This is a genomic window from Butyrivibrio sp. M55, from assembly GCF_900116865.1.
Lineage (GTDB): Bacteria > Bacillota > Clostridia > Lachnospirales > Lachnospiraceae > Butyrivibrio.
The window spans coordinates 1-57,671 of sequence record NZ_FPCD01000004.1 but is presented as its reverse complement, the minus strand read 5'-3'; the positions used below and the strand labels follow the sequence as shown (position 1 = coordinate 57,671).

Genomic DNA, 57,671 nt, shown 5'->3' with positions numbered 1-57,671 from the left:
TACATTACCGACGGAAATAATTTCTGGCTCGACCACTGCTCATGGACAGGCCATGACATGGGAAAAGACGGCAATATTCATGGAAATGACAAAGACAAGTTCCTCTATGTAGGACTTAAGGCAAACTTCGTGTCGGTTACAGGCTGCTACTTCGGCGGACATAAATACGGACTTATCCTTGGTTATCCCGAAGAGAACGGCTCACCTACATATGACGGATATCCTTGCATGACTATATGCAACAGTTACTTCAACGGTACTCAAACAAGAGCACCCGGACTTATGAGATACGGTTATTTCCATTGCTATAATAACTTTGTCTACAACTTTAATATTGGATATACACCTTATACCAATTGTAATATCTTCTCAGAGAATAACTTCTTTGATAAAGGAAGAGATTCAGGCGGTGTTGTAAATGATATGGGTAGAGGAAACTTCACAGACCAGGGTTCTGTTCTTTCTTCCGACGTATCAAGACTCAGCATCGGAGGATGCAACTGGAGACCTTCATCCAACTACGGCTACAAAGCAAGAAGCGCAGCTGATGCAAAGGCATGGGCTACAAGCCACGCAGGTTCTCAGAACTCTCCTTTAGTATATGCAATTGATTGAATTTCCATCAAATAGAACAGGGGCTGTCAGATGACAGCCCCTTATATATTCTTCGTATTCATTTGTTTTAAGTCAAAAGCTTATCCCCGATACAGCACAACCTTTTCATTTCTTTCTTTGAAAAGAGCTTCTATAAGACTGTGTCTTTCGCAGAAAGAATCTCGTTCGCTGTCAGTAACAACAATTACCATGTCGTATTTCTTAAGATTATAGATGTAGCTTTTCCTATCATTGGCATAAAAACTCTTTATCCTATAACCGCTTTTTATCGGATATCCATCCGCCCTACAGATTCCTATGGGACTGCGGGTTGTGGAATAGGTATAGACATTGGCCTTTGTATTTCTCTCGATTATTTCACCAAGAACTATTGCAGGATACATGCACTCTTCCGTACCAAGTATCAAGATACTGCTGCAATCACATTCTTCAGCAAGTTTCTCCTGGATCACATAATCATACGCAAACATCTTGCAGTTTTCCACATATTCCCTTGTGTTAACCCCAAGTCTCGGATTCATAAGATTTACACGTGAACTAAGACTCTCATATCTTCCCACGCCTATCTTCTCATTTATTTCATCCGCTTCGCATATGTCGTACTTTTCAACATCTTTGGAAAAATCGGTCTCATTCGGCCTGATAAGTGAAATACTCTCAATGCCGTCAGCTTTCATCTTTTCGTTTTCTTCTTTTGTTGCCCTGTCAATGATCGATGCTACGACCAGTTTCTTCTTACCGATTTCAGGATATTTCTTTTTTAACTGTTCTATGTAGTTGATTATTGTTTCATCAGTTGAGATCTCATCATCAACAAATACGATAGTATCCGTATTCGCAAACCATTTCTCCAGATGTGAAGCAAGCAGTCTCTGATCGGTAACGTGACTCTTTTCCTCTTGGAATTCAATCCATTCCGATTCCTGCAAAATATTATCTCTGGTTGTGTGAATATAGATACAATCATCCGGCATTTCTTCCGCAACTGCCATCCCCACAGCAGTCGCAGTTTCTGCAAAGCCAATCACAAGCCTTGTCTCCGGATATTTCTCGCTCACCAATTGTCCCAATGAGCGAAGCATGTCCATAGCATCAGATGGTTTTACCGGCAAATGCTTGCCCTGTAAAGGATCCACCAAAAGATATGTTTTGTCCGTATCGTGAAAACATTTCGCCAATCTCAACAGCTCATGTTCTGTATAATTCCTCACTTTATCTCCTTGTAAACATATCCCCACTCAAATACTCTTTCCTTTTTAGCGTTATCTGTAAAAGCACCGCAGTTAACCTTGTAGTAACCTTTACCCCTTAAGTACACTTATATCATACTTATATTGATTACACAATAATTAACTGTGTGTATTTATATTTTACATATTTTAATATGATTTATCAACTAAAAAATATAAATTTTTTTCAACAAAATTGAACAAAAAAACTGTCGCCCGAATCCACTGAATCCATGGGCGACAGTCCTCATTATTACATAATTACATTATTGTTTTATCATAAAAACTCATTATTACAGTATTACAGATTTACATTAAACAGGTTTCTGAGCTGGTTTACAACGTCATCACTGTTAGCTTTGATCTGAGCCGCTTCGTTGATACCGGAAAGTGTCTCAAGATCTTTTACATTGTCATAGTTGTATGCAATGCTGTAAACAGGAATCTTAAGTCCTCCGACAACATCCGTGATACGCTCCAATGAATATCCCGTATTCTGGTCACCGTCTGTAAGAACAAACAGCATAAGCTTTGCATCGGGAACCTGCTCCTTATAATCTTCGAGCATCTGCATACCTGTAAGAACTGCGTCGTATGTTGCAGTTCCGCCGCCTGCAGAAAGATTTTTTACCTCACCTGAGAAGTATGCTCTCTGCGTTGAATCAAACTGAGCAATAGGAAGGTTTACAGATACTCCGTTTGAATAGCTTACAAGTCCGATGTGATGATCTGAACTTATATATGAAGATGAGCTTATAAGTGACTGCTTAAGTGAATTAAGAGGCTCACCGTCCATTGATCCGGATACATCTGCAACGAATACAGCTACGATAGGCTTACCACCGTTTTTATTCTGCTTCCAAACTTTCTGTGCAGCGATGTAATCAGCTCCTGACATTCCTGTGTCCTGAGCGGCATAATCATCATCCTGATTGAATCCCTTATCAGTAGCGAGCTTCTGCATATCAGGGCTCTTGCAGAACTCAACAAACATATTTGCTGCTGCCTTTTCCTGATCATTAGTCCACTCAAAGGTATATACGGGGTGATCATGTCTTATTCCTACAGGAGTGTAAATATAATTCTTGAGCTCAGGAGTGTTTGAATAAGCCTGTCTCTCCATTACCATTGCATTTATGATGCCTTTTGCAGCCTGGTTTCTGAGAACCGCTGTTGTGTATGCAACCGGAGGAGACTTCTTCTGATACTCCATAAGTGCGTTTGTAGCGGTATCTGAAAGAGGGTTTGAAGCATCAAATGACGCAAGCATCGCACAAAGAACGTTAAGTCCTGTTGATGATGTGTAAGGATTGGTATATGCAAAAGTAATATCACCTGCGTTAGCTGCCGCAAGAACATTTCCTACGGTAACATCGCCGTACTTTTCCTTATATGTGTCATAAACATCTTTTTTAATAAGAATACCTGCTGTATTGCCTGCTATACGATCGGCAATTGTCTCAGTCCTGCATCCCGAAGCATCAAGCATCATGCCCCATGCGGCATTACTGGGAATGAATACGTCAGGCTGATAACCACCTGCTGTTATATATGTTACACCTTCACCTGATGTGATCTTACGAACCGATACAGAAACGCTGTTGCCATCTATCTCATAGCCAGCCTTATTAAACTTCTCGGCAACTTCATTTATCCAGTTATCGGGAGCATCAGCTGAAAGCTCTGTTGCAGCGGCAATCTCGATATTGATCTGTCCGTTACCTGTAACGGTGATAGGAAAAGTATCGATATCTGCAAGAGTGTCAGCTTCAGAAACATCCTCAGCGTAGATATCCAGAATAGGATTTGAATTGGTCTGAACAGAAACCTGTGTCATAAGAGACTTCAGTTCCTTTTTGGCCTCGTCCTCGGTGAGTTTGCTCACAACACCATCATTGTGACCATTGCTACATCCAACAAGCGATGTTGTAACCATTGCAGTGGCAAGCAACATTGATAAAACTTTCTTTTTCATGAATAAATTCCTCCCTCTTCTATCTGCGTAGTAAGAGCATTCTTATATACTTCAACCTCGTTTATGCCACTTCCGCTGTCTCCCTGCGAGTTGAGGAATTCAGTTACCGCAACAATAAACTCCTTTGTAGTCTGTAAAAGTCTGTTGTTATCGTCTGCACAATTCTTAGCTGTAAGTTCAACAACATCAAGATCGTTCTGTGTATTCGGGCTTGAAACCGTCATAATATTAAGAAGCTTTCTGACATTTCTGCAAATATGCTGCTCAACGCCATCAAGCACTTCCTCTGTGTCCCTAAGTGCATCCGCACCGTTGCTGTCCAAAAGATTTTTTAGCCTGAGCTGGTAATCATCCATCTGCGCCATAGTCTCTTTTACACTCTTAAGAGCAACGTCCATCTCCGCTGCTTCCTTCGGATTGGCCGGTGAAACGACGCTCAGCCACTTATCACCTTCCGTGATCAGACTGTTTCTGATCTGGACGGGATCAAGCTTTCCCTTTACTTTCAAAACAGGACCCGCATTTGAATCAGCCGATTCGATTACTTCCTGCTTCCTAAGTTCAGCGCGCGATATAAGGAGTATAGCCAGAGTACCCGCGCATGCTGCAATTCCCACTAACAAAAGAATAGTTGTAAGTGCCGAAAGCACTCCGAAAAGACGTATTCCGGCATAGACAACAAGTATATCCGTAAAGATTCCGACTACTATCTTCAAAATAAGTGCGACAACAAAAATAGTCGCTCCGATGCCAAATCTAACTACATTCTTTTTAAATTTATCCAGTAAAACATCTTTATTCATGTAAGCTCCTTAGCTGCAGCTTGTAGGTCGCTGCACCTCTTCATTATTTCTGCCATAAGTACCTGTTTACCTGATTCATCAAGCGCCTTAAGCGATACGCTTATAGTATCCGCGATTCCCGAAAGCTGTCCGTGCAAGCCATCCAGTAGCAATATCTGCTGCATTATCACCTGCTTCGTCACACTGTCCGATTCATCAATCCCTGATAAAGTATCGTTCATGTCGCCCTTTAGAACCTCTATCATGGATTTCAGATACCGAAGTCTCGGCACAAGCAGTCTTAACTGCATATCATCGCCCGATTCTGTACATCCGGATATCTTGTTCAATATATCCTGAAGTGAGTCCTGTATCTTAGCTATCTCATCAGGATATCGCCGTATCTTCCCTGCAAGTCTTTTGTCCATTCCTTATCTCCCAATAATAGCGCACAAAAAAAGAGCCACTTTCCTAAAAATACTAAAAAAGTGACTCTTAAAGTCTTAAATTTTCTGCCTGCCATCGCACTTTTTATCGATTTTACATACAAAAATATTAACCTTTATGAAACATTATATTCATTTTTGGTGCGACTTTCAACATATATTTTTTTCAGATACCATCAAGGATTGTCTTAAGGTAGTCCATGTATTTGTAGTATTCTTCGTCTGTGCTGAGGTGCTCAAGTATTACAGGCATGTCCTTGTCTAAGGCATCCATTTTGGATACATAGTATCTAAGCGGAAACTCGCCGCAACCGGGAGCACATTCGATAAGTCTTGTTGTATACTCCGTGCTTAGATGTACATCTTTTATATGACAGCTTCGTATTTTGTCTCCAAGTATTTCCGCACACTCGTCAACAAACTCTTCCGCCTTAAAATAGCGCTCAATCGAACTTGTCATATTTATGATATCCATATGAACCGCAAACCTGTCTCTGTCTACTTCTTCAAGAAGTCTTGAATAGTCCTTGGGGCTTGTAGGAATCATCCACGGCATAGGTTCGAGGGTAAAAAAAGTATTCTTTACATCTGCTCTGTCGATTATATCCCTCACCATTTGGATAGTCTTTTTCCTTGCTTCATCAGAAAAATTCTCCTTGTAAGGGCCGTCCCATTTGGGACCGAAAGCACCCGCCACGTTAACGCAGCACCTTGCGCCCACGAAATCTGCGAGTCTAAGCTGTTCAACGCAGTAGTCCATGTTTTGCTTTCTTTCGTCGGGATCCTGCGAAAGAGCATTTCTCCAGACTCCGACCTCTGCTATGGAAAGTCCTGCTTTGTCGGCTGCTTCCTTATATTCAATTATCTTTTTCTCAGGTTCATTACTCTGCACAGGAAAAACAACTGTCCTGCAGCCAAGGTCAACTTGTGTCTTAGCCCAGTTCTCGGCAGAGTCATATGAAAGAGGTGATGATGTGCCAAGTCTCATGTTTGTGCCTTTCTGAGCATCAGAGCTCGTAAAGAACGGAGCTGTCGATATCTGAAACAGTCTCAAATCCGGTTGAACTCATGATATATCTAAGTTCATTTCCAACTCCGGTGATGAATTTCTTCACACCATCTTTTCCTTCACTTTCAAGAGACGGAAGCATTGATCTGCCAACAGCCGCAGCGTCTGCACCAAGCGCAATTGCCTTAAATACATCTGCACCCGAAGCTATTCCGCAGTCGACTATTATCTTAACTCCCGTTCCTTCCAGAACATCTTTTATCTCAGGAAGTACCATCATGGGTGGAACCGCGTAGGGAACTCGTCCGTGATGATGACTTATTATGATTGCCTTTGCTCCTATCTCCGCGCACTTCTTGGCATCCGCCACACTCAGCACGCCTTTTACGATAAAGGGAAGCTTGGTAAGTTCCACATAAGAACGGAGCATGTCTTCGGTCTGAAATGTCATGTCTTCGCCCATTACAACATCATAGCCGTTTTCTCCAAATATATGGTCGATATCCATTCCTATTCCAAAGGCTCCGACAGATTCTGCATACTGCATCTGATCTTTGACTTTGCCGTTGTCGGCGTAAGGCTTTACTATCCTTACGGTCTTGGCGCCTGTATCTGCAATCTTTTTGAAAAGATCGTTCTCCATCATGCCGCAGAAATTGAGAATATTAAGCTCTTTTGCAGCCTCTGAGTATTCTTCAAGTCCTGTCTTCTCGCGGCCGTTATAGTTGCCCAGATGTGAAAAAGCAGGCGTCATAACCGGCATTGAAAACTTATCACCAAAGAGCTCTGTCTCTGTGTTTGCTTTAACCGAATCGATATATCTGGATTCTATTAATATGGAATCCATGTATTTCGCTGTGATGATATTTGCATCCGATAATCTGTTGTAGTTTTCCACGCTATTCTCCTTCGCAAAGTGCTGAGTTATCGCCAATTACAAAGATTTTATTACGAATACTACCGATATACCTTTCATTTTTTGTCCACATATCAACTTATTTTTTGTAGTTATCTGTTTAGACTACCGATCAGAGCTTTTTCATCATCCAGTATGCATCTGCATATGTGCCGTCAGAATATTTCATGCTGTCAGGAAATGTGCCGTATTTCTTGAATCCAAGCTTCTCATATAAAGCATAAGCTGCTTTGTTGCCGGCTATGACTTCAAGTTCCGCCTGCTCATAACCAATCTTTTTTGCTACATCAAGAACGGTCTCAAGCATTGCTTTACCGATTCCGCATCCGCAGTATTCCTTATATAAAGCTATGGCAATATCGCATCTGTGGCTGTATCTTTTATATGAAGCAAGGCTCATAAGCGAACAGTTTCCCACGTGTTTACCATCTATTGTTGCAACGAGCATAAGCTCTCGCTCATTAGACATCTTCGATTTGAGGAAATTCTCCTCATCCTCCTTGGTAAGAGTAACCTCTTCCGGCTCTCTTATAAGATAAGGTGTCTCTCCCGAAGTGACCTTCATGTACTTTATAAGGTCCTCCGCATCATCCGTTGTTGCACTTCTAAGTATTACAGTTCTTCCAAGTTTGTCCTTAATGGATATTTCCTCAAATGTCATAAGCTGCCTCCGTCAAATTTTTTTATCCATTACTATATCATATTTTGCCGAGTACTTATAGCATTTCCTGTAATTTAGCCGCAAGTCTGTCCTTGGGAACGGCACCCATCTCATCAGAAACAAGCTCGCCGTTCTTGATGAATGCAAAGTACGGAATGCTCATAACTCCGTATTTCTGCGCAAGCTCAGGCTGCTCATCTACATTAATCTTACCTACTTTCACCTTGCCGTCATACTCTTTTGCAAGTTCCTCAACTACAGGTCCCATCATCTTGCAAGGTCCGCACCAATCCGCATAGAAATCGATAAGTACCGGTACTTCACTGTTCATAACTTCTGTATCAAAATTTTCATTTGTAAATCTGTATTCCATTTTTTTACCTTTACACCCACTAATTGCAGGCGCCTTTCCTTTTACTTGTTTGAACTATTATTTTTTTCAATCTTCTCTGCAATTACCAGATAACAATATCCAACAATAAGCAGGAATATAAATAGTGCCATTATCCACCATGCGCTTCCCATAAACGGCAGCTCATCGGTAAATCCGAATGCTCCGGCAGGGCTTCCCCAGTTCAGGAAAAAGTACGGGTAGTTGTAACCTTTGGCAAACTCCCATCCGTTGACATATCCAATCCCCGCATATATAGCGTAAAGCAGCGGAGGAATGATAACATAGATGACATTTTTCTTTTTGATTCCGGCACCGGGTGCAATTACAAAAAAGTCTGCGATTGAAGCTATCGGAACAACAACGTGCGTGAGCACATTGTGTACATTCCATGCTTTCTCTCCCAGTGTAGGTGCAAGCACAAAGCAAAAGACAACTCCTGTAAGCGTTATTGCAACCGTACCCACATATTTGATAACGTAATGTACATTACCGATATCTTTTCCATGCACCAGCTTGTAACAACCGACCGCACATATAATAGCTATCGCAATGTTTGACTGAGTCGTAAAATACATAAAGGTCTGCACACCGCTCATAAAAGAACTTCCATCCCCGTAAGCACTTATAGATGTGCCTACAAATGCAGATACAATCACTATGATCTTCAATATATAACTTAGTCTCTTCTTTTCGTGTGTAATTGTATTCATGACGCATACCTCTTTATCTGTAACATTTATTCCGCTTGTGCTTTTGCAAAATTATATTGCATACAACTTAAAATGTCAAACATTAGAAACCCGCGTCCATGGCGCGCAAACCTAAAAGGGTCTGACCCTCAAGTCAGCCCCTCAAAACGAATTATTTTATTTGATAATCAGATTTTCATTACTGATTCCTAAAATTTTCAGTTTCGCTTTTAATTCGCATAACTGAAAATTTATCTCTTTATCCTTATCATCAGCATTTTTAATTCTCATAAGATTCATGTAATTTTCAATCAGATTGACAACAAGTTGTTTATCCGTCATCTCATCATTATTATTCATTTAGTTTATCCTCTTCAATATCTTTCGCCTTTTCTTAATCTAATTCTATCCGATTCAGCAATTCCTCCGGACTATATGCCGGTATAGGACTCTTTATAAAATCTTTGACATTCCTTGTAATAATGAAATCTGCTTCTACTCTTTTGGCAGTCTGTATTTGAACAGCATCTTCAAAATCTTTTAATTTCATCTCAAGAGCATTTTTCACATCTTCAGCAGTAAGCTTTTCAAAGGTAAATATCAAAGAAAGCGCTTTGTATACATCTTCGATTTTTTCAGGAGATAATTCCTTTCGCATGATATACATCATATTCATAAACGTAAGAACAGAAACATAGCCGATAGCTTTTCCCGTCTCGCATAACTTCCAAATAAGTGCTGAATATCTATAATGTGGTTCTCTTTTTTGAAGAACATCAAGGATTATATTTGCATCAATCAGTAATCTCATATTTTTCTTTTAAAGCATCCTCTCTAGCATCATAGTCATAATTCCCTTTTAATATACCTGTAAGAGAATCTGTAAGGTATGATACGGTTTTTGCTTTAGGAATAAATCTACCTACTTCCTGACCATTTTTAGTTATGATAACTTCATTTCCATTTATAACCATCTGAAGGTATTTTCCAAACTGATTTTTCATTTCTGTAGCAGTTGCCATTGCTTCTACCATATAAAGAACCTCCTTTATTTTGGCTAATTATATTATATCATAAATTGGCTATTTTTCAATTATCCAATATTGCCTACAAACAATTTATCTAAAATAAGGCCTTGAGAGTTGCACTCCCAAGACCTTTTCATCATCTAACATCAAAAAGATTTTTCCACGGTAATCTTTATGTCATAAGGTACAATAGCACCGTTCTCCTGCGCATACGCAGCGTAGTTATTCACTATCTTAACAATATCGCTACTCGTCATTGTATTCTTCCAAGCCTGTACTTCAAAATCGTACCTGTCAAAAAATGTTATTGCCAGCTTCCACTGTCCATCCACTTTTTTTCCTGCAACTTTATAGCTGACCTTGTTATAAGAAAGATGTAAGTCTGTTGTACTGTTTAATGTTGTACTTCCTGTTATGATTTTTTCTGTTATATCAAGTCCTTCAACCTGTTTCTTAAAATCGCCCACGATAGCTTCGCATTCACGGGATTCAGCTATCTGTGCCGCAAACTTTGAATTAGGCGAATATGCCAGATTTGACGGTTTATTCTGAAGCGAATGATCTAGTAGCGCTGAAGCTGTACTATATCCTACGCCTTTGCTTAAAGCAACAACAGCCTTAAACTGCGCTCTTATCAAAGATACTTTCAAAGAATCCTTCTGAGCTGCATTATTTCGAATAATGCCGTTCATTGCAGCATATTCTACGAATCCATTAAGTAGCTTAGCAGAATTATCCTCTTCCAAAACCATGAAAGAACGTTTTTTAAGCCCGGTATTGCTACTACTATTGCTTTCAACATAGTCATTATATAAATCCAACAATTCTTCGTCAGTCATGCCAATGCTTTCTACGAAAGCCTCATCATCCTGCTCTTCAATAACTGTCTGATCACTGACTTCTACGTATTCTTCGTCTTCAAATTCCTCCACATAATTTTCTTCGAATCCTTCATCAAATTCCGCCGCGAATACAGCCACCGGATTCCACAGCATGCTTACTGCCACTCCCCATGCCATAACTTTTGCAACAAATTCCCTTTTCATAATATGCCTCCGTTTTTCTATGATGTCTATGTAATTATGCCGGCTTAGGCATTTACAAGCTTTTCGCTAAATTCGTAAAGTTTTTTGGCAAGGTTCATATCTTTCGATCTTCGCGATGAGTTAGCAATCTTGCATCTGTAAAAATATTCTCCGGTAATATCTTTTACCGAATCATCAGTTGAAAGGAAAATGGCTGTTCTCGCGCCTTCGGCAGGTGTTTGGAAAAAAGGCTTCAAAAGACCTGTTATTGTTTTTCCAAATCCTGTCTCTCTGTCTATACCAATGTTGGTCGCAACTGCGCCGGGATGACAGCAGTTGACCATAATCCCTTTGTCTTTGAGCCTTCGTGCAAGTTCCCTTGTAAAAAGAACATTTGCGAGCTTGCTCTGGGAATACCCCTTTATGACGTTATACCCCTTTGTCAGGTTTATATCATCAAAATGTATCTTTCCAGTCTTGTGTGCTCCGGATGCGACATTGACTATTCTTGAGCCTTTGTCCATCATACTTATAAGCTCTGTAGTGAGAAGAAAATGACCTATATGATTGATTCCAAACTGTCTCTCAAGCCCTTCCTTCGTTTCTTGTCTGTCCAAAGAAATAAAACCTGCATTATTTACAAGTACGTCTATCTTCTTATATTTTTCTTTTACCTGGGAAACAAAAGAACGAATTGAATCATAATCCCCAAGATTGCAGAGCATGAGTTCAAGCTGTCTGTCATTTTTTTCGCTCAATTTCTGAAGTGCTTCTTTGCCGCGTTTTTCACTCCTGCACAGCATTATTACCTTTGCCCCTTCGTCACTTAGTGCCTCCACCGTAGCCATTCCCATACCGGAATTTGCCCCGGTTACTATTGCGAGTTTGTTATCCATTCGTCCCATAATCTACCTGCGCTTTACGAAAAATTGTTTACATATTGCGTCTACTATAGCATAAACACGGGACGTTATGAAATCCTCTGCAAGATTCCCGCCACATCAACTCCAGGATGTGTGAGGTACATTCGACAGATACTCTCTGCGAGTTCTTCAGATATTTTAAGTTTCTTTGCGATTTCCTGATAGGACTTTCCGCTATCAGTCATGGACATTGCTCTGGAAATAATCCTATCGATGTTCTTGGGAAGTTTGGATTCTGTGGTTGATCCCGAAGTCGCAATAACCATCTTCTTAAATTCAAAATCCTCACGCCCATTCACCTCAAGAATCGCATACGATATTTCTTGTCCTAGTCTGCGCTTTCCACAGCATCCGGGGTTAAACCAGACTACGCCATCCTTATTGGCAAGGCTATATTTGTGACTGTGTCCGTATATAACTATAGAAACATCTGCCGGAAGCTCAGTTATCTTACCCTTGTTGTGAATCACAAATATCTTATTACCGAGACAATCCAGCGTAGCACTCTCAGGAATATCTTTTGCCCACTCTTTATCAGCATTCCCTCTAACGACCGTTACAGGCGCAATCTCCTCAAGTCTCTCGATCACGCTTCTGTCATCTATATCTCCTGCATGAATTATGTGGTCCACACCGCTTAATCCTTCTATCACTTCCTGCCTCAGAAGTCCATGCGTGTCAGACAATACTCCTATGCGCATATATATCCCCCTCATGCTGTTTTAATCAGCTTTTTTCCTTCCGGACTCTATAAGCTCTTTCTCAAAAGCCTCAGGGTTCTTCAGATAGTAATCCTGATGATACTCTTCCGCCTCGTAGAAATTCTTGTAGGGCAAAAGAGCTACATGCGTCTCTTTACCTGCGTTCTTTTCAATCTCTTTGAGTTTAATACTTGCCAGATTCTTTTCATCTTCATCGTTATAGAAAATCGCAAGAGTATATGAAAAACCTTTATCAATAAACTGGCCTTCGGAGTCGAACGGATCAACGTTGGCAAAATAAATATCCAACAACTTTTCAAACGAAACTTTCTCAGGATCGTAGACAAGCTTGATTGTTTCTCTATGACCTGTCTGCTGATGCTTTACCTGTTCATACGTTGGATTTTCTTCACTTCCACCCGCATAGCCACAGATTACCTTGTCAACTCCGTACATCTTGTAAATCGGCGTAACGCACCAAAAACATCCGCCCGCAAAATATGCCTCTTTCATTTTATCTTTCCTCTGTTCCTTATATAATCGAATTTAATAAGCACTGATTGTAATAAATCCATGCTTTATTATAATATATCGTAGCTTATGGCAAAACGAATTGTTTTTTAATAAAAGTGCAAAGGAGTTTATGATGAGCGAAGTGTTATATGCAATAGGCGTTGGCCCAGGAGATCCGGATCTGCTTACATTAAAGGCTGTTAAGACATTAGAAAAAGTAGATGTGATTGCTTGTCCTGCAAAAGATAATGAACCGGGAATCGCATATACAATAGCCTTGCAAGCCTGCCCCATTATAGCATCGAAAAAAACGCTTTCTCTTAATTTTCCGATGCAAAAAGAAAACCTGACGGATGCGCATAATAGTGCTGCAGAGAAGATCATTGCAGAACTAAGATTCGGCAAGAGCGTAGCATTTCTTACTTTAGGCGATCCCGGTTTTTATTCGACATTTTCCTACATTTCCGATGCGGTAAAAAAATCCGGTTATAACATCGAAATTATAACCGGAATTCCTTCTTTTTGCGCCGCGGCCGCCAAAATTGGATTATCAATTGCCGAAGGTGATGAAGCTGTAATGATCACAGCCGGCGAATACAAGCCTTTTGACGGAACGCTTATAATCATGAAAGCCGGCAGTAAACTAAAAGAGTTGAAATCCGCGATACGACATGACGGAAAAACTGCGTATCTCATTGAAAACTGCGGCATGCAAAATGAGATTATTTATTACGGCGTTGATATGATTCCTGATAAAACAGGCTATTTCTCTCTTATGATAGTAACCGCTTAATTAAGGATAAGCTTATGGTACTGTTCCAAGTGGTATGCATTCAACTGTGATATAAGAGCTTTCTCCTCTATCTCAGACTTTTTCTCCGCATCAGGAGACTCATTTTCTTCAGCCACTTCATCTATCGGTTTTGCTTTCTCTTCCTCAATCTCATGGCGCTTTCTCGTACAGTGATTGTACTCGTGAATTGCACGCATGATTGCATTGAGGTCCTCAGGTGTAAACATATCTGCTGCCTTTGACAGAGAATCAATATTATCTACATTCAAATGAAGACTGCCACCACTTGGAAGAGCAATTCTAAGGATTTTATCCTTTTCAGACATATCTCCGAGTGTTATGGCATTCTGTGTATAATCACATCCAAAAGTTACCCCGTTATAATGTATGACTCCATCTTTCGCAAGAATGCTATACGGACATTTCTTATCATTCGCTGAAAACGGCTTTATTTCAAAGCTTTCGCCGGTAGCATTAAGCTTTCTTAAACCTTTTTTCCCCGTAGCCGAACCTGAAGTATTATTGTTGTAACCGCAAACCACCGCATCAATTCCCATATACTCATACACCTCCTGATTAGTTTATAGAATGAAAAAACGTGCCCTTTCAAAAGAATCGTCAATCCGTTGAAAAGACACGCATTTCCATTGCTATCTAATATATCGGCTATTTTGTTTAATAATTTAGGATTACTTACTCTTTTTTCCCATATGATCCACTATCACCAGATACACATATCCCATGATGATAAGGAAAATAAGCAATGCCAATATCCACCATACACATCCCATAAAAGGTGACTCTTTTATAAATCCAAACGCTCCGGCGGGGCTTCCCCAATTAAGGAAAAAGTACGGATAGGTATTTCCCGCATAAAAATCCCAGCCTCTGACGTAGCCTATTCCGGCATATATCACATATAAAAGCGGCGGAATTATAACATAAAGGACATCCTTCTTTTTGAACTTTACTCCGGGAATGATAACAAAGAAATCCGCAATCGATGCTATCGGAACAACAATATGCGCAAGCACGTTATGCAGATCCCATGCTTCCGGTCCCGAGGCCGGCGCAAGTACCGCAATAAATACAACGCCTGTGAGTGTAATGGCAACAGTTCCCACATACTTCACAATGTAATGTAATTCGCTTATCTTTTTGTTTTTCACAATCAAGTATAAGCCCACTGCGCATATGACCGCTATCACAATATTTGATTGATTGGTGAAATACATAAAGATATTGAGTCCGCAGAAGAACACATCTCTGTCTCCGTAAGCACTTATACCGGTTCCGATAAACGCAGACAATATTACGATTATCTTTAAAACACAGCTAAGCTTTTTTTGGGTGCTTGTCATTTCATTCATGTAGTATCCCTTCTCCCTTTCTGCAAAGTCCTATATTCTCTCTCTTTCTTTTATACTACATTCTTTATAAAAAAATAGCCATACATATATATTCGATATATACATATATTATAAACGTTTTTTTGTAAAAAGGCCTCATCAAACTGTATACCAGCCTGATAAGGTCTTTTAATCATATTCCAGTATTCATTTATCAAAATCCGAAGAATCTCTTTATTATTGCTCCAATTATCTTCCAGATTGAACTTCCGGAATCTTCTTCCTCGAACATGTAGTCAAAATCTACTGTATCGGTTCCCTGCGTGCTTGTATCAAATCCCTGAGTGTTGCCGCATGTATTTCCGTTTGTATATCCGGGTCCTATCGGTGAAGGCTTGTATCCTGTACTGTCACCACCACAAGATGTATCTGTCGGCCATGTTCCGTTATTGCAGTTACCCTCAGTTATTCCAAACGGCCAAGTAGCACTGTTTCCGTTATTACTGTCGAAGCCGTTGTTGCTGTCATTGCTGAAATTATTGTTGTTATTATCGGATGATGTATTATTATCCTTGTTATTGTTTTCATCACCACGATAATTTGTATCGGTTGAAACTCCCGAGCTGATCACATCGTCCTTCTTATTGGATGTGTCTGTAGGCTGGGCAGTATTTCCGTTTGAAGCACTGTCAGTTGCATTCTTATTTGCGTTATCCTTGTTATCGGTTACCTTTTGAGAATCAGTAGATGTTTCTTTATTTCCGGTGTCCTTATTGGAATTCTCTTTATTTGTATTTTCTTTATTTGAATTCTCTTTATTGGCATCGTCCTTATTAGCATCTTCTTTTTTGTCATTATCCTTGTTCTCGGTAACCTTCTCTGACTCTGAAGGTGTCTCATCAGTCTTCTTGTCAGGTTCAGGTGTTACCGCTGAAGTATCCTCTTTCTTCTCAGGTTCGGGTGTTGCATCTTCTTTTTTCTCTTCCTGAGCAGGTGTAGGTGTACCGTCAACGCTTGATATCTTAACTTTATATGTAAATCTTGTATCGCTCTCAGTTGTCTTTGAGTTCCAGTCTGTGTGATATCCCTTGAGTCTGTCGGGTGTTGCACAAACTACAAGATAAGCTGCTGTCTCATCGCCATGAAGTGCGATTGTTCCTTTTCCGCTGCTGAAAGTCTCTGAATAACGAGTCTTGTTGTCAGCTGTATTTGTAACCAATGTTACTCTGAAATCAGATCCCTGTACTCCTGATGTGTTAACGAAGTCTGCAGAGATTCCGCCCTTCTTAAGATCAACATTAAGAGGGATTACGTTAAATCCGGTCTGCATAGGAGCCTTGTTTGCAGGAACTGCCTGATAGCCCTGTGCATCTGCTCTTTCAAGAGTTGTATAGATCTTCTCACGATTTCCGGGTTCTCTCAAAGTCTCATTGTTGAGATGCTCAAGATAGAATTTCTGTCTGCTGAAATCCATAGTTGCAAGTCTCTTGGACATTCCGCCGAGGATTGTCTTGATAGGCACTCCTGAAAGTCTCTCGATTGTTGCATACATTGAATCATCTTTCTGCTTGTTTTCCAAAATCTTATGAATAAGATCCATTCCAAGTCCCTGGATGTTATCAGGGTTCTCTGAAATATAAAGGAAGATCGGCCATGTGTCATACCAGTTGAGCATATGAGGCACATAGTAATCCGCATTTATCAAATATGGTGAAAAGAAATCTGAATAAGGTCCAAACTTCTTACCATGGTAGCAATAATATTCACTTCCGAGGAACTGATCTCTGAACCAGTTAGCTGTTGACTCATACCAAGGATAGTCGATTGTTCCGCCCTGGTAGTAAGTAAACACGTGTGCAAGCTCATGAGGAAGCACCCAGCTTGGATTAGGATCGGATACTACCATTGCTCCCGGTGCAACAAAAAGGAATCCAAAGCCCTCTCTGTCAGTGTTCATATATGCCCAGTTATCTTCAAAGGCTCTAAGTCCTGTATTAGAAATATATACGTTAGTCTTGAATTTTGAATTACCTGAAACGCCGATATCTTTCATACCAAGTTCCTGGGTATAAAAGGCGTAGATATTTTCAAGATTTGTCAGATTTCCCTTGATGAATTCCTCATCAATTCTTATATTGGTTGAGTTGCTTTTTCCCCATATGATCTGGAAATGTTCAGAAGCCATACGGTTTACGCTGTTGTCAGAAAGTGAATAAAAAGCATCACGTACTTTGTAAGCGTCATTTCTTGTAAGATCGACAATATTCGAAGAAGCGACCGCTGTTGTTGAGATAGTGTTAACCGGTGCTGCTTCTATATCAATACTTTGAACCGGCGAAATTGCCAGCACCGCAGCCATTCCGACCGCCGTAAAAGTAGATAATAAGGTTTTTTTGTTCATATTGTACCCCCAATAGCAATGTAGGTAGTGTCATACATTTTATAAGAGACATTGCTAACGGGCATTTAACAATTTTTCGTAAATCAAAATGCCTCAAAAAATAAACTTTTTCAGTAAATATACCCCCAACGTCTAAATACTCAAGTTTCTCTCATAATTAACTCGACACCAACTATTAATATATTTGTTACAAATATTACTTTACCATTAACCTTTTATGAAATCAACCAATATAGCCCCTGATGTGTCGCACAATATGCAACAAAAAAGGAAACGCCTCGCAGCGTTTCCCATACTTACTTATTTTTTGAGATCCAATCATCAAGCGGTAACCAGTATCCCTTGGCCTTCAGCTCTTCTTCGATTATATCAAGCGTAGCTTCATCATCTGCGCTTATAACGTGATAATGATATCCACTTGTAGCGGAACTTAACGTTTTAGATTTACCGGATTCAATCGCTTCCATAAATTTTTTTGCCTCACGGCGCGAGCTGACATTGAGTGGTGCTTCCAGCCTGTTATAATATCTGTGATTTATTATAGTGCTCTCTGCACATCCTCCGTTATCAACTATCGTAAACAACTCATCCAGAATCTGCTCATCTGTGTGCCGGCTCTTTATTATCCTTTCACATCTGCTATCTGAATTAATGATATACCCTCGATTAGTGGATAAAATATTTACACCGTTTGCCCTGATAAGTGCAATATCCGTGACCACCACCTGGCGGCTGACATCCAGCTGTTCAGCCAAAAATGTACCGGACACAGGCTTGTCAGATTTTTTTACAATCTCAATTATCTTATTTCTTCTGGCCTGTCCATCCATATGACCTCCTATATTACGTGCAAGTTCTTCATTGAAATATCCAAGATCGGTGCCGCATAAGTAAGAGCACCACTTGATACATAGTCTACTCCACTATCGATAATATTTAAAATGTTTTCTTTTGTAACATTTCCGGAGCATTCTGTTTTTGCACGTCCGTCAATGATCTTAACAGCTTCTTTCATTGTCGCAGGATCCATGTTATCAAGCATGATAATGTCTGCGCCTGCTTCTACCGCCTCTTTTACCTGATCAAGTGTCTCTGTCTCAATTTCAATCTTTCTTACAAAAGGAGCATATTCCTTAGCAAGCTGTATAGCCTTTGTTACAGAACCTGCCGCACCGATATGATTGTCTTTTAAAAGAATTCCGTCAGAAAGATTGTATCTGTGATTCTGACCGCCACCGCATTTTACCGCGTACTTCTCAAAGATTCGCATATTGGGCGTAGTCTTTCTGGTATCAAGAAGAACTGTCTTGCTGCCTTCAAGAAGAGCTGCAACCTGATGTGTATATGTAGCAATTCCGCTCATTCTCTGAAGATAATTAAGCGCAACTCTCTCACCTGATAAAAGAACTCTTACGTCGCCTTTTACCTTCGCCATAAGCTGACCTTTTTTGACTTCATCGCCGTCTGTAACATATTTTTCCACAACAACGCTTTCATTAAGGATCTTGAAAACTCTCTCATAAACATCCATGCCGCAGATGATGCCGTCCTGCTTACTGATAAGCTCTACCTCACCTGCCTGTGCATTTGGCATAACTGCATTTGTGCTGACATCCTCGCTTGATATATCTTCCCTAAGAGCCATCTTTATCAGCTCATCTGCATTTAATTTCATAGTTATATCGTTCATTTTTTATACTGCCTCCTCTTTCAAAGCACGTAATCTTGCTTCTTCTTTTATTTCTTCAACTACCATCTCATGATATTTTTTCATGATTCCGGGCAGATCCTCGTAATCATCCATGTTAATCAGCTTATCAAAATCTGCTGCCTTTTTGAATTCTTTTGTGGCAATAATATCTGCTGCCGCGCGCTTTGCAAACACAAGGCTCTCCAAAAGAGAATTGCTCGCAAGTCGATTTCTTCCGTGTACGCCGTTACAGCTCGTCTCTCCAATCGCGTACAGCTGATTCATTGTGGTTCTTGAATCCTTGTCTACATATATGCCTCCCATGAAATAGTGCTGCGCAGGCACAACCGGAACCCAAGTCTTAAGCGGATTGAATCCGGCTTCTGTGCAATGCTTGTATATATTAGGGAAGTGATTAAGTATCTTCTCTTTCGGAATCGGAGAAAAATCAAGCCACACGTGCTCTGTTCCCTGTTCTTTCATCTTGGCCAAAATTGCATTGCTGACAACATCTCTTGGCTGAAGTTCATCCGTAAATCGCTTTCCGTCTTTGTCACGAAGTACCGCGCCCTCTCCTCTTACAGATTCCGAGATAAGAAAGCTCCTTCCGCTCTGTCTTGTAAAAAGAGTTGTCGGATGAATCTGCACATAATCACAGTTTTCCAGTCGTACATTGTGATACATGGCAATTGCCAGTGCATCTCCCGAGATATGACGGAAGTTTGTTGAATGTTTATAAACACCTCCAAGTCCCCCGCATGCAAGAACTGTTACATCCGCTTCAATGGCTTCCGTTTTGCCGTCTTTATCCGCGACCACAATACCGTAGCAGACATTATCCCTGCATACCCAGTCAACCATTGTCGTGTAGTCCATCAATGTGATGTTCTCTCTCTCCTGCGCTCTGGCCAAGAGTTTACCTGTAATTTCTCTTCCGGTAACATCCGCATGGAAAAGAATTCTGTTATCCGAATGAGCACCTTCTTTAGTAAATACGAATTGCCCATCCTTTTTTTCAAACTCCACGCCATAGTCTTCAAGATCGTGAATAATCTGCTGTGAGCTTTTTATCATGATCTCAACGGATTCTTTGCGGTTCTCATAATGGCCGGCTCTCATGGTATCCTCAAAATAAGAATCGTAATCATTATCATCTCTTAACATGCAGATTCCGCCCTGTGCCAAAAAGCTGTCGCTTCCGTCAAGTGCGTCTTTTGAAATGCAAAGAATCTTTTTATCCTGCGGTAAGCTAAGTGCGCAGAAAAGACCTGCCGCACCGGTTCCTACTATTACAACATCAAATTTCTTTTCCATTATTTTGCCAGCTCCAACATTCTTGAAAGAGGCTTTAATGCATATTCCCTCTTCTCGTCACTAACTTCAACCACTCCGGTATTGTCTCTTAAACAATCTCTGACTTTCTCCAATGTTACTTTTTTCATATTGGGACAAGTCTGGGTAGCGCCTGCCGAATAGAACTTCTTTCCGGGGTTGCTTGTTTCCAACTGATAGAGCACGCCAAGCTCTGTTGCGATGATGAACTCCTCTTTATCAGATTTTGCTGCGTAATCTATGATGCCTGCCGTACTTCCGATGTAATCCGCAAGTTCAAGCGCCTTCAAAGTACACTCGGGATGAGCAAGAACTTCCGCGTTCGGATGAGCTTCTTTTGCCGCCTTTATCTGCTCAAAAGTTATGCCTTTGTGTACATGACAAAAACCGTCATTAAAAATAAAATTCTTCTCAGGAACTTTTGTTGCAATGTATCTTCCAAGGTTCTCGTCGGGAATAAAGAATATGTTTTTGTTTGGAAGAGACTTTACGATCTTCATGGCGTTTGAAGAAGTAACGCATACGTCCGAATGTGTCTTAAGCTCTGCTGTTGAATTGATGTAGCAAACAACAGCGACATCATCATACTCTTTTCTGACCTGCTCGATTCTCTTAACCTCAGCCATATGTGCCATCGGGCAGTCCGCCTGCATATCAGGCATAAGCACTGTCTTTTCCGGATTAAGAATCTTAGCGGATTCTCCCATGAAACTTACTCCCGCAAAGACGATCGTACTTTCCTTAAGTTCTGTTGCCACCTTTGCAAGGTAATAGCTGTCTCCGACATAATCGGCAATCTCCTGCACCCAGTCGGTCACATAATAATGAGCCAGAATTACCGCGTTCTTTTCCTTTTTTAACTTTTCAATTTCATCAACTATTTCGCTAATCATTACTCTCCCCTTTTTTGTGAGTCTATGTAATTTTTCTCACAGTCTACCACATGTAAAGTCTACTGACAAGACAGTTGTTTATTCAATAAAAAAGACCTATCCTATTGCATATTTTTTTGCACGAAAAAAGGACCATTCGTCGTTGAAAGTCCTCGTTCTAAATCAATACTAATATAAATCCGATAGTTTTATCCTATCATATGCACCGTTCTTTGCGTCTTCAGGATGGGGTTCCAGCCCGATTATTGTTATATCCTGCTGTTCCGGTCCATATACCCAATACATACGACGCGCCCCACTCTTTCTATTCTCCAAATATGACTGCCAAACTTTAATTCCATATCGTCTGGACAATTCAGTTATTTCATGAGATTTTAAACTCGGATACATCGGATCAATGGATAGTTTTTTCAATGCATTACCCCATTTTTTATAAAGTTCTTCATCTTTTTTGGTGATAGTACCATTTCTATACTGAGTCTGAAGGAAATTCCATAATTCTTCCATTTCAGGAATTCCCATTCTTATTGCATATCCCATCCAGACATTTCCTCCTAAAAATCAGATAGATCAATAGCAGATGAAACATCTCCCATTTTAAAATTCTCTATTGCTCTATCCATATCTTTTAAAGAATTTGCCGAGATTCCTTTCGGAATAGATAATTCACGTGGTTCAAGTATTATACAGCCATTTTCGTATTCTTTTACATTATAGTACTGATACAACGCACCTCTGAGAGTAATTCTCTTTTTGCTGTCTATATGTACAGTATAATCTTTGATAGCTTCCATAAGGGTCACCTCCAAAACACAGTTTGGTGGGATATCCCACCTATCATTATGATAATACTTATAGCTTACTATGTCAATGAAACCAGTTTTCATCCAATTCACGCAAAAGAAAAAAAGTCCCCAAACATATATCTATCCCATTTGAAACCTCAAGCAAATTCCTTAACGCGCGTTATGTTTTTGCGAATTTTTCTTTTTGTCGAATTATCAGTGTAAAAATATTATTGCATCTTTTCATTTAAAGCATAGATATACCCCAAAAGACGGTTTCTACAATCCCTGTCCATTCTCCTATATTCTACCAAAAGCTCATACTCTTCATCTTTTCGGTAAACAGTTAAATAATCATTATTCAGTGCTTCATTGCTCTCTGATCCTGATATTAAATAATACGGATCTACATGTAATGTATCACAGATCACCTTTAACTTATCGATAGATGGATTTTGCTTTTTTCCTTTCCAACTACTCATTGTACTTTGGGGAATTCCGGTCTTTTCAGAAAACTCTTTTTGAGTCATATCTCTATCACGAACAAGTTGTAAAACTCTCTCTCCAATTGTCATGTACATTCTTCTTTCAGAATAATTCGTTTATTCGATATTATTACATAACACAATTTAAATCAAGAATAAATTTTGCTATTATTTTTTTATGAATACAAGAAATCTAAAATGTTTTCAAATTATATATGAAGAACGAAATCTGCAGGTTGCGGCAAATAAGTTGTTTCTATCACCGCAGGGACTCAGTAAGATCATAAAAAGTCTTGAAGAAGAATGTGGCACTCAGCTTTTTTCAAGAACCAAAGACGGATTTATCCCCACGGAAAGCGGAAAGATCTTTTACGAAAAATCCAAAGCCATAATAAAAAAAATGAATGAGATGTTTACGGAGATCAGAGCTGTAAACGACAGAGAAAAGCGCTTCAGGATTGGATTTGCAGCAGGGACACTACGAGCTGTCGATATTCCTTCTGTGCATTCTTTTATGAAATCTAATCCGGAAATTATTGCAAGTTGGGATGAACAGGAAAACAAGACTGTTTTGAAACGCGTGATAAACGATGAGATAAATTGCGGTCTCGTTGTAGGAAAGCCACAAGTTCCGGGGCTTATGTCAGAGCTTATCAAATCGGTAGATATCGTCCTATACGTTCACAAAGGGCACAGGTTCTGGGACAAACAACAGATCAGTATTACGAAAATCAAAGATGAACCTCTGATTTCCATGAATGAGAAATACCACATATATCACGATTTCATAAACGCCTGCCATATGAATGATTTCAATCCTGAAATTGTCGCAAAGGTTGGCGAAGGTGATTCTATTTACCGCCTTGTAAAAAATCGAATCGGAATTGGCGTCGCTCCCAGATTTTTCAAAGATGATACCGATGTTAAAGCCATCCCCATAACTGACACCTATACTTGGGATGTATATGGCATTTATCTTGAAAACTCACCGGATGCGGAACTTGCAAAGCGTTTTTTGCATCAATGTTCCCATCAAAAAAAACGACGAATGACTTAAACTTAAAGCCATTCGTCGTCTCATTTTATTATGCTATTTCTTTTTTATCAGATATGGTTTGCAACTTCAAATGCATCCCAGATACCGTACATAATGTTAGATACCTGTCTTGCATCTCCAAGGAGATAGATTTCATCCACATCGTTCTTGTACTGATTATAGAGAGTATTTTCACTGGAGTATCCAACGCATAAAACAACGCTGTCTGCAGCAAGTTCTTTTGCGCCGTCTTTAGTTTCAGCCTTAAGAACACCGTTCTTATACTCTGTAACCTTAGCGTCAGTTACAACGTCAATGCCGTTGAAAGGAATAAGCTTCTCAAGCATTTCCTTATTTGCTGAGCAAAGAGGTCCGTTAACTGCCAAGATCTTATCAAGAGCTTCAACAATAGTAACCTTCTTGCCCTTCATTGCAAGGTCAAGTGCAAGCTCACATCCTACAAGTCCGCCACCTACTACAGCTACGTTATCACCTGTTTCCTTCTGTCCAAGAAGTACCTGCTCTGCAGAATATACCTTCTTGTCATCTCCAAGTGAGAACATCTTGGGACGAGAACCTGTAGCAAGAATAACTGCATCAAACTGCTTGTCGAGAATTTCTTTCTCAGTAGCCTTAGTATTAAGGTAAACTTCAACTCCGAGACGTGTCATTTCATCTTCATACCACTTTGCAAGAGCTATATCGTCTTCCTTAAATGAAGGCGCACCGCCGGGGATAAGATTTCCACCAAGTCTGCCTGTAGCCTCATAAAGAACAGGCTCATGACCTCTTTCTGCGAGCACACGTGCAGCCTCAAGTCCTGCAACACCACCACCAACTACAAGCACCTTCTTCTTTTTAACAATGGGATTGTAGCGGTTTAATCTCTCTTTACCTGCCTGAGGGTTAACTGCACAGTTTATAAGTGAATAGCTCTGGATACGTCCCATACAACCTTCCTGACAGCTGATACAAGGACGGATCTGGCTTAAATTGTTTCTGCGAATCTTGTTTACAATATCAGGGTCAGCAAGTGTCGGACGGCCGAGAGATATCATGTCGCAAATATTGCTTTCAAGACACTCAAGCGCAGTATCGGGGTTATCAACACGTCCTGCCATGATAACAGGGATATTTACATTTTCTTTTGTAATTCTTGCAAACTCTTTGTAAGGTGCCTTCTCCATATACATCGGGGGATGATTCCACCACCAAGCATCATATGTTCCGGCATCAACATCAAGAGCATCATAGCCGTATTTCTCAAGAAGCTTAGCAGCCTCGATGCCTTCCTCGATATCACGGCCCTTCTCCTCGAATTCTTCTCCGGGAAGTGCACCTTCACGGAAATCCTTAACCATACTCTTTAATGAGAATCTTAATGCAACAGGGAAATCCCATCCGCAAGTCTTTGCAATTTCTTCACGAATTTCCTTTGCAAATCTAAGTCTGTTTTCAAGTGATCCGCCATATTCATCTGTACGCTGATTGAAGAAAGAAATAGCGAACTGATCGATAAGATATCCTTCATGAACAGCGTGGATCTCAACACCGTCAAATCCCGCACGCTTAGCGTTATAAGCGCCTTTTCCGAAACTCTCTACGATTCCGTGAATTTCTTCAACAGTAAGCGGGCGGCAAGTCTTATCAAGCCATCTGTGAGGAATTGGTGATGCAGATACAGGCGGGAATTCACCTAAGTTTGTAGGAATTGTAACTCGTCCGAATCCACCGCTCATCTGTAAAAAGATCTTTGATCCGTAAGCATGAACACGCTCTGTCATCTCACGGCTGGTTCTTACGAACTGAACCGGATTGTATGTTGAATTGGGTGTATTGGGAAATGAAGGCTTCTCCACCTCTGTATCAGAGAAAGTAACACCTGTGATAATAAGACCGATGCCACCCTGAGCACGTCTGGTGTAGTAATCGATACCTCTGTCATTCCATCCGCCTTCGCAGTCTCCGAGACCAAGCGGTCCCATGGGTGCCATTGCATAGCGGTTTTTGATTTCTAATTTGCCGATTTTGATTGGTTCAAAAAGTCCTTTATATTTCATTGAAACCTCCTTATTATCCGGCACTCTTTGTGGTTCTGCCATATGCCGGTAATTATTGTTAAATATTTGCCATAGATATATTTTAAAATACGGGCTTTTTGATAACCATCAACAAATAGTTGTTGCGTAGCAACGATTTATTTAGGAGAAAAATAGAATCTTCTATCATATAAAAAAATGGAGTAGCTTTCGCCACTCCATTACTCTTTTTCAATATATAAAATTTGAAAAACTAGCGCTACCGCCGATTTCTTTTGTGCTATAGACAAAAAGTCCAAATCGTGCGCCTGTGAAATGATCAAGCTTGAACTCCATTTTGTGGTCGCTTCCAAGTTTTTTTAGATGCTCTTGATCTGTAGTATAGAAAAAAGATACAGTATCATCGGCATGAGGTATAAGGCTTGGTTGCTTGCTTCTTAGGACTGTCCTGTTATCGAAACATGCGCCTGCACAAAGTGTCACAACCGGACTGCCAAGTGGAACGCATCCCACTTCCTCAAAAGTTTCATCATCGCACCGTTCGCCCCAGATGTCTTTTGTTTCAAGTTCTCTTTTTCCCATTACAAGGTAATAAGATGAATCTCTTTTGGTTACTGCTATAAATCCGTATTCACTTTCAAGAAGGCACAGTCCCGCATAGTCTCCGTCTTTAATGTCGCTTGCATCAACAGTAACGCCTGCTTCGCATCCGGGAAAAAGAGTTCTCTGCGTCAAAGTGTTTTTGGCCTGAACCAAGTTGCTGCAGATCTTATCTGTTTTAATAGTAACAGTGCCCTTTTCCAAATCTCTTTTTACAAACGACAGATCAGGTTCATGATTAAACTGCCAGCAGGGTTTAAAGCCAAAGCTTGAAGATTTGTCAGCCCCGTTATAATCTGTTTTAAAATCATCGCTTGATACCAAAGGAGCATATTTGTATTCGGGATTTAAATCTTCAATTTCAAATTCTTCAGGTATTTTACCGCCTTCACCGAAAACAGGAAAATCGACTTCTTTGCCTTCATCTGTTGTTATCTTTCCCCAGGTCACCGGCATAAGGCACGGGATTCTTCCTACTGCGCCACTGTCCTGAAAGAGGATGCCGTACCACTTTCCCGACGGACTATCAACAATCCCGCCCTGGGCTACGCCTGAATTTCTATAGCCTCTGTCATCATCCATAACATCTTTGCCATAGTACGGACCTTCAGGCTTATCTGCCACGAATACCGCCTCGGTTCTTTTTCCCGTGGCCTTTGGCATATGAATCAAAAAAATGTAGTATTTACCACCTATTTTGTAAAAATGAGAGCCTTCATATCCAAGATATACTTCATTCTTATCAGATATGATCAACTTTTCAGGCTCGGTTCCTACATCTGTCAGATGCATGGCTTCATCAAATTTAAGTTCTTTCAGATAAATGTCCGTGTTTCCATAAACGATATAAACCTTCCCGTCATCATCAAACAAAATAGAGTTGTCATGATAAAAGCCTTCGAGAGTATATTTCTCCCACGGACCCTCTATATCTTTTGACTGATAGATATAGGTCTTATGTGTGTCATTAGCTACAAAGCATACGTAGTACACACCCTCATGATAGCTAAGGCTTGCAGCCCACATACCACAGCCGTATACATTTTCTTTTCCCTCTAACTTCTGAGCATCGGTGCCATCCAGCGTATCATATACATATGCGGCGTGCTCCCAATTCACAAGGTCATATGAGCGAAGTATCTCGCACCCCGGCATAAAGTACATAGTGGTGCTTACCATATAGTAAGTATCGCCGACTCTAATCACTTCAGGATCAGGGTAATCAAGTTTTGTAATGGGGTTGATGTTATTCATTGTTGTCATCTTGTAATTCTCTTTGTGATAGTTGTGGTAAATATTTTTGTCTTTCTTTTTCAATTGCTTTAGTAATCCATTCTTTGTCCATTATGTTATCGAAAGCGCCTGCAACTATGGACTCATCAGCATAGTTATCAAATTCCGCCTGTTTCTCATCAAGGATCAGCATCATCTCATCATCTATAGTATCAGGACATAACAGCCTGTATACAAGCACGTTTCTGACCTGTCCCATTCTGTACACTCTCGAAAGCGCCTGGCTTTCCAAAGACGGTTTGATCTGCGGTTCGCAAAACACCACTATACTGGCAGTCTGAATATTTAATCCGACGCCTCCGGCAATTATCTGGCTAACAAGAACACTTCCTCCGGGAGCCTCACCCAGCTTATCCACAAGAAACTGCCTCGTGCTCATCTTAGTGTCTCCGCTGATCACACCTATGCATCTTCTTCCAAGAAGATCACTGACTTTAGATATTGTTTCTCTAAAGAAAGAATATATGATAACCTTTCTTCCTTCACTTTCTGCCTGATCAAGAAGTTCCAGAAGTCGCATGCACTTTGATGATGTAGTCATGTCATCCTGAAGAAAAGAAACCCTTCTCATATCGGAGAATCTTCCACTTACAATCGCATCTTTATAGGTGTCTTTATCTGTATCTGTAAGGCTGCACCACTCCTGTTCCTGTGCGATTTCCGGAAGTTCCTTAAGAACCTGCTGCCTTGTTCTTCTGATATATACCGGTGCCAAGCTTTCTTTAAACTGCGGCAAGTGACTGATATTTGCCAGTGCCTTTACCTGCTCTGTCATATCGGGTCGAACAAAATCAATCAGGTTGCACATCTCGTCAACGCTGTTTTCAAGCGGCGTTCCTGTCATCAAAAGAATTCTCTCAGACTCATTATCAAGCCTTCGAATGTACATAGTTCTTTTGGCATCAGGATTCTTCATGTAGTGCGCTTCATCTATAACCAACATGGAAAGAGACATATGATTATCTATGCGATCTACAATCTTTCCCATGGACTCGTAGTTGGTTATTGCAGCACCGCCATTATCCTGCCATCTTTCAAAAGATTCTTCAAGTGTCTGACCATGTATGATAAAAGCCTCTATCCTGCTGAATTTCTTTAGTTCCCTTGCCCAGTTTATAAGCACGCTGGCAGGGCAAACGATCAGAAAATAACATTTCTTTTGCTGCGTCGCCTGTATATGAGCCATTGCAGCAATAGCCTGGATTGTCTTTCCAAGTCCCATCTCATCGCCAAGAAGAACCTTCCTCTGATGTAAAATATATTTTGCTCCAAATATCTGATAAGCCCTAAGCGATCCACTAAATCCATCCAAATTAAGAGCTGTTTCATTTATCTCTTCTGCAAGCTGCGCCGGAATACTGTCATATACAAAAGGCTTGTTGCCGGTCATATTGCCAAGGCTCTCCAGCAGCACATAGAATTCAGCGCTATTCCTGTTAAAAGCCTCCATGGCCGCAACCTTAGTTGTATGAGATGCTTCCTGATACAGATTAATGGCATGAAGCATATTATCAAAGAAAGAGCTACTCACAAACTCATATATGTCTTCAGCCATAGTCACGGTATTCTGCTTAGAAACACCTGAGGAAAAGATCCAGTGGAACCCGTTTCTTATCATCCCGCTGTTCTTTATCCTCTGAGCATAATCATCAAGATTTGATGCACCTTCCGAAACATCTCTTCTTACTTTTTCGCTATTAAGATAATTAGCAAGTTCTGTAATAAGCTCAGCATTGTCGTCTGCATTTTCAGACTTATCATCCGGATCAAGACGGATTATCACTCTTGACGCCAGGCTATTGGCAAATTCAGTAACGACATTTCTTATCGCCTCTGTCTGTTTCTCTCCTATACCATCAAGAGACTGTATTTCATAGTCAGTAGCCTTTGCCAACTGTCCCAGGCTCGTATAACCTGCATCCATAAGTGCCTGAACACGGATTCCTGCTCTTGCTTTTTTTAGCTCATCCACAGGAATATCAAAAAGTTCCTTCCGAGCCTCGATTCCTGCAATCTTATTGCAAAGTTGCTTGATATTACCTTCCTGCAATGCCCGGTCATTATAGATATTTTTAAATGCCGTGTTTGCATCATCAATTGCTTTTATTAACTTCTTTATGTCTTTGAAATTTGGTTTATCCATATGAATCACAGGATTACTCAGGTTGCTCCGTTTCTACATTTTCTATCTATTTTATACAGTTCTTTAAAAACTTCTTGTTTTCATACATCCTTTTGTCAGCAATTTCAAATACTGCTGCCACACAATCTTCTTGGTCAAATTTTGCCATACCACAGGCAACGACTACTCCGCCGTTTATAAGAGCATCCTTATTATGCCGTGCAATTACATCTACTAGTTCCTCGCTTCGAGCATAGTCCTCATCCTGCGAAATAACCACAAATTCATCGCCCCCGACTCTGTAAACAGGGCTGCGCTTAAAAATATTGCAGATTATGTCACACGCATCACATATATACTTATCTCCGGCTTCATGCCCTTCAGTATCATTAATTTTCTTAAGATCATTTACATCCAAAACCACAATCGCGAACTCAGGCTGACGCTGCTCCTGAATTCTTTGATTCATGATACTCTCTCTTACCTTATATGCATTCTTGTTCTTGATGCCTGTAAGCGAATCGATCTCAGCCATATTCTGCACAAGCGCAAGCTTCTCCGTATATTCACGTTTAATGCGCATAGCATCAGTCACATCCTGACACAGACCTAACAAGCATTCCCTTCCGGTATCATCTGTAAACTTAAGCTTTGTTGTCTGAAACTGTCTCGGATTGCCGGCCGCATCAGGCACGTCCTCATAGAAAATATACGGTCCATCCATCGCAAGAGCTTTCTTATCATCCTCTATAAAATGAATAGCAGTCTCTTCGTCAAAAATCTCTAAATCAGTCAGCCCTACAACACCTTCCGGAGTTTCTTTATTTGCATACTCGGCAAAGGCTTGATTACAAGCAAGGTATTTCCCTGTGTCTACATCTTTTGAAAATGTCATGGCCGGCATATTGGTCAAAAGATCTGAAAGCGATTTCTTAAGACTCATTATCTTTCGGCTTGCATCAGCCTCTTTCCTAAGGCGCTCATTCTCCTGCTGAAGTCTCGCATATTCTGCTGAAATATCCTCATTTTCATTTATACTTTCGCCAACAAAAGCTCCCTGATCCGTGTACCAGACAAAAGCAAGTCTTGTGCCGTCTTCTTTGTAAATGTGCCTGCCATATGAATGGACTACTCTGTATTCTCCATCCTTTTTTTGCCTGTAGATTACATCAAATACGCCGCCCTCTGCCAAAAAGCAATTTACAGCCTCAACTATAGAAGACAGATCATCGGGATGTACATTACGATATATGTCATCATTTACAAGATTATAGATTTCTTTTTTATCCACATCCTCATATCCTGAAAGCTCCAAAAAACCTTCAGACATGACTATTGTAACCACTTTCCCATCAATACACTGGTAAATTGCAAAGGGAATCGGGCTGCTTTCCAATAACTTTAGTTCTTCATCACTATACCTGTACTTTTCCAAGAGAGCCACCTCCTGTATAAGACAACAAAGAAACTACTTTCCATAATATATTTTATCATGTAATAGCCCGTCCCCATCATTATTGCGATTATTTTATGAATAATTAACAAAGTTGCGTTTACCGCTCACCATATTAGTGATATAGTCTAATAAGAGATAACGATATTGCGATAACATTAATCAAAAGAAAGGACGTTCTTATGGAGAAAAAAAGCGGTTCTTTGATGTTACCTATCGTCGGATCTATCATCCTTGCAGTAGTGATCACTGCTTTTTCCATCGCCGGTTTTAATATGTACAGCACCATCAAGACCAATGCTTCCCAGGCACAGGCCTACGAGAACAGGCTTAGGGAAGATATTATGTCTGAGCTAAAAAATGAAACGCAGGAAGCCATGAGCATTTGTCAGATTATGTATGACAGATCTCAAGCCGGTACAATGTCTCTGGAAGAAGCTCAATTAGAAGCTGCCAATATCATCAGAGAGCTAAAGTATAATGATGGATCAGGCTACTTTTGGGTTGATACTTCTGAAGGCATTAACGTGGTTCTTTTAGGCAGAGATACTGAAGGACAATCAAGATGGGACAGCGTTGACCCTAACGGCACGTACTTTATCCAGGAAATGATAAAAAATGGTATGCAGTCCGGAGGCGGTTACACAAATCTTATGTTTGCTAAGCCCAATGAAACCGAGCCTCTTCCCAAGATCAACTATACAGCATATTTCGAGCCTTTTGACTGGGTTATGGGCACCGGCGTATGGGTTGATTATATTGATACGCTTAAGAGTGAATATACAGCAGAATCCGGCAAAGCGCTTGCAGCCACCATCAGAAACAGCATTATTACCATGATAATTCTTTTGCTCATCGGAATTGCCATCGCAGCATATATGGGAAAAAGAATTACCACTCCCATTAAACTTGCTACAAGCCAGATGGTCAGAATGTCCAATAATGATTTTTCTGATAATGAAGAAATGAATAGCGTCCGAGCGCTTCCTGCCAGAGAGAACAATGAAATCGGACAGATTGCAAAGGCACTTGACCTTATGCACAACAACATAAGAGAACTTATGCTAAAAATCTCTGACACAACCTCTTACGTAGCATCAGCATCTGAAGAGCTCTCATCAAGCGCATCGCAATCCGCGAAAGCCAGTGAAATGGTTGCTACCTCCTGCACTTCAGTTGCCGAGTCATGTTCCGGACAGATAACCTCTGTAGCGGAAGCAAGTAACGAAACACAGGCATTTGTAAATAACATGCAGGAATTCCAGGATGCGATCAACAAGACCACTGAAATGATAAAAACCACTAATGAAGCTGCTACCAAGGGTGCTTCTGACATGACCAATGCCACAAATATGATGAGTTCAATCAAAAATTCCGTGGAAAGCACTGCCTCTGTAGTAGAAGCCTTAGGTGATCAGCTCAAGAATATCGATACTTTTGTTGATACCATAGCAGAAATAGCAAGCCAGACCAACCTTCTTTCCCTCAATGCCAGCATAGAAGCTGCAAGAGCCGGAGAAATGGGTAAAGGTTTCGCGGTTGTTGCCAGCGAGATCAGCAAACTTGCCGACCAGTCCAATGAAGCTGCTTCAAAGATCACGGAACTGATTGATGAAATAATGCACAACTCCGACGAAGCTGTTTCTTCAATGCGTCAGGGTGCTCAGGACGTTGTATCCGGAACAGAAACCGTCAACGACGCAGGAAATACCTTCAACAGTATCGTAGATATGGTATACTCCATTTCCGAGCAATCAGAAAGAATGAGTGAAATTGTCAACCAGCTTTCTGAAGGCACCGACACCATTGCCAGCAACATCAGCAAGATAGAGGATATGAGCGCCAGCGTTGCAGATGAAACCCAGAACGTTTCCGCCGCTTCACAGGAACAAACCGCTTCCTCGCATGAAGTTGCAGAAGCTTCCGATAAACTTGCCAGCAATGCCCAAGACCTGCAGGAGTTCGTTTCCAAATTCTCACTTTGATAAACAAAAAGCCGGATGCTTTCTATATTTGACAGGAAGCATCCGGTTTTTATTATTCTATTATTCTACGTAGTAAACATAGTTTTCTTTTCTGGGAGCAGCATCCTTTGCAGGTTCAGCAGCATAACCAAGTGCACAGTGGCCGATTCCCTCGAAGTTGCCTTCAACTCCTAATTTCTTAAGGAGGTCCTTTCCAAACTCAGAATCAAACTCTTCTTTTGCTCTGTGAATCCATATGCTGGCAACACCGAGACTCTCTGCAGCATTCATAAGATTTCCCATTACAAGAGATCCATCATAAATATATGTGGGAACATCCTTATTAGCAAGGACAATCAGTACAACCGGAGCTCCATAGAATGGATCAAATTCTTCGTTCCAACCACCAATCTTTCTGTTCTCATCTGAAAGAGCATCTCGAAGCTCTTTATTCGTAACCGCGATGATAATTGGACTCTGCTTACCCATTCCTGTCGCAGCATATGTTCCTGCCTTTACTATGGCATCAAGATCTTCCTTTTTCACCATGTCCGGCTTAAAACTTCTGCAGCTTCTCCTTGTTTCCAAAACTTTCAGTGTCTCGTTCATATTCTGCTTCCTCCGTTTCTTTACTCATCTATCTAGTCCTCTATTTTGCAATATTAAATTGTGTGCAATCTTTATTATATTTATTTCACCTAAAAAATCAAGCCCCTAACTTCATAAAAAGTCAGAGACTCTGTTTTTCATCATTATATCCGGGTTACTTAAGCAGCTTTGATAATTCCAAAGCCTTTCCAACATCACCATCAACCTTAAGCTTGCCAATTGTAAATGCTGCAACAGGATCAAGTTTGCCTGAGATCAGCTTGTTAAAATCATCAGAATTGATAGTAATTGCGCAGTTTCTGTCGTGATAGTCATAGGGCTCCACGTCTTTTTTACCTCTTTATCTTCTAATCAAACTTTTTTCCATCAGCCATAAATTCAGGAATATTAACATGCTTTATTCCGTTTCTCTTTTGAATAGGATCATTTCTGGTCAAAAGATATTTCGGATAATTATCATGAATCATCTCAAACGGAGCATACTCACGATCCTCAGTCTTGATATCATTCATTATCGTCATTGATACTTGTACATAGCTGTAATCCATATTGGAATCTCGCAAAATGAAATCACATTCCAACTTACCAATTCTTCCAATGCTTATTTTATAACCTTTAGAAAGCGCATAGCAATATACTATATTTTCAAGGATAGGCCCGTAATTAATCCTGTTATCAGTATTCGTTGCGAACCAAAATCCCAAATCTGAAAGGTAATATTTTTGCGCACAGCCGATAGATTTTTTTGACTTCAAATCAAAGCGCTTGCATTCATATATAATTTTCGAATCCTTGAGAATTTCAATATAATGTACTAATGTGTTTCTCTTAATAGAAATCCCCGCTCTGTTCAAAGACTCCAAAAGATTTGTTATGCTGCTGGTTGCACCAAAATTATTGATAATATACTGCTGCACCTTCTGAAAACCGGATACATTACGTATTTTTACTCTTCTTTTGATATCCTTTTCGAATATTTCCTTGATTACACTATCAATATATTTTCTCCTATCTTCTTCATTGTCATACGTAAGAGCCTGTGGAAATCCACCTTCATGGATATAATGGTCAAGTTCTGTTGTAAGATTCTCAACTTCTTTTCCAAGAAACTTTTTCATATCCAAGTATTCTTCAAAAGTCAGCGTCAGCATCTCAAACTCTATATATCTTCCTGTAAGTTTTGTTACCAACTCCCCACTCAAAAGATATGCATTAGAGCCTGTGATAAAAATAGAAAACTCATCCTCTAGTCGGTAAGCATTAAGCACTTCCTCAAATCCATCTACATTCTGTACTTCATCTATAAACAGATACTTAAGTCCTTTAGCTGTTGCCCTTTCATCAATAACCTTTTCAAGTTGATCCTGAGTCTTAACATTTTTAAAGCCTCTTTTATCCAAGTCAATAAAAATTATGTTTTCATCCTCAACACCTGATTCGGTAAGTTCCTGAGCAATCGTTGCCATAAGGCAAGACTTCCCACATCTACGTACCCCCGAAATTACTTTTATCATGCTTGCATCATTATAAAATCCTCGGATTCTTTTTAAATAGTTTTCTCGTTTATAATACTTCTTCATATCATCCTCTAACCCTGTTTTAAAGGGGTGTATTTTTAACATTTTATATTTTTTATCCCCTTAACTGCCATTTTACTTCATTGATATAATTTTCGTCAACAAAGAGAAAGATTTCTTTTTCAGATTTCAAATCCACTTGGACGAAAATTCTCTCCTCGCAAATTCTTCATCTACTCTGGTATAGATATCGAGAGTTGTGGATATATCGCTCTGCCCAAGCAGCATCTGCATAACCTTTAGATTTACATTTTCTTCACACAATATATTTGCAAAAGTATGGCGAAAAGAATGCGTTGTAAGCTTAGGAAGTATTACAACATTCCCATGTTTATTGTATATATCACTGTCATTAAATGCCTGCACTATTCTCTCAAGCGCTCTGTTTACAGGAGCCTGTGTGATAGGATTTCCTTCTCTTGTCAAAAATACAAAATCTGTATATCCATCTACAACTGACTTACATACTATATTGTTACTACTTTGATATTCTTTTTCCTGCTTCAGAAGAGTAAATGCTTTTTTCTTCAGCGGTATCTTGCGATAACCTGCAGCCGTTTTAGGAGGAGTTGCCTTTAACCTTGCCTTTTTATCATGAGTTCTGTTGCAATAAATAATTGCATGATCAATAGATACTTCTCTGTTTTTATAATTAATATCTTGCCATCTTAATCCTGACATTTCGCTTATACGCATTCCTGTATTTATAAAAAAATAAATCAGGGGATACCAATGACTGTATACCTCTGATTTCTTGACAAAATCTAATAATAAATCTGCTTCTTCTTTATATATACCTTTTCTGTTACTGATATGTTTGGAATGGTCGCGTTCAAAATCACGCGCCGCATGCTCTGCAGGATTTGAAAGAATAAACCCCGCTTCTTTAGCAGATCTGAATATCTGGAAAAGTACATTCTGAATTTTGCCTATAGTATCACCCGATACTCTCTTATCAACTACCAAAGCAGTATAATGACATTTAATATCAAAAGTTGTAATCTCATCTATATATCTTTTCCCCAATTCACCTCTGATATAAGCGTTATACAGGTACTCATAGCCCTCCATAGTTTGTTCCGCCAGATTACCTTTTGACATTTTCCAAACTTCGAATTGATTATCCAATGTCTTATCACCAAACATCTTTTTAACCTCAAGATGTTCCAAATAAAGCAATTTTGCCTCCGCTCCCCTGAGTTCAGAAAGTCTATTCGCATATATCCATTTTACTTTGCCATATCGATCCACATATCTGTATTCATATCTTCCATCTTTTCTTAAATATTCGCCTCGAAACAGCGCTTGTCCATTACAATCTAAGCGTATATCAGCCATAATCACACCTCCTTTCAACTCGCAATATCTTTCCATTAAATATATCGGTTTAACCGTAGTCAAAATTTAGTCAAAAAAACCCTGCAGATTGCTCTGCAGGGTGCATACTTACTGTATTTTTTAATCTATGTGCTTGAGCGTCGGGAACGTTATATCGTTAACTTCCACGCTTAATCATGTAAATCCATACTCATCCATTACGAACTTTTCTGATCCATTTTGAACTACCACCGAAATCCACCGAAAGCCCTAAAAATGCTGTCCTACGTGTGGCTATCCACTTTTTCTGTGGTCATCGGTGTTGGTCATCCAATGAAGACCGATCGTATGCAGTCTTGTCCAATCAAGACACTTTGACTACATTTTTCACAAAATTACATCTCGCTATTTATGAGTTCAGTCCTACACTCATATGTTTATGAGTATTGAACCACCTTCACATTGTAACACTCCATTTTAATCCTTTCAAGGACTTTTTTATATAATGATTTTGCCTTCCAGCTGAGCCATAATCTCCTGCTTCTTTTCCTTCGTGGCATCCGCGTAGATATTCATGGTCGTAGTGATATCCCTATGTCCCATGATTGACTGGATTACCTTGATGTTGCTCTCATTCTCACAGAGCCTTGTACAGAACGTATGGCGTAAGATATGGCATGAGATTTCTTCAGGCAACAAAAAAGGTTTCCTTCCTTCTACTGCAGCTTTCTTGATTTCCGTGTCATTGTATTCATTGACCGCACTATGAATTGCCCTGTTCACTGCTCCCGGTAAAAGAACTGCATTATTGCTTGAGATAAAGATAAAATCCTTACAGCCGTCAATCTCTTCCTCACAAAAGCCCAGTACTTTTTGAAACTCATATTCCATAAGGAAAGCATCAAATACATCCTGAACCATCGGTATATCTCTTGTTCCTGCATAAGTCTTGGTGCTCTGAACTCGTTTCTTGCATTCACCAAATTCATCAGGTCTGTCACTTAAAGTCCTCTCAACATGGATTATCCTATTCTCAAAATCAACGCTGTTCCAATCAAGAGCAAGTGCTTCACCTATACGCATTCCGGTTCCTAAAAGAACTGTCATGAGAGGAAGCCATCCCATGTATGTCGGATTATGCCTAAAGATATCCATAAAGGCCTGTTGCTCTTTTACTGTAAGTGCTTTTCTATCAGGCTTCTCCCAAAACTTACTGCGCTTTATCTCGGTCATCACTTCATCCGTAGGATTCATCCTGATAAGCCCATCACGCACAGCCATCTGAAATGCCGGTCTGAGGATCGTATGAACATGATCGACTGTCGTTGCTTTAAGCCCACGCTCAATGATGAGTCCATAATAATACTTCTTCACATCAGAATACTTCACATCAACAATCTTGCGTTTGCCAAAATCATCTTTGATATATGTCTTGTAGACATTCATATAGGTTCCCTTGGTCGTCAACTTAAGATTATGCTTTGTGCTAAGATAATTCTCCACCATGTGATTGACTTCGATATGCTTTGCCTTATAAGGATCAAGTCCATCATCATAATCTCTAGTAAGTTTCTTTTCTGCCTCTCTAAGTTCGACCAAAGTCTTTCTATATATATAATGTCTTTTACCCATACGGTCTGTATAGGCATATGTATATCTTCCATCCTTACGCTGGCTCTCACCGGTATTGAGCTTGTACCCTTTTGAATCTTTTCTGTACATCACGTTCAGTCTCCCTTCTTATATCAATAAAGAAGAGGAATGATCGGTTCATACAATGATTATAATCCGCGACATTCCTCTGTTTCAATCCATTTTTATCCTCTGTCTCTGCCGCAAAGCCGCATGAATGTTGCTGTTTGGACTGTCATGGACAACATTGGATTCCTATGGTTAATTATTTGAATCACAAAAATTTTCAAGATATTCATCGACTTTCTGTGTGTTGACCAGCACCCTTCTCTTGATGTGATAAACGGCTCCCGCATCCTTTGCAAGTTGCTCAAAAGTATGTAGTCCTACAGAATATAGATCTTTTCCTTCTTTATAAGAAACAAATTTCTTCTGCCCTGCTGATACCGCTCCACTTACATTCTCAAGTGCACTTATTCTCTTTGGCATACCCATTCCTCCTTAAGCTCCTTTGCGACGATCTTCCCTCATATAAACAATCGCAAGTTTCCTGACTTTACTCCGATTTCTATTAAGCCTGTGCTTTGTTGCTTCATATCCGCTGTTACTGTCATCTGCTATAGTGCTGATATCCCTTGTTCCATTAAGAGCATCTGTCAGCTCAGCTCTCTGTCTCGGTCTAAGGTGTTCGATTGCTTTGATTATCGCGAAATAATCACTCCTCATGATTCTTAAAGTTTCAATCTCTATCCTGTGATCAAGATCTTCATCCGCTCCCTTTAAAGCATTGACAATACTGCCTATCCGCATATCATTTAAAAGATCTATATTCCCGGCAGCGCTGTTACCTGTCGGATCACTGCAACCTGACGTCTGTACCCTGATGCCGATATCTCCTCTTTCATTTCTCTTGTTATAAAGTTTTTCTTCCTTCAACGTATCACGTAGTCCTTCCTCAAACATCTCTACCAGCCTGATAAAATTGTCAAAGTGTTCAAAGATGATGTCGATTCTTTTGAAGTCCTCCGCCTCTGCATATATCTTTACAATACTTCTTGCATCCGACATTTCATCCTCCTTCCACCAACATTTCCTAGGACACTTTTATGATATCTCCTGTACCTTCTCCAAAACGTCGATATTCCCGACACCTGTTCGAGATTTCAGACAAGTAAACGCCTATATTAAAGAAAGAACTCTCACCTGCTCAATAGCAACCTTCCGTGCCCTTGGATTCCTGATAGAATAGAAAGCCTGCAACATTGCATCCACTTCAGTTGCATATTCTTTCTTCTCCTTGTCTCCTGAGCCAAATAAAATCCAGTCAGACGATACATCAAAAAATGATGCGTAATCAATCACGTTTGCTGAAGACAGCGCCCGCTTTCCCGATTCAAATTCCGATACCATACTGCGACTTCCAAATCTTAACTTCCTTGCCAGCTCTTCCTGACTCATTCCTTTTTGTACTCTGAGCATTCTTACTCTTTCACCGATTGACCGCATGTTGTTTGTTTCCATATCCCCCTCCGATCTGGAGTCCCAAAACGGAAACATACTTAGCCAATAGCAGATATCTCAAGGTACAAAAATAGAGCCTGCAAAACATAATAGACCTAAGGTCAAAACCTTTCGGTATATTTCCGTTTTGCAGGCTCCTTCGATGTTACGTGCCACGCACGACTCTTTAAGCTCTTGGCAATACTTTTGATAAATGATGCTGTTCCTCGCTCTATGGCACTGCACTAGTCCATCAATTACCTCAATCTATATGAAATTGTAAATATAAGGCTACTAATAAGCTTCTATCGCAAGCCCTAACAGCTCTTTATGATACCTATGGAGTATCTCGATCAGCGCTTCATTCTCATCTTTAACAATAGTAGTAACAAACCTTTTGGTCGCACAAATCCTGAGCACCGATCCGCAGACATCACACTTTTCAACACATGACGCGAATTCCGCTCGCATGATCTTATTTCCGCATACTGGGCAATTCACCCACAGTTCGCCTGTTTCCGGTATTTTAGTTTTCATAACCTTCTACCCCATACTCTTTCCACAGATTAAGGAACATATTGCATACAATAACCAATTGACTACCGGTCTTAATCTGTATGTCCACACTACGCAAGCGCTATCCCTACATAGTCAGATGTATGAAAGTAATAAAGAACTATTATGCGATCATCCCTAATCTATTTTACTAAAACAACGTAAAAATAAATCTTCTCCTTTCGATTAGAGTTATAAAGGTTCGAAAAAAAAGAAGCTGTCACCAGCTCCTTCCATACTCGCAACTGGCTGACTCTTGTGAGTCCCTATAGCTTTGTGCCACCGGATTGCTCCAGCTTTACCCTTGGTATTGTTCTGTTCGAACATTTTTTACTCTTTTATTTTAACCGAGACGCACCTAAAAAGATACGGCAAATCCTACAAAATAAAACAGTTTATTTTACCAATTTAGCGAAATAAAGCGAGCACAATTTATTGAAACATCTATATTAAAGGTGTATTATATATGCGAACATCAGTTCTTTCCATTGAGGTTATTTGTTATGAGTAGAGTTATTGATAATGTAGACGTTATCTGCCAGCACAAGGCAAACGGAGAAGTAATTCCCCTTCGCTTTCGGCTGATGAACGAAGACGGGCAATATGAAAATTATACAATAAAAGGTTATAGAACCATTACCCATCCGGGGCCTTATACTACTCCGGACGGTCTATATGTTTCCTACTCCACATTTGTTTTTGAATGTGTCGTTGTCGTGCTTGATTACAAGCGGAAGGTACGATTATATTTTGAAACGCATAACAGTAAGTGGCGGATTGCGATATGAAAAGACACATCAGTAATCATATTCTATTGCTTTTAAACTTCGTGTATAATCGAACCCATTTTGAATACCAATCTTCCTCAGTTCAACAGTATCGGTAACAAAGTGATTATCACCATAATCTGCAAAACCGCAATCTTTCAAAGATTTACTTGCATTTTTTATTATTTCAGGATCCAATGTTCCATCTTCTAAAGAGTATCCTCCAAATTCATTCGGATCAAACTGCATGTCTTCCGTTAACTCTACTTGCTTTGCAAAAGGATTCAAATAAGTCGTAATAACCGCTGCACCATATCCAACCTCATGAACAATTTCAGGAATCAATAATGTTATTGCCTTAGAAACGCCCTTACCTCTAAATTTAGGAGATATATACAGATTTTTAAGGTCACATGCCACATAAAAATCATTAATTTCAATATATCCATTTCGCCCATCATTTTTCGCATCATATATATACCTAATCGCATATTCAGTTGAAGATGCTTCATCTTCCCCCTCTGCATCTGCCAAATCCCACGCTTCTTCAAGGCTATCAAAGACCACAATGTTTAGATTCATAAAAGCAACAACTACGTCTTTATCATCATCTTCTTCATCGTATGTAGATAAAATAATAGTATATGAATCATTTATCTGATTCGCATCTCGCATTAACGAAGAACCTATCTTTCGACAAAATCCCCCAGTCACCTGCATTTCGATATTTCTTCCGAATATTTCCTCTAAATTTTTGATATGCTTTGCCATACTTAAGCCTTTCCTTTTTACAAACTTTTATAAAACTCCACCGCGTCTGTAATCTCATCCTCTGTAGGATGTCCTTTCTGAATACCACCAACGAGCTTAAACGGTCCAAATGTATCAAATCCTTTACACTGAAATCTGCCAAGCTCATTGCATTGCTTATCCTCAGCAATCTCTGCTATACTGTCAAAATACCTTTTCAGAGGATTCCCGGATGTAGCTATGTAGAAGACATCTTTCTGCGGTGGCAGATTGATCTTGGCAAAGTTCAAAATCTGCTCAGCGAATTTGCTGTAATAAATCCCGGACGCAAAACCAATCCTATCATATCCGTGAAGATCTGCTTCTCGCTTCTGTGTAGAATCAATAAGCACCACGTCAGAATCCACAGCCTTGATTGCATCAAGGACTTTCTTGGTATTCTCGTGATGCTTAGAATAATAAACAATACATGTACTCAAACTTTTTCACTCTCCTGTATTTGTAATATAAGCCATACTCAATTTGCACACAGTAACAGCTCTTAATATTGTATCAGAAAAGTGATTCTTTGGACTGTTGTTCAATAATCAATTCATGCCATTATCCTTTTCCAGTCCTCTATGTGCTGATCTAATCCGCCTACCCTATTCTTTTCTCCATAGAATCCCGAGTGGAACACTGGAAATACCTTACATTCGTAGTCACCATCCTGATAATCCAATATCACTCCGCTATCAATATATTCATTATAATTCTTATACTTTGGTAGCTTTCCAAACAAAAGCTTTTCTGTCACCCTTGTAACAGACTCACCCAAACAGATAATCTTCTCAGGCCTCAGAATATCTATAAGTTCCTTAATATATTCTGAATCTGCTTCCAACAAGTCCTCAGTCATACCTCCTGTATCTGTCCCCGCCCTGTAACCTAAAGAAAAATTACAGAAAAACAAATCCGGATATCTTATTACATCAATGTTGGGATAACCTATCTCTGAAAATAGCTTGATCAGATTCCTATCAGTTTGCGACACCTTTGAATCCAGATGACATCCAAAAAGATACGGAACATCAATCCCTTCATTCATCTTTCTGATATTCTCACGTAGCTTAAAGCTCTGAGTGCTATACGGATTTCCCCAATCTTGACCAAGCAAAAGTATTTTTACCCTATCTTGTCTTTCTGAATATCTCCACCCCTGCCAATAAGTCCAAAGATTGACTTCTCTGCACAGATTGTCAGACTCATCTGTATCACACCAAGTTAATCTGACAGTACCATTATCTCTGGAATTATTCTTATAATCGGCGCGTACACTGTTGACCAAATTCAAATATCTCTCGTTCATATACCCCCCTGCAATTCATATTCATTTTAAAACAAAGGGTTCTTTACTTCTCATAGCATTTGAAAACTCATCGAAACTAACATGCTGAAGTACTATTCCTGCTTCATCAGCAAATCGTACTATTGCAAAAACTGCCTGATCATAGTTTTCACCTGTTTCCAGATTATATTCGAAAGTATTCAAAAACCTGTCAAACATCTGTCGTTGCTTTGCTTCACACTTATCAACATATTTTTTGAACTCTCTATGATATTCATCCATTTGTCTAGTTGATTCTTGTAAAACCGCTGCCATTCGTTCATATTCTTCAGCGTTAAGATTCGCATTTTTTATTATTTCTCTTGTACATGTCACAACATAGCTTGCAGTAGTATATACTGCCATAGGTACAAATGGATTGACTGCTTTTCCCATAATTGCAGCAACAGCCTTAGTGAAGTAAATCGTGGATGCGGCTTTTGCTGTAGTATCCACAAGCGCATCCTTTAACTCTTCAGAAGATATTTCCCCTTTCGCATATGAATATAATGCAACTCCACCATCTATAATTCCACCTGCCATAACAGTTGCCGCAGTAGAATCGCTCAACAACGCACTTCCTGCTTTAATTCCTTTATAACGTATAGCTGTACTGACTACACCCGTAGCTCCGCCTCTAATACCGCCTTTTACGGCATCAACTCCAACATCTGCAATTGCCTGAGACAATTCCTTTTTGTCCTGAAAAACGTCAAACATATTGGTCACGCCTGAAGCGATACCTGTAGTAACAAAACTTGCCTTTGCCATATTCGTTGCCGAACATTTCATTTCAGCCGCAACTTGTTTACGTTCAATCTGTCTGGCATACTTTTCCGGATTATTATATGCTTCCAAAACTTCCTCATATTTCGTTCCACCTGATGTTGCGCCACCATAATGCGTTTCATCCGTCAAATGTTCGTGAACATCTTTATACGTTTCAGCATGAATTCCATTTGATTCTGCTCTGTTTTTTGATAAAAACTTTGCCTCATCAAGCAAAGAGCCCTTCTCATTATAATCGGCTTGCTTTCTTATCAACCTATCCATTCCATCATACTGTCCCCAGCCCTTATTCCCTGCACCTGTCTGTTCATGCACAGATTTAGCCGCACTATTATCCCTACCATTATTAGAAGATTTTATAAACTTTGCTTGTATTTCTTTGACAACCTTGCCACCATCATGTATCTCAATATCTGCTTTTGCATGCGGATTAGTAACATCTGTCACAATAGCCCTGGCAGACATTCCTTTACTGGCAGCATTAATGTTAAATTTTGCCGCTTCAATATACTCGAAAAGATTTCCCTTAACTTGATCAAAATGTCCATTCTGAACAATCGGAGTACCTACTTTCCATTTAAATAAATCCATACCTTCGACAGCTACATTCGTAGCAGCTCTAGCATCTTGCGAAAGTCCATCTCCAATAATTGTCCCAGCCATCTTTGCAGCATCTTTTGAAGTTTTTTTCGTAATCTTCTTAAAAAATGGCACTGGAAAAACCTCCTACTAAACCGAAGCAATGAGCAACGCCAAACCAATAGCTAGTACTAATCGCAATAATCGCAACATATATAATCTACTTGCTGGTAAATCTTTATAAATCAAGAAAATGGGAAATGCAACAAACGAACAAATCCACATCAATATACCTTTTAGTATGGAAGTAGTGAATAAAAAGGTTGCTCCCAATATAATAAAAAACATTGCAATAAAATTAATCACAAGCATCTTATTTGCAATAGGCTTCCAAACCAAATTGCCTGCAGAAGCTTCATCACCAACCATATGAAAAGCCTCTTTTCTTATCTGCTTCAAATCTTTTTCTGACGCTTTCAATGCATCTTTAGCTTCAACAGATACTACTCCACTTGCATCTAATATAGGTACCGATAGAACATGATAGTAAATTTGAGCCATAAGCCAGGTAAGATGCAATGTTTTCTGTTCCACCACAGTCAAACTATCAAAATCAATTTCACCACTACCCTCAACCATATGAGCTCTTTTTATTTTTTCCAGTTCCTCAATAAAAGGAGTAAACTTCTTTCCAAACCTCTTAATAAACTCAATATAATTGCTAGACATATTTTCAATGCCCTGCATTCCTGTTGTAATAATGTTCATTTGAGAAGCCGCATTCTCTGCCTCCGAATGTATTTTTTGAGCCTCAGCCAATTTTTCCTTTCCTTTGGCACCGGCAATCAATGCAGCTACCCCAATTATTGGAGCAACAATCACTCCAGCCAAAACCAATTTTCCTGTAGCCATTCCTAAACCGCCTGCTGCCTTAGCACCTCCCCCAAACCAGGCTAATGTAGCATTTGTCTTAGCAGCACCCGATAATGCAGCTATTGCAGTCCCTGTTGAAGCTGTACCGAACATCATTGCCCCACCATATGCCGCAACCCCAACTATTGCGCCTGTTCCGATAGCCGCTATCCCCGCTTTAGCAATTTCTTCTGCATTCATCGTTGCATTCTCAATGTTCATCAACATTTGCTTCGGTTCTTCATCACACCCAATAAACTTAGAATTGGTAAAAGAAATCTTATTCATCTCAATATTCTTGAATGATTCAAATGCTTTAACAAACGCCTCCATCCCTGAAGACCAAGCACTAATCTTTACCTTCCCAAGCTTCTCCAACGATTTTGATGTACTCTTTTTCTGTGACTCAAATTTATTTTTTGCTCTATCATATACTTTCTTCGCATCATTAAGCAGTTCTTGTATCTCTTCTGTGTGAGTGATTGGTTCCAATATTCCCATACCATTTACCTCTCTGTATTAAATACAACAGCAAATACCTATCAGAATCCGATAATTAAGAACATTCACCATAATTTTATCATGCAACAATAAAATAAAAACGAAATTCAGATAAAATATGCATATACTTGCACAAACCCACATTTTTAGTATATTCATAATCCCCCACGTCACCATAATGTTGTAAAATAAAGTTGACATTATCGGTTAATCGTTGCGCAGGAGAACTTTTCCATGGTTATTCTACTATTTTTTGCAGAAGCAGGACTTGTCGCATCTATAGCTTTACTTTCGTTTGCGCTTGGTGCATGTTATTTCTTTGATTTGCTTCTAGTCTTCGTTTCAACAGGAATATTTGTTGCAATTATTTCTGACAATCCTACCATTGCACTAATTCTTGCAATGGTAGCCTCATTCTGCTTTCATCGTAATAGAAATACACCATTTATTCGAAAAACTATGATGATTATTACATCTGCCATATTAGGAATCCCAGTTTTTTTTCTTACAAAAATTATGGGAGATATATTATTGACCATAGTAAACACAGTAATTGTAATCGGAATAAATATATATGTAAGAAGAAAATATAGATTTGATGATATATTATAAATTTCACCGTCTAAGATAGCACCATAAAAAAGATATCTCTTAAATGTAAAATACTATTGATAGAAAAAGGAATCAACACAACCACCTTCGCAAGGGGGAGCTAAATGCTCCCCCTAATTCACAGCTGGGACAAACAACTATCTTTCTGCATTAACAACACTGATGCCTGAAAGATGAGAAAAACATGATAAACATCCTGGCTTTCCGGTTCCTCTTTTCGCACTTGCTGAAACATAAACCTGTTTACGCGCTCTAGTAACAGCAACATAAAATACAGAAAGTTCATCAAGCATCGCGTCAATATCCATCGCTTCAATACTAGGCATTGGACATGCGCATTTCACAGCGTCAGAAAATCTATTAACACAGTCTGTACACGTAAAATATCCTGGCAACCCCCATCTTTCAAAATCCGGCAAAAAAACATATGACCACTCTAACCCTTTTGCTCCATGAATAGTTGAAATAATAATATCAGCATCTATATATTCCATAGCCTGCTTTAATTGACGATTCTCAAAAGTGTCAAGAATCAAGTTATACTTATCCTCTGCAGAAAGATCCGAATAATCATTTATAACTTTTTTTACAAAAGCATTGAGTAACTCGCATAATGAATTGACCATCTGATTATCTGCCCCATTATATTGCATTCTCATGTTATTTGAAAAAGAAATAAGCGATCTCTTTCCTATTGTATTAAGTTTTCCAAATTTCTTTATAAACTCCTTTTGACAATAATTATGAAAATCTATATATTCTTTATCTTCGTCTTTAAACATTCCATAAAAATATGGCATATTGTTATTTTGCAATTGCGCTTCAAAAATTATAGAATTTTCACCTCTTGCCCTAAAAAGAATTGCTATTTTTTCCTTTTCACCAGCAAGCCTAAGTGACTTTATCTTTCTAATCACTTTTTCCGCCTCATTTTTTTGATTGCCTGCCCAGAACGTTTCCAATCTCGCCTCTTCAAGACAATCTGTTTTGAAGCTTTTATATGCATTTTCTCTAATATTTTTATCCAATCTCAGCATTTCTGGATTATTTTTAAACCTATAATTCTTATCCAATTCGATTTTTTTTGCAAATAAGAAGTTCTTAGCCAAATCCATTATATTGGGCACTGCTCCTATAAATCCATATATTCGTTGGAGAGGATCTCCAAGAAGGAGAACTTGTGTTCCTTCTCCTATCAGGTTTTGTAAAAGATTCCATGCAATGCAGTTTGTATCCTGAAACTCATCAATAACAATCAATGGATAAAACCTTTGATAAAACGATTTTACAGATTTATATTTGTATAATATTTCCAACGTAAAAAAAATGATTGCAGTATGAGTTATAATATCCTTAGGTAAAATCTCTTCTAGCACTATTTGATTATACTTTTCAATTTCAGATATCCTAGGCATAACTGCCTGTTTAATCATCCTATCTATACTCAAAAGATACTCAACTTTTTCATGAGAAATTCCCTTTAAATCGTTATTTTTTTCTACGCTCTCATCCCCAATCGCATATAGCAGATTAACGTCTCTTTTTAACAGTGGGGAAATCAAATAACCATATTTTTTCAGTAAGCTTTTGCAAAAACCATGATAATTAGTTACTGTAACTTTTTCACTTACATTCACTGGATTATTGTCTTCAGCGATTAGTTCAGGAAGTTTTGCCGAGATATCTCTTTTAATCTTTAACGCAGCATTTACGCTAAAAGTTAAGGCCAATACTTTCTTTGGATTAGGTATCTTTCCTTTAGAATAAAGATATGCTATACGACTAACCATAGTTGCGGTTTTCCCGTAGCCAGCAGGTGCTTCTACAATCATGCGCTTTTCATCTGAAAGAATAACCTCTAACTGTCTTGAATCTCCACCATGTATTTTATTGATCTTTTCTTCAATCGTAAAAGACATATTCGTACTCATCCCGCAACCTCTTTTGCTTTTAATATTGCATTCTTATAGCAATCTGGTATCAAATCTTTAATCAAAGATTTACCGATTATCCTGCCAACGAATATGCCTTTTTTACTATATAGCCATGATGAAACCACATTGTAGAATTCTGGACTAGCCACAGGAATTGACTCTATAGATTGCGGTATATAACTATTTATGTCAAGCCCTAATTTTTTATAAGGTTTTCGAATAAAATCCGCGTCAATAATCTCCGTTAATGCACGTGGATATATTTCTGTAACTATATCTTTTATAAGCTGATATTCTCTGGCATCACATAGTTTTCGTATTATCTCAAATTCAAAACATGGTTCAGTAGTAAAAAATTCAAATTCTGACGGTGTTTTTCCTCCACGAACATCTCCATCATAAATTGCGATAGTTTTTATTCCAAAATGATTAAATAATGACATCAATGGCTTAATAGAGCTTTCTCCTTGCGCATTAACAACACATATTCCATATTCATCTAAATCAACTTCAAGTGTATTGGCAAATTCTCCAACACAACCATATTCGGTTTCTCCTTCAATCAAAACTACAACATGTGCATAAAATGCTTCTTTCACATCAGGAAATCGCATTATCAATTGTTTTTCATCAGCAGGCGATATAGAAAACGCTGAATCCGCTCCTGAAATACATGCAGTATTTCCTTGATTATCATAAAATCGTACTATATTCTGGTACCCATCCATAATAGCATCCGTCGAATGAGTCACAATAAGTAACTGCCCTGATATACCATCAATATTAAACAATTTCTTCAGCAACTCTAAAAAATCATCATCCAAATTATCTAATATTCTTTTGTAAAATTTTATCAACGTACGCTGTAGAAACGGATGAAGATGAACCTCTGGCTCATCCAAAGCAATTACAATTGGCAATATTTTCCTTTTATCATCTGTTTCATACAACCTATCTTCAAACAAAACTGTTTTTGTAGTATAAAGTTTCATTATATGCGCTAAAACAGAAATAGAGGCCATAGCCGTATATTGAATTCCCGCACCAGCTTTTTCAATTTTTCGTTCTCCATCGGAAAGATAAAAAATGCTTGTTAATAACTCTGTATCATCATGAGAAACTGATGCCTCTATTCCATATGATTTAAAGCCTCTTATCTTACTAAACCCCTCATTCAAATACTTTTTTATATCATCTACATCCGCATTATTTAATACAGATGGATTATTTGCCTTGACATAATTGGATATAATTCCCTTGACAAATGTTCCCATTCCTTTGTTGGAATCAAACTGCAACTCTTTACTCGGCTGCAATGTAGAGTCATACCTATAGAAATCAATTTTACGTAACATTTTAATAGAAATATTATCATCAGTATCAATACAAATTAGGGAAGGATACGCCTCCGTAATAGATTGACTGTATTTTAGATGAATAACTGATTCATCGCCAGGATCAAAGTTGTCACCAAAAAAACCTATCTCCCCACTTTCCATTTTTATCTGAATCTCAACTTCAATCGGTTTGTTCTCATCAGCATAATCATCTTCAGAAAATCCCTTTCCTGTGCACACAATTTCAAGAAGATGCAAAAAATTACTTTTTCCCAAATTATTCTCGCCAATAATATAATTAGCACTAGGATTAAGCCAAACTTCTATACCGTCTAAATTCCTATAATTTATAGCCTTAACATGTTGCAATACCATATTTCGTCCCTCTACAATCAATTGTTTTACACTTTATTATTCCGCTATATTATGTCAACATAATACTTTCCACTCATAAATGAAAAAATCACCTCAGCAGGAAAAAAGTTTTCTCCCAAGTTTGCCATTCCTACTACAGTCATTGCCCAATCACCATATTCATCAGGTAATCTATAACATACTGGATTATCTTTTTCCGCAACCGTGATTAATGGTATCCCTTTATTTGCAACACCTACCGATAATACGTTATATCTATTTTGCCCCTCATGAATAGGCAATAATCTATGCTTTTCAGCATCTTTATAAACTTTCGCGCCCTTTTTATTCAAAAAAAAATCATTATCATCCACCGTAATAAAATCCACCGGTAATTTATTTCCCATTATCATGTATCTCTCTTGTAAATGAGCACAAACCCGCGCGTTATAGTATTCTGGTTGTATTTCAATTCCTTCTCTCCTTATTTCATCAACATCAGCAAAATGATTCATAAAATCTAAAAGAGATATAAATGCCACTAAATCGTCCGAATATCTTCCCGCATATACTTTATACCAGTATTTATTATCCACACAAATCACTTTATATAGCATCTTATACAAATTCAACTGTCGCTGATTTAATTCAAACCATCCTGGTTCAAGTAGCGTTTTATTTATTTCCCCATTTGAATAATCACATCTTAACGCCGAACTAAGTGACTGCATAAACCTCGAAACCATTCCGACTATCATATCTGCCATTCTAATACCTACATATTTTTTTGAATCCCCCTCTTCAACGTTCACTAAACCAACATATCGTGCCGACTCTGCAGTTATTGCTTTATCCCCTTCTCGATCCACTATCACACTATAATTGTCAATTCCCATCTCCTTTAATAGCTTTTGAAAACCAATAAATGATGCTAAATAGCTCCAGTCAAATGTCTGAAGGATTTCTGCATCATCGATAAATAAAAGGATTTCCTCGAATGCTTTATTTTCATGTTCTTTCAATACTTTATTCTTTTTATTCTCTTCGATACGTCCTTTCAAAAAAAATCTTAATTCATCAACAAAGGTGGACGGTTCTTTATAAAGTGCTTCTATAAGTTTTTGAGGGCGATAAATATTTATCGCTTTTACTATTGAATACTTGGCATAATCCGCATCTATAAACGCAGAACTATGGTAATTTGTAAATAATTGATCTATAATATACTCAATTTTACTGGAAACAGAAAAATACAATATTATATCTTCATCAAACAAAGAAATAAAATCTTCATAAAAGCCAATCTTGTTATTATTAAGCGAAGCAAATCCCAAACTAAAATCTTTTATATTAATAGTTTGACTCTTTAACTCGCCATTCTTTTTGCGGTACCCATATTTTTCTTCAAAAGCAAGATATCTATCTGTAATACGCCTTTCTTTATCTACATTCCATCCAACAATAGCAGTAACAAAATTATCGTAGTAATTACTTGCAGTAATAGTCTTGTAACTAATTTTCCTGCTATGTTCTGTTTCATCATAAAAAAATGAATATTTCATAGTTCACCTTTTAATTTCGTATCAAAAAAACTATGTCTACGCCAAAACGTATAATCCGAAAAAAGAATACATTAAATAGTATCATCTGTCCTAAATTCGACTTTATACGATACAGGTACAGCAAGCCGATGAAACTTTTCCTTTAGCTGTTCACAATCCACGTAATATAACTTTTTATGCTTTTTTCCAAAAACATAGAGAATCTCATAATGTGGATCTATCTTCAACATTTCATACTCATATGCTGAAATATAAAAGCTTACCAAATCTTCTGAACCTGTATTAGTCTTAACCTCTATATGTCTCTCTGTTCCGTCAATATTATAGGACTTAATATCATATCCATAAGAATCTGACTCCAATGAAACCCATTCAACCCTATCTGCTAACTCTTTATGACCGTTCTTAATCAAACGCTTCTTTTCATAATCAAAGACAGCCTGTTCTCCTGTTTTTCCAATACTTGCATTATGCTTAGCAATCAACTCATAGTCTGGTTTAGGATTATTATTTACCACATTCTTATCCACACTGATACTATGACGTTCCACTTCAAAATACTGACTTTTTGCCTCTATCGGAATCAGCTCACCGCTTATAATCTGAGGCGTTTCTTTATTTATCTCTTCTTTATCCGCTATTTTTACATCTGAATATGCTGTGTATAAAAAATATGACAGCTTCAAATTAGACCATTTTGATACAGAATCTATTTTTGTTTTCATTCTCTGCAAAAGTTCTTGTGCTTCAAAATGATTAGGATAAGAAAAAACTCCAAAAGCTTTTTGTAAAAAATACTTAATATGTTCATAGCTAAAGACATTTATATAGTCTTCAGGATAATAGCTTGCAAGGATTTTTCCTTTTAGCATAGGGCTAAGCCTGTTCTTTTCTATAGCAATATAATCCCTCGTACTTCCAGCCTTAACCAAGGCTATTATCTCATTTCTTACTACATCAAAATCATTTTCCGTCCATTTATTCCAACGCCATTTAGGTGTGATATCTGGCTGTTTTTTTCCATAATATACCCCAAATTTTGTCGCTGCAGATCCATGAATATCTCCCAAAGATTTCAACTCTGTTTCCAGCCAATAGCAAAAAGAATCCTTATATTTTTCTGTTCCAAGCGCATATTGCTCTAAAGTCATTTGCCCAAGCTTATCTATAGGAAATTTTTCTATAAATTTTTTCCTTAGTAATTCAAGCTCATTCTCTTCTTTCTCGGATAAGCAGCTATTACCATATTCCTTGACTTTTTTCTCTAATTCATCTAAGCAATTTAACATGACTTGTCACCTCATAAAAACTACATCGTTATGATATTCAATAAATTCTTTTCCAGGTAAAAACTTATCTGGCAGTTCTATCCTTGCACCAGAATAATGCATGAACCAATCTTTTGTATCTGTATCCATACCAGCTTCTACAATCTTATCTGAAATAACAATCTCATAATTATTATTTATAGTGATAAATCCCTGATCAAACGCCCTGTCATGAAGAGCATTTAAGCATAATCCATTTCTAGGATTTGCCCGTTCTTTTTCTACGCTACTTACTTTCCATGGTTTTATATGACTTGCGATAAGAAGTTTGGGCTCTCCAATTCCAGTAACACAACATCTCCGATGATACGCTGAAAGAACCGCTGCCCTAAAGAAATATTGCCCAACACGGGCTTTTGCTGCAACCATCCTATCCTCTCCATACGGAAACATTTCAACAATAATCGAATCTGATTCATTATCTATTATCTCTGCAACCTCAACATTACAAGCATGAGATAAAGCTTCCTTCGCATCCACAGATACCTTAAATGAATTTTCCTCGAACGCTTCCCATATACGCTTATCTAACTTACTTGAATGTGACAGGCCTGAGACTCCTCTATCGATCTGCTTTGGATCATGAGAAGCAATATTAAATAGCTTCTTAGCAACAGCTCCCGGTTTTCTTTTTAAAATCTCCGCCGTTTTTATGATTTCTTCGTTATTCCTAGATATTTTTGAAAAAGGAATCCGCGAATATAAATCAAATGCAATCAGCGTTTCTTCCCAAGTCCAATTCTTCCCATCATTTTCTAAGCTAGCCATATTTTCACCACATTTTTCCTATAGAAACAATTTTCAATTCTGCATATGTACTTATCTCAAGCACACCTATTGCTTATTTTTCATTCATGATGAAATACAAAGTGGAACAAACCATATAGATAATACACTCGCAATATTCTTTCACCCTAATGCGAATTGTATCTACGGCATTACGAAGAAACATGAATCCATTCATAATTATTTATTATATCATTTTCCCCTCAAGTTATCCTCGATCATTCGTATCATGCATGCATCACATGACTTTCCCAGAAATAACTATTCTCTTTTGCAAATAAATCTATAATTTCGTATTAATCCACGATATTCCCACAAGCAAGACAACAGTTCTGATATACTATTATTAAACTATTATTCGCACATAAATAAATGGAGAAAAAATATGACTATTCTATATTCCAATATACTGCCTCTAAGCACAGATGATACCAAGTCAACTATTTTGGACGCTTTTATCGATCAATTAAGCCATTCAGACCATGTGGACATATCCGTCGGATATGTCTCGAAGGCATCCTTAGATGAACTCGATGTCCTTGTTGAAAAATATAATATTAGAAACATCTGTTTAAATATCGGCATGTACTACATTGAAGGCATGCCTGAGAGCTCTTATCATACCGCTGTAAAGTTAAACAAAAAATGGATAGCTCAAGGTATTGGGGAAATACGACTGGTTAAAGCCTTTAAATACCATGGAAAATTATATGCCTTTTATAAAAATGACGTTCCGTTTTCTGCAATTATTGGCTCCGCAAATCTTAGCGTAATAAAGCCCGAAGCCTCAAATCGAAGGCAATATGAAATTTCTGCATTAACTAAAGATCTTTCAGAATGTAATGAAATCTGCACTTTTATTGACAGCCTAAAAGCTGATAATATTTCAGCAAACATTTCCGATATCACTAATGTGCCACTAATAAGAGAAAAAAATACTGCTCTTACTGGTATTGAACTTGTAAAACAAGTTACACGATCAAATGTAGATTTTTATAAAACATGTATAGCATATGCTTCATTTTTGCTCCCTCTAAAAGTTCCCGCATATAATGAAAGACATTTAGATGATGGAAAACATTTTACAAAATCTAATGTTAATGTGTGCTATGCCGCGCCAAGGAGCAAACGAAAATCTCGAGACTGGTACGAAACGCAACTCACAGTGGCTAAAGATATAACCCGCATGAAAGGTTATCCTGAAAAAAACACTCCCTTTTTTATTATTACAGACGATGGATATTGGTTTAAAGCCCATACAACAAGTGACGGAAACAAACAGTTTAGTGCTGTAGGTGATGAACTGATTATGGGAAGATGGTTAAAAGGCCGACTCGCAGCTGCCGGACTCGTTACTCCAGTAAATGACACTCAGGCAGACACTGACAGAACCGGTATGATAACACAAGAAATGCTAAAAGACTACGGTTGCGAAGCATTATACTTTAAGAAAACTGGTCAAACAGCTATTGACGATGACGGTACACCTCTAGATGTATGGATGCTTTCGTTTTCCCCCATAACTGATGAAGGAGATAAAACATAATGCAATACTTACAAAATTATCTCAACAAAATAAAAAATCGCGGAAATGAAAAGCTTGCTGAATCTATCGAAAAAACCGCAACAGACGTCGGAAATTCCTATATAAAGAATTTCTCTTTTACAAGTCATGAGATTGGGCTTTTATTTGGAAATGTCCAATCCGGAAAAACAGGACAAATGTTTGGAATAATCTCAAAAGCTACAGATTTAGGTTTTCCTGTGTTTGTTCTTCTAACTACTGACAACGTTGTTCTTCAACAGCAAACTTTAGACAGAGTAAAAACTGATCTTGATGGTTATTGTATCTGCGGCGAAAATGACTCTATGCTTTTCACTAATAACAGTCTTATATTGCCAACCATTATCGTTCTGAAAAAAAACGCTCGTATCTTAAAACTTTGGGCAAACGTATTTAACTCAACTGGTTTCATGCAAGGCAATCCACTTTTTATAGTCGACGACGAAGCAGATGCAGCTTCGCTCAATACATTAGTAAACCAAAATCGACAATCTTCAATAAACAAGTATCTAGATATGATCAAAAATAACGCTTCAAGTAGTATCTATTTGCAAGTCACAGGTACTCCACAAGCAATTCTTCTGCAAACATTAGCTTCTGGATGGCATCCATATTTTACATACTATTTCAAGCCTGGAGACTCATATCTTGGCGGAGACTTTTTCTTTCCAAACAGCGGCAACCCTAACTGTGTACAATTTCTAGAACAACTATCCGTACCAACTCACGATGTAGTAATTCGCCACATTGCTGTTTCAGCTCAAATATTAGCTTCCGGCGGAAAGGTATCCAACTGTCTTATCCATCCAAGTGTCAGACAAGCTGTGCACAAGCAATACGCCGACGATATTCATAAAGAACTATCTTGGTGCAAAGATCATTTATCCAATGAATTTGCCAAAGAGATCCAAAATGCATACAACACTTTTTATCCTACTAAAACTGATAAGATTTCTTATGACGAATTGATAAAATATGCCACCAACTTAATCTCTTCAAACATGATAAAAATACTTGTTATGAACGGCGAAACTGACATTGAAAGTAACGATTATGAAACTGGATGTAATTTTGTAATAGGTGGAAACACTCTTGGACGAGGTGTTACTTTCCCAAGCTTGCAAACAATCTTCTATACTCGAACCAGTAAAACACCACAAGCTGATACCATGTGGCAACATAGTAGGATGTTTGGATATGATCGAGACCCTGGGCTGATGAAGGTTTTTATTGATGAAAAACTTTATAAACTCTTCTCAGATATAAATGCAACCAACAACTCTATAATCGCCCAGATAGAACATGGAATAAACGACATTAAAATATACTATCCTACCGGTCTAACCCCCACACGTAAAAACGTGTTAGATACAGATCATGTCGAGATACTTACAGGAGGAACAAATTATTATCCAATCAATCCAGATAATGATAGCATAGACGACCTTTCAAAAATCCTAACCCCCTTCGATAGTAACGAACCCTACTATCAAGTCAGCTTAAGAATAATTAAAGAATTACTGTCACACATTATTCCAAGTCCGGACTTTAAACTTAAAGCCTTCATTTCAGTCATAGACACTATTTTATCAGAACAGCCTGCAGGGCAAGCAATTCTTATAGTAAGGCGTAACAGAAATGTTGCTCAAGGAACTGGCGCATTGCTATCCCCAAATGATTGGAATCTTGGTGGCCAATTTCCGTCAAAAGTTGTTCTTACGATGTATCAAGTTACAGGAAGCAAAGGTTGGGGGGGAAAACAATTATGGGTTCCCAATATCAAATTACCTGGAGAAATTGTTTATTATGATATAAATGAAAATTAATTGCTACATGGTAAACGTCAAATCACCCGCCTAGCCTGAAACTCCTTTTTCGTGGTTTACTTTAAAAAACTAAAAAAACTAGCTAGTTTTTTAAAGGAGGATCCACATGGATAACATTACACACGAGGTAAGACTTGCAAACTGGGCAGAGATTATCAAAAGATGCCAAGCCCGTCCTCAAGGACAATCTGCTAATAAGTGGCTTATTGAAAATGGCATCAATGTTAAAACTTACTACTACTGGCAGCGCCGAGTCCGCAAAGAACTTTTTGATAAAGCTGTAAATTTGCCAGCGTTATCTTTGCAGAAAAATGAAGTTACATTTGCTGAAGTACCATGCGAAGCATTAGATAATTCGCAGGAATATCCGACT

58 protein-coding genes and 1 riboswitch (1 of these 59 running past the window's edge) are annotated in these 57,671 nt (G+C 38.7%); of the genes, 9 read left to right on the top strand and 49 right to left on the bottom strand.

Going from position 1 to position 57,671, the window contains the following annotated elements; genetic code table 11:
• Window positions 1-615, top strand: partial view of a pectate lyase family protein gene (locus BM398_RS06160; RefSeq protein WP_092336893.1) — the 3' portion only. 1,509 nt of this gene lie to the left of the window's left edge; the window shows 615 of its 2,124 coding nt (coding positions 1,510-2,124); its start codon lies off the left edge, out of view; it ends in the stop codon at window positions 613-615.
• 80 nt (window positions 616-695) lie between these two features.
• On the opposite strand, the gene BM398_RS06155 is transcribed toward BM398_RS06160, so the two are convergent.
• From BM398_RS06155 to msrA, 16 genes are all read right to left on the bottom strand, one after another.
• Entirely contained in the window at window positions 696-1,826 is a 1,131-nt protein-coding gene (locus BM398_RS06155) for a phosphoribosyltransferase domain-containing protein (RefSeq protein WP_175531862.1), read from the bottom strand.
• A gap of 319 nt (window positions 1,827-2,145) precedes the next feature.
• On the bottom strand, window positions 2,146-3,819 hold the full coding sequence (locus BM398_RS06150) for a vWA domain-containing protein (protein WP_092336891.1): 1,674 nt from the start codon (window positions 3,817-3,819) through the stop codon (window positions 2,146-2,148).
• Window positions 3,816-4,622, bottom strand: a complete 807-nt coding sequence (locus tag BM398_RS06145) for a hypothetical protein (protein ID WP_092336890.1) — start codon at window positions 4,620-4,622, stop codon at window positions 3,816-3,818. The genes BM398_RS06150 and BM398_RS06145 overlap by 4 nt, the downstream gene beginning before the upstream one ends.
• Window positions 4,619-5,029 carry a hypothetical protein gene (locus BM398_RS06140; protein ID WP_092336889.1) on the bottom strand — a complete coding sequence of 137 codons (411 nt, stop codon included), beginning with the start codon at window positions 5,027-5,029 and terminating at the stop codon, window positions 4,619-4,621. Before BM398_RS06140 ends, BM398_RS06145 begins: the two co-directional genes overlap by 4 nt.
• A 184-nt stretch (window positions 5,030-5,213) precedes the next feature.
• Window positions 5,214-6,035, bottom strand: a complete 822-nt coding sequence (locus tag BM398_RS06135) for a sugar phosphate isomerase/epimerase family protein (RefSeq protein ID WP_092336888.1) — start codon at window positions 6,033-6,035, stop codon at window positions 5,214-5,216.
• Between the two features lie 19 nt (window positions 6,036-6,054).
• The gene (locus BM398_RS06130) at window positions 6,055-6,954 is read right to left on the bottom strand and encodes an alpha-hydroxy-acid oxidizing protein (RefSeq protein WP_092336887.1); all 900 of its coding nucleotides are present in this window, start codon (window positions 6,952-6,954) and stop codon (window positions 6,055-6,057) included.
• 130 nt (window positions 6,955-7,084) lie between these two features.
• Window positions 7,085-7,633, bottom strand: coding sequence for a GNAT family N-acetyltransferase (locus tag BM398_RS06125; RefSeq protein ID WP_092336886.1), 549 nt, complete (start codon window positions 7,631-7,633; stop codon window positions 7,085-7,087).
• 55 nt (window positions 7,634-7,688) lie between these two features.
• Window positions 7,689-8,006: a thioredoxin gene (trxA, locus tag BM398_RS06120; RefSeq protein ID WP_092336885.1), complete on the bottom strand. Its 318-nt coding sequence runs from the start codon at window positions 8,004-8,006 to the stop codon at window positions 7,689-7,691.
• Window positions 8,007-8,047: 41 nt separating this feature from the next.
• Window positions 8,048-8,737 carry a Pr6Pr family membrane protein gene (locus BM398_RS06115; RefSeq protein WP_092336884.1) on the bottom strand — a complete coding sequence of 230 codons (690 nt, stop codon included), beginning with the start codon at window positions 8,735-8,737 and terminating at the stop codon, window positions 8,048-8,050.
• Window positions 8,738-8,893: 156 nt separating this feature from the next.
• Window positions 8,894-9,076, bottom strand: coding sequence for a hypothetical protein (locus tag BM398_RS06110; protein WP_092336883.1), 183 nt, complete (start codon window positions 9,074-9,076; stop codon window positions 8,894-8,896).
• 34 nt (window positions 9,077-9,110) lie between these two features.
• Window positions 9,111-9,527 (bottom strand): type II toxin-antitoxin system VapC family toxin, encoded by a 417-nt coding sequence (locus BM398_RS06105; RefSeq protein ID WP_092336882.1) that lies wholly within the window; start codon window positions 9,525-9,527, stop codon window positions 9,111-9,113.
• Window positions 9,511-9,750 carry a type II toxin-antitoxin system Phd/YefM family antitoxin gene (locus BM398_RS06100; protein WP_092336881.1) on the bottom strand — a complete coding sequence of 80 codons (240 nt, stop codon included), beginning with the start codon at window positions 9,748-9,750 and terminating at the stop codon, window positions 9,511-9,513. Before BM398_RS06100 ends, BM398_RS06105 begins: the two co-directional genes overlap by 17 nt.
• 140 nt (window positions 9,751-9,890) lie before the next feature.
• Window positions 9,891-10,790: a hypothetical protein gene (locus BM398_RS06095; protein WP_092336880.1), complete on the bottom strand. Its 900-nt coding sequence runs from the start codon at window positions 10,788-10,790 to the stop codon at window positions 9,891-9,893.
• Between the two features lie 44 nt (window positions 10,791-10,834).
• Window positions 10,835-11,674 (bottom strand): SDR family oxidoreductase, encoded by an 840-nt coding sequence (locus BM398_RS06090; RefSeq protein WP_242949766.1) that lies wholly within the window; start codon window positions 11,672-11,674, stop codon window positions 10,835-10,837.
• A gap of 65 nt (window positions 11,675-11,739) precedes the next feature.
• Window positions 11,740-12,393 (bottom strand): metallophosphoesterase family protein, encoded by a 654-nt coding sequence (locus BM398_RS06085; protein WP_092336879.1) that lies wholly within the window; start codon window positions 12,391-12,393, stop codon window positions 11,740-11,742.
• Window positions 12,394-12,414: 21 nt separating this feature from the next.
• The gene (msrA, locus tag BM398_RS06080; protein ID WP_092336878.1) at window positions 12,415-12,906 is read right to left on the bottom strand and encodes a peptide-methionine (S)-S-oxide reductase MsrA; all 492 of its coding nucleotides are present in this window, start codon (window positions 12,904-12,906) and stop codon (window positions 12,415-12,417) included.
• Window positions 12,907-13,039: 133 nt separating this feature from the next.
• On the opposite strand from msrA, the gene cobI reads away from it, so the two are divergent.
• Window positions 13,040-13,699, top strand: a complete 660-nt coding sequence (cobI, locus tag BM398_RS06075) for a precorrin-2 C(20)-methyltransferase (protein WP_175531861.1) — start codon at window positions 13,040-13,042, stop codon at window positions 13,697-13,699.
• Here the strand turns inward: cobI and BM398_RS06070 are convergent.
• From BM398_RS06070 to BM398_RS06025, 10 genes are all read right to left on the bottom strand, one after another.
• A complete protein-coding gene (locus tag BM398_RS06070) occupies window positions 13,696-14,256 on the bottom strand; it encodes a hypothetical protein (RefSeq protein ID WP_092336876.1) in 561 nt (186 codons plus the stop codon). The two genes, cobI and BM398_RS06070, sit on opposite strands and share 4 nt — an antisense overlap.
• A gap of 132 nt (window positions 14,257-14,388) precedes the next feature.
• Window positions 14,389-15,069, bottom strand: a complete 681-nt coding sequence (locus tag BM398_RS06065; RefSeq protein ID WP_092336875.1) for a Pr6Pr family membrane protein — start codon at window positions 15,067-15,069, stop codon at window positions 14,389-14,391.
• Window positions 15,070-15,262: 193 nt separating this feature from the next.
• Window positions 15,263-17,449 carry a DUF6055 domain-containing protein gene (locus BM398_RS06060; RefSeq protein ID WP_092336874.1) on the bottom strand — a complete coding sequence of 729 codons (2,187 nt, stop codon included), beginning with the start codon at window positions 17,447-17,449 and terminating at the stop codon, window positions 15,263-15,265.
• Window positions 17,450-17,745: 296 nt separating this feature from the next.
• Complete coding sequence (locus BM398_RS06055) at window positions 17,746-18,279, bottom strand: transcription repressor NadR (RefSeq protein WP_092336873.1); 534 nt, start codon at window positions 18,277-18,279, stop codon at window positions 17,746-17,748.
• An 8-nt stretch (window positions 18,280-18,287) separates the two neighbouring features.
• On the bottom strand, window positions 18,288-19,139 hold the full coding sequence (gene nadC, locus BM398_RS06050) for a carboxylating nicotinate-nucleotide diphosphorylase (RefSeq protein ID WP_092336872.1): 852 nt from the start codon (window positions 19,137-19,139) through the stop codon (window positions 18,288-18,290).
• 3 nt (window positions 19,140-19,142) lie between these two features.
• Entirely contained in the window at window positions 19,143-20,453 is a 1,311-nt protein-coding gene (locus BM398_RS06045) for an L-aspartate oxidase (protein ID WP_092336871.1), read from the bottom strand.
• Window positions 20,453-21,364 carry a quinolinate synthase NadA gene (nadA, locus tag BM398_RS06040; RefSeq protein WP_092336870.1) on the bottom strand — a complete coding sequence of 304 codons (912 nt, stop codon included), beginning with the start codon at window positions 21,362-21,364 and terminating at the stop codon, window positions 20,453-20,455. Before nadA ends, BM398_RS06045 begins: the two co-directional genes overlap by 1 nt.
• Window positions 21,365-21,532: 168 nt before the next feature.
• The gene (locus BM398_RS06035; RefSeq protein WP_092336869.1) at window positions 21,533-21,904 is read right to left on the bottom strand and encodes a hypothetical protein; all 372 of its coding nucleotides are present in this window, start codon (window positions 21,902-21,904) and stop codon (window positions 21,533-21,535) included.
• Window positions 21,905-21,918: 14 nt separating this feature from the next.
• Window positions 21,919-22,158 carry a hypothetical protein gene (locus BM398_RS06030; RefSeq protein ID WP_092336868.1) on the bottom strand — a complete coding sequence of 80 codons (240 nt, stop codon included), beginning with the start codon at window positions 22,156-22,158 and terminating at the stop codon, window positions 21,919-21,921.
• 221 nt (window positions 22,159-22,379) lie between these two features.
• Window positions 22,380-22,724 carry a helix-turn-helix domain-containing protein gene (locus BM398_RS06025; protein ID WP_175531860.1) on the bottom strand — a complete coding sequence of 115 codons (345 nt, stop codon included), beginning with the start codon at window positions 22,722-22,724 and terminating at the stop codon, window positions 22,380-22,382.
• An 88-nt stretch (window positions 22,725-22,812) separates the two neighbouring features.
• Between BM398_RS06025 and BM398_RS06020 the strand changes: the two genes are divergently transcribed.
• Window positions 22,813-23,691: a LysR family transcriptional regulator gene (locus BM398_RS06020; protein ID WP_092336866.1), complete on the top strand. Its 879-nt coding sequence runs from the start codon at window positions 22,813-22,815 to the stop codon at window positions 23,689-23,691.
• 47 nt (window positions 23,692-23,738) lie between these two features.
• On the opposite strand, the gene BM398_RS06015 is transcribed toward BM398_RS06020, so the two are convergent.
• The 4 genes from BM398_RS06015 to BM398_RS06000 all read right to left on the bottom strand — a co-directional run bounded on the left by BM398_RS06015 (window position 23,739) and on the right by BM398_RS06000 (window position 31,159).
• Window positions 23,739-25,730 carry an oxidoreductase gene (locus tag BM398_RS06015; RefSeq protein ID WP_092336865.1) on the bottom strand — a complete coding sequence of 664 codons (1,992 nt, stop codon included), beginning with the start codon at window positions 25,728-25,730 and terminating at the stop codon, window positions 23,739-23,741.
• 210 nt (window positions 25,731-25,940) lie between these two features.
• A complete protein-coding gene (locus BM398_RS06010; RefSeq protein WP_330390555.1) occupies window positions 25,941-27,572 on the bottom strand; it encodes a glycoside hydrolase family 43 protein in 1,632 nt (543 codons plus the stop codon).
• Entirely contained in the window at window positions 27,556-29,745 is a 2,190-nt protein-coding gene (locus BM398_RS06005) for a DEAD/DEAH box helicase (protein ID WP_092336864.1), read from the bottom strand. The genes BM398_RS06010 and BM398_RS06005 overlap by 17 nt, the downstream gene beginning before the upstream one ends.
• A 46-nt stretch (window positions 29,746-29,791) precedes the next feature.
• Window positions 29,792-31,159, bottom strand: coding sequence for a sensor domain-containing diguanylate cyclase (locus BM398_RS06000; RefSeq protein WP_092336863.1), 1,368 nt, complete (start codon window positions 31,157-31,159; stop codon window positions 29,792-29,794).
• A 200-nt stretch (window positions 31,160-31,359) separates the two neighbouring features.
• On the opposite strand from BM398_RS06000, the gene BM398_RS05995 reads away from it, so the two are divergent.
• Window positions 31,360-33,162, top strand: coding sequence for a methyl-accepting chemotaxis protein (locus BM398_RS05995; protein ID WP_092336862.1), 1,803 nt, complete (start codon window positions 31,360-31,362; stop codon window positions 33,160-33,162).
• 60 nt (window positions 33,163-33,222) lie between these two features.
• Here the strand turns inward: BM398_RS05995 and BM398_RS05990 are convergent, their stop codons facing one another.
• From BM398_RS05990 to BM398_RS05950, 9 genes are all read right to left on the bottom strand, one after another.
• Window positions 33,223-33,750 (bottom strand): nitroreductase, encoded by a 528-nt coding sequence (locus tag BM398_RS05990; RefSeq protein ID WP_092336861.1) that lies wholly within the window; start codon window positions 33,748-33,750, stop codon window positions 33,223-33,225.
• 154 nt (window positions 33,751-33,904) lie between these two features.
• Window positions 33,905-34,075, bottom strand: coding sequence for an SCP2 sterol-binding domain-containing protein (locus BM398_RS05985; protein WP_092336860.1), 171 nt, complete (start codon window positions 34,073-34,075; stop codon window positions 33,905-33,907).
• A 22-nt stretch (window positions 34,076-34,097) separates the two neighbouring features.
• Entirely contained in the window at window positions 34,098-35,330 is a 1,233-nt protein-coding gene (locus BM398_RS05980) for an ATP-binding protein (protein WP_092336859.1), read from the bottom strand.
• 126 nt (window positions 35,331-35,456) lie between these two features.
• On the bottom strand, window positions 35,457-36,665 hold the full coding sequence (locus tag BM398_RS05975) for a site-specific integrase (protein WP_175531859.1): 1,209 nt from the start codon (window positions 36,663-36,665) through the stop codon (window positions 35,457-35,459).
• A gap of 477 nt (window positions 36,666-37,142) precedes the next feature.
• The gene (locus tag BM398_RS05970; RefSeq protein WP_092336857.1) at window positions 37,143-38,366 is read right to left on the bottom strand and encodes a tyrosine-type recombinase/integrase; all 1,224 of its coding nucleotides are present in this window, start codon (window positions 38,364-38,366) and stop codon (window positions 37,143-37,145) included.
• Window positions 38,367-38,537: 171 nt separating this feature from the next.
• A complete protein-coding gene (locus tag BM398_RS05965) occupies window positions 38,538-38,765 on the bottom strand; it encodes a DUF6462 family protein (protein WP_092336856.1) in 228 nt (75 codons plus the stop codon).
• 12 nt (window positions 38,766-38,777) lie between these two features.
• Entirely contained in the window at window positions 38,778-39,344 is a 567-nt protein-coding gene (locus tag BM398_RS05960) for a hypothetical protein (protein WP_092336855.1), read from the bottom strand.
• A gap of 111 nt (window positions 39,345-39,455) precedes the next feature.
• Window positions 39,456-39,797, bottom strand: coding sequence for a helix-turn-helix domain-containing protein (locus BM398_RS05955; protein WP_175531858.1), 342 nt, complete (start codon window positions 39,795-39,797; stop codon window positions 39,456-39,458).
• A gap of 273 nt (window positions 39,798-40,070) precedes the next feature.
• Window positions 40,071-40,313, bottom strand: coding sequence for a hypothetical protein (locus BM398_RS05950; protein WP_026513614.1), 243 nt, complete (start codon window positions 40,311-40,313; stop codon window positions 40,071-40,073).
• A gap of 255 nt (window positions 40,314-40,568) precedes the next feature.
• Window positions 40,569-40,644, bottom strand: a riboswitch (cyclic di-GMP riboswitch).
• Between the two features lie 190 nt (window positions 40,645-40,834).
• Between BM398_RS05950 and BM398_RS05945 the strand changes: the two genes are divergently transcribed.
• Entirely contained in the window at window positions 40,835-41,119 is a 285-nt protein-coding gene (locus BM398_RS05945) for a hypothetical protein (RefSeq protein ID WP_092336853.1), read from the top strand.
• A gap of 9 nt (window positions 41,120-41,128) precedes the next feature.
• Here the strand turns inward: BM398_RS05945 and BM398_RS05940 are convergent, their stop codons facing one another.
• From BM398_RS05940 to BM398_RS05920, 5 genes are all read right to left on the bottom strand, one after another.
• On the bottom strand, window positions 41,129-41,869 hold the full coding sequence (locus tag BM398_RS05940; protein WP_092336852.1) for a hypothetical protein: 741 nt from the start codon (window positions 41,867-41,869) through the stop codon (window positions 41,129-41,131).
• A 17-nt stretch (window positions 41,870-41,886) separates the two neighbouring features.
• Window positions 41,887-42,327 carry a flavodoxin family protein gene (locus BM398_RS05935; protein ID WP_092336851.1) on the bottom strand — a complete coding sequence of 147 codons (441 nt, stop codon included), beginning with the start codon at window positions 42,325-42,327 and terminating at the stop codon, window positions 41,887-41,889.
• A 113-nt stretch (window positions 42,328-42,440) separates the two neighbouring features.
• Window positions 42,441-43,196, bottom strand: a complete 756-nt coding sequence (locus BM398_RS05930) for a hypothetical protein (protein ID WP_092336850.1) — start codon at window positions 43,194-43,196, stop codon at window positions 42,441-42,443.
• 21 nt (window positions 43,197-43,217) lie between these two features.
• Window positions 43,218-44,717, bottom strand: a complete 1,500-nt coding sequence (locus BM398_RS05925) for a hypothetical protein (RefSeq protein ID WP_092336849.1) — start codon at window positions 44,715-44,717, stop codon at window positions 43,218-43,220.
• A gap of 15 nt (window positions 44,718-44,732) precedes the next feature.
• Window positions 44,733-45,995, bottom strand: coding sequence for a hypothetical protein (locus tag BM398_RS05920; protein WP_092336848.1), 1,263 nt, complete (start codon window positions 45,993-45,995; stop codon window positions 44,733-44,735).
• Between the two features lie 234 nt (window positions 45,996-46,229).
• Here BM398_RS05920 and BM398_RS05915 point away from each other — a divergent pair, with 234 nt between their 5' ends.
• Window positions 46,230-46,607 carry a hypothetical protein gene (locus BM398_RS05915; protein ID WP_092336847.1) on the top strand — a complete coding sequence of 126 codons (378 nt, stop codon included), beginning with the start codon at window positions 46,230-46,232 and terminating at the stop codon, window positions 46,605-46,607.
• Between the two features lie 137 nt (window positions 46,608-46,744).
• On the opposite strand, the gene BM398_RS05910 is transcribed toward BM398_RS05915, so the two are convergent.
• From BM398_RS05910 to BM398_RS05890, 5 genes are all read right to left on the bottom strand, one after another.
• Window positions 46,745-48,538: a UvrD-helicase domain-containing protein gene (locus BM398_RS05910; RefSeq protein WP_092336846.1), complete on the bottom strand. Its 1,794-nt coding sequence runs from the start codon at window positions 48,536-48,538 to the stop codon at window positions 46,745-46,747.
• Entirely contained in the window at window positions 48,535-50,253 is a 1,719-nt protein-coding gene (locus tag BM398_RS05905; protein WP_092336845.1) for an ATP-dependent nuclease, read from the bottom strand. Before BM398_RS05905 ends, BM398_RS05910 begins: the two co-directional genes overlap by 4 nt.
• A gap of 44 nt (window positions 50,254-50,297) precedes the next feature.
• Window positions 50,298-51,794: a DUF3800 domain-containing protein gene (locus BM398_RS05900; protein ID WP_092336844.1), complete on the bottom strand. Its 1,497-nt coding sequence runs from the start codon at window positions 51,792-51,794 to the stop codon at window positions 50,298-50,300.
• Between the two features lie 71 nt (window positions 51,795-51,865).
• Window positions 51,866-53,083: a protein NO VEIN domain-containing protein gene (locus BM398_RS05895; protein ID WP_092336843.1), complete on the bottom strand. Its 1,218-nt coding sequence runs from the start codon at window positions 53,081-53,083 to the stop codon at window positions 51,866-51,868.
• Between the two features lie 6 nt (window positions 53,084-53,089).
• Window positions 53,090-53,890, bottom strand: a complete 801-nt coding sequence (locus tag BM398_RS05890; RefSeq protein WP_092336842.1) for an HNH endonuclease — start codon at window positions 53,888-53,890, stop codon at window positions 53,090-53,092.
• 403 nt (window positions 53,891-54,293) lie between these two features.
• On the opposite strand from BM398_RS05890, the gene BM398_RS05885 reads away from it, so the two are divergent.
• From BM398_RS05885 to BM398_RS05875, 3 genes are all read left to right on the top strand, one after another.
• Complete coding sequence (locus BM398_RS05885) at window positions 54,294-55,454, top strand: restriction endonuclease PLD domain-containing protein (protein ID WP_092336841.1); 1,161 nt, start codon at window positions 54,294-54,296, stop codon at window positions 55,452-55,454.
• Window positions 55,454-57,298 carry a Z1 domain-containing protein gene (locus BM398_RS05880; protein ID WP_092336840.1) on the top strand — a complete coding sequence of 615 codons (1,845 nt, stop codon included), beginning with the start codon at window positions 55,454-55,456 and terminating at the stop codon, window positions 57,296-57,298. The genes BM398_RS05885 and BM398_RS05880 overlap by 1 nt, the downstream gene beginning before the upstream one ends.
• 106 nt (window positions 57,299-57,404) lie before the next feature.
• Window positions 57,405-57,671 (top strand): hypothetical protein (locus BM398_RS05875; RefSeq protein ID WP_092336839.1); only part of this gene is annotated, 267 nt, incomplete at its 3' end.

Excerpts from the sequence above, each read along its gene's own strand:
- BM398_RS06150 (WP_092336891.1), bottom strand. The coding sequence starts at position 3,819 with ATGAAAAAGAAAGTTTTATCAATGTTGCTTGCCACTGCAATGGTTACA.
- BM398_RS06145 (WP_092336890.1), bottom strand. The coding sequence starts at position 4,622 with ATGAATAAAGATGTTTTACTGGATAAATTTAAAAAGAATGTAGTTAGA.
- BM398_RS06140 (WP_092336889.1), bottom strand. The coding sequence starts at position 5,029 with ATGGACAAAAGACTTGCAGGGAAGATACGGCGATATCCTGATGAGATA.
- BM398_RS06135 (WP_092336888.1), bottom strand. The coding sequence starts at position 6,035 with ATGAGACTTGGCACATCATCACCTCTTTCATATGACTCTGCCGAGAAC.
- BM398_RS06125 (WP_092336886.1), bottom strand. The coding sequence starts at position 7,633 with ATGACATTTGAGGAAATATCCATTAAGGACAAACTTGGAAGAACTGTA.
- trxA (WP_092336885.1), bottom strand. The coding sequence starts at position 8,006 with ATGGAATACAGATTTACAAATGAAAATTTTGATACAGAAGTTATGAAC.
- BM398_RS06115 (WP_092336884.1), bottom strand. The coding sequence starts at position 8,737 with ATGAATACAATTACACACGAAAAGAAGAGACTAAGTTATATATTGAAG.
- BM398_RS06110 (WP_092336883.1), bottom strand. The coding sequence starts at position 9,076 with ATGAATAATAATGATGAGATGACGGATAAACAACTTGTTGTCAATCTG.
- BM398_RS06105 (WP_092336882.1), bottom strand. The coding sequence starts at position 9,527 with ATGAGATTACTGATTGATGCAAATATAATCCTTGATGTTCTTCAAAAA.
- BM398_RS06100 (WP_092336881.1), bottom strand. The coding sequence starts at position 9,750 with ATGGTAGAAGCAATGGCAACTGCTACAGAAATGAAAAATCAGTTTGGA.
- BM398_RS06095 (WP_092336880.1), bottom strand. The coding sequence starts at position 10,790 with ATGAAAAGGGAATTTGTTGCAAAAGTTATGGCATGGGGAGTGGCAGTA.
- BM398_RS06090 (WP_242949766.1), bottom strand. The coding sequence starts at position 11,674 with ATGGGACGAATGGATAACAAACTCGCAATAGTAACCGGGGCAAATTCC.
- BM398_RS06085 (WP_092336879.1), bottom strand. The coding sequence starts at position 12,393 with ATGCGCATAGGAGTATTGTCTGACACGCATGGACTTCTGAGGCAGGAA.
- msrA (WP_092336878.1), bottom strand. The coding sequence starts at position 12,906 with ATGAAAGAGGCATATTTTGCGGGCGGATGTTTTTGGTGCGTTACGCCG.
- cobI (WP_175531861.1), top strand. The coding sequence starts at position 13,040 with ATGAGCGAAGTGTTATATGCAATAGGCGTTGGCCCAGGAGATCCGGAT.
- BM398_RS06070 (WP_092336876.1), bottom strand. The coding sequence starts at position 14,256 with ATGGGAATTGATGCGGTGGTTTGCGGTTACAACAATAATACTTCAGGT.
- BM398_RS06065 (WP_092336875.1), bottom strand. The coding sequence starts at position 15,069 with ATGAATGAAATGACAAGCACCCAAAAAAAGCTTAGCTGTGTTTTAAAG.
- BM398_RS06060 (WP_092336874.1), bottom strand. The coding sequence starts at position 17,449 with ATGAACAAAAAAACCTTATTATCTACTTTTACGGCGGTCGGAATGGCT.
- BM398_RS06055 (WP_092336873.1), bottom strand. The coding sequence starts at position 18,279 with ATGGATGGACAGGCCAGAAGAAATAAGATAATTGAGATTGTAAAAAAA.
- nadC (WP_092336872.1), bottom strand. The coding sequence starts at position 19,139 with ATGAACGATATAACTATGAAATTAAATGCAGATGAGCTGATAAAGATG.
- BM398_RS06045 (WP_092336871.1), bottom strand. The coding sequence starts at position 20,453 with ATGGAAAAGAAATTTGATGTTGTAATAGTAGGAACCGGTGCGGCAGGT.
- nadA (WP_092336870.1), bottom strand. The coding sequence starts at position 21,364 with ATGATTAGCGAAATAGTTGATGAAATTGAAAAGTTAAAAAAGGAAAAG.
- BM398_RS06035 (WP_092336869.1), bottom strand. The coding sequence starts at position 21,904 with ATGGGATATGCAATAAGAATGGGAATTCCTGAAATGGAAGAATTATGG.
- BM398_RS06030 (WP_092336868.1), bottom strand. The coding sequence starts at position 22,158 with ATGGAAGCTATCAAAGATTATACTGTACATATAGACAGCAAAAAGAGA.
- BM398_RS06025 (WP_175531860.1), bottom strand. The coding sequence starts at position 22,724 with ATGACAATTGGAGAGAGAGTTTTACAACTTGTTCGTGATAGAGATATG.
- BM398_RS06020 (WP_092336866.1), top strand. The coding sequence starts at position 22,813 with ATGAATACAAGAAATCTAAAATGTTTTCAAATTATATATGAAGAACGA.
- BM398_RS06015 (WP_092336865.1), bottom strand. The coding sequence starts at position 25,730 with ATGAAATATAAAGGACTTTTTGAACCAATCAAAATCGGCAAATTAGAA.
- BM398_RS06010 (WP_330390555.1), bottom strand. The coding sequence starts at position 27,572 with ATGACAACAATGAATAACATCAACCCCATTACAAAACTTGATTACCCT.
- BM398_RS06005 (WP_092336864.1), bottom strand. The coding sequence starts at position 29,745 with ATGGATAAACCAAATTTCAAAGACATAAAGAAGTTAATAAAAGCAATT.
- BM398_RS05995 (WP_092336862.1), top strand. The coding sequence starts at position 31,360 with ATGGAGAAAAAAAGCGGTTCTTTGATGTTACCTATCGTCGGATCTATC.
- BM398_RS05990 (WP_092336861.1), bottom strand. The coding sequence starts at position 33,750 with ATGAACGAGACACTGAAAGTTTTGGAAACAAGGAGAAGCTGCAGAAGT.
- BM398_RS05980 (WP_092336859.1), bottom strand. The coding sequence starts at position 35,330 with ATGAAGAAGTATTATAAACGAGAAAACTATTTAAAAAGAATCCGAGGA.
- BM398_RS05975 (WP_175531859.1), bottom strand. The coding sequence starts at position 36,665 with ATGGCTGATATACGCTTAGATTGTAATGGACAAGCGCTGTTTCGAGGC.
- BM398_RS05970 (WP_092336857.1), bottom strand. The coding sequence starts at position 38,366 with ATGTACAGAAAAGATTCAAAAGGGTACAAGCTCAATACCGGTGAGAGC.
- BM398_RS05965 (WP_092336856.1), bottom strand. The coding sequence starts at position 38,765 with ATGCCAAAGAGAATAAGTGCACTTGAGAATGTAAGTGGAGCGGTATCA.
- BM398_RS05960 (WP_092336855.1), bottom strand. The coding sequence starts at position 39,344 with ATGTCGGATGCAAGAAGTATTGTAAAGATATATGCAGAGGCGGAGGAC.
- BM398_RS05955 (WP_175531858.1), bottom strand. The coding sequence starts at position 39,797 with ATGGAAACAAACAACATGCGGTCAATCGGTGAAAGAGTAAGAATGCTC.
- BM398_RS05950 (WP_026513614.1), bottom strand. The coding sequence starts at position 40,313 with ATGAAAACTAAAATACCGGAAACAGGCGAACTGTGGGTGAATTGCCCA.
- BM398_RS05945 (WP_092336853.1), top strand. The coding sequence starts at position 40,835 with ATGAGTAGAGTTATTGATAATGTAGACGTTATCTGCCAGCACAAGGCA.
- BM398_RS05940 (WP_092336852.1), bottom strand. The coding sequence starts at position 41,869 with ATGGCAAAGCATATCAAAAATTTAGAGGAAATATTCGGAAGAAATATC.
- BM398_RS05930 (WP_092336850.1), bottom strand. The coding sequence starts at position 43,196 with ATGAACGAGAGATATTTGAATTTGGTCAACAGTGTACGCGCCGATTAT.
- BM398_RS05920 (WP_092336848.1), bottom strand. The coding sequence starts at position 45,995 with ATGGGAATATTGGAACCAATCACTCACACAGAAGAGATACAAGAACTG.
- BM398_RS05915 (WP_092336847.1), top strand. The coding sequence starts at position 46,230 with ATGGTTATTCTACTATTTTTTGCAGAAGCAGGACTTGTCGCATCTATA.
- BM398_RS05910 (WP_092336846.1), bottom strand. The coding sequence starts at position 48,538 with ATGAGTACGAATATGTCTTTTACGATTGAAGAAAAGATCAATAAAATA.
- BM398_RS05905 (WP_092336845.1), bottom strand. The coding sequence starts at position 50,253 with ATGGTATTGCAACATGTTAAGGCTATAAATTATAGGAATTTAGACGGT.
- BM398_RS05900 (WP_092336844.1), bottom strand. The coding sequence starts at position 51,794 with ATGAAATATTCATTTTTTTATGATGAAACAGAACATAGCAGGAAAATT.
- BM398_RS05895 (WP_092336843.1), bottom strand. The coding sequence starts at position 53,083 with ATGTTAAATTGCTTAGATGAATTAGAGAAAAAAGTCAAGGAATATGGT.
- BM398_RS05890 (WP_092336842.1), bottom strand. The coding sequence starts at position 53,890 with ATGGCTAGCTTAGAAAATGATGGGAAGAATTGGACTTGGGAAGAAACG.
- BM398_RS05885 (WP_092336841.1), top strand. The coding sequence starts at position 54,294 with ATGACTATTCTATATTCCAATATACTGCCTCTAAGCACAGATGATACC.
- BM398_RS05880 (WP_092336840.1), top strand. The coding sequence starts at position 55,454 with ATGCAATACTTACAAAATTATCTCAACAAAATAAAAAATCGCGGAAAT.